A 57,671-nucleotide genomic window follows, 5' to 3' on the forward strand; every position below is an offset into this window, starting at 1 on the left:
CCCAGCCGGAGTAAAACGCGAGATGCGTGATCGTCTCTGAGATCTCGCTGGGTTTGACGCCGTTGTCGAGGGCGAGATTGAGGTAGTACGGCATCTGCACGGTCTGATTCCGCGCGATCAGCGCTGCCAGGGTCACGATGCTGCGGTCGCGTGGAGACAGATCTGGCCGCTTCCACAGGTCACCGAAAAGGCGGTCTTTTGTGTATCGCTCAAGCGCCGGCGAAACTGCGTGAATGTCGTCGATCATGGATGTGGTCCGAGCTGTGTTTGACTGCTGCATGACTGCTTTATTCTCCGTTTGACAGGAACCTGGAACAGTTATCAGCCAGAGCGCAATCGGAAATAAGAGCTTGATCGTCGGCTTCATTTCTTTTCTGCTCCATGCTCTTCTCAGCGGTTAGTCATTTGTTCGAGAGCCGCTGGATAACGGTCTCCGTACACGGGGATCTTCGCGGTTGCGGCGTCGAGCTCGCGGAGATCATCCGGGGTGAGTTCGACAGCGACCGATCCGATGTTCTCTTCAAGACGCTGCAACCTGGCGGTGCCGGGAATGGGAACGATCCAGCGTTTTTGTGCCAGGAGCCAAGCCAGCGCGATCTGAGCCGAAGTCGCACTCTTTTTCGCTGCGAAAGTCGCAATCAGATTCACCAAAGCTTGATTCGCCTTAAGGGCTTCCGGCGAGAAGCGCGGAAAACTACCGCGATTGTCCTCCGGATCAAACTGCGTGTTCTCCGTAATCGACCCAGTTAAGAATCCCTTGCCAAGCGGACTGAACGGAACCAGCCCGATGCCAAGCTCTTCCAGCGTGGGAATAATTTCTTCTTCCGGGCGTTTCCACCAGAGTGAGTATTCACTCTGAAGCGCGGTGACGGGATGAACCGCGTGAGCGCGGCGGATGGTTTGCGCACCCGCTTCAGACAAGCCGAAGTGCCTGACCTTGCCTTGCTGGATCAGATCCTTGACTGTGCCTGCCACGTCTTCGATGGGCACGTTCGGATCGACGCGATGTTGATAGAGCAGATCGATGGTGTCGAGCTTGAGCCGTTTCAGTGAGCCGTCGACACTCTCTCGGATGTACTCCGGGCGGCTGTTCAAGCCTACCGGATGCGGGTGTTCTTCGGAGTCGATCTGGAAACCGAATTTCGTCGCGATCACCACATGGTCCCGTACCGGGGCGAGGGCCTCGCCCACAAGCTCTTCATTCACGAATGGACCGTAGACTTCAGCGGTATCGAAGAAGTTGATGCCACGTTCGACCGCAGCCCGAATGAGGGCAATCATCTCCTGCCTGGTCCCGGCCACCGCTCCGTGACCAGGACTCAACCTCATGCAGCCCAGCCCCATCGCCGAGACTTCAAGATTGCTCTTTCCCAGTCTGCGTTTCTGCATTGCTCCACTCCTTTGTGTAGATTTGCGGGCGCGCCGGTTGAACGTGCGAAGGCGGCGTGCGGTCAATAATGCTGCCAGGTGACAGACCAGTGTTCCTCGGGATTGGCTGAGTGAATGACGAGGTGACCGTCCTCTGTGAATGTGTAGATGCGAGGAAGATCTTTACCGACGAGGGCGTCGCCCGTAACCGATCCCTGCACATGATGGGTCAGCGTGTGTGTTCTTTCGTCGATCGAGTAGCTGCCGAACGAAGCCTCGTACCCGTTCCGGACGTATTCGTTGGATAGAGAACCGGCCGACGCGGGGTACATCAACTGCACGGACATGTGGCCGTCCTGCGTGTAGATCAGCATGCCCGCAGGCTGCAGCGCATCGCTCGGCTTGCCATCGGCCGAGGGCGAATCAATGTGCTCAAGATGCCACGCCCCGATCAGTCTTTCTTTGTCGGACCCATGGCTCGTCGCCTGGGATAGCACAGACTGGATCGGCACCAGGCCGGCGACTGCCACAACCGCTACCCATGCACCACAACGCACGATCTTCATTTCCGGTTTCTCCTGGCGGCTGACCCTCAGCGGCCAACCAGCTGCTCATGAAACCTGGGATAGCGAGCCCCTTCAAGCTTGATCTTTGATGAAGCTGTTTCAAGGGAGCGCACTTCGTCTGGGGTGAGGCTGACGTTCGCCGCTCCAAGATTCTCTTCGAGGCGCGTCATCTTCGTTGTGCCGGGGATGGGAACGATCCACGGCTTCTTCGCCAACAGCCACGCCAGTGCGATTTGCGCCGGAGTTGCGTTCTTCCGTTTTGCGAAAGAACTGACTATATCCACCAGAGCCTGATTCGCTTTGCGGTTCTCCGGGCTGAATCTCGGCACACTGCTGCGGAAATCGGTGCTGTCGAATGTCGTGTTCGCGTCGATCTTGCCGGTCAGGAACCCTTTCCCCAGCGGGCTGAACGGAACGAAGCCGATCCCAAGCTCCTCGAGCGTCGGGACCACCGTTTGTTCCGGCTCACGCCAGAACAGAGAGTACTCGCTCTGTAATGCGGCGACGGGTTGAACGGCATGAGCACGGCGAATCGTTTGTGGGCTCGCTTCCGACAGGCCGAAATGCTTCACCTTGCCTTCCCGAATCAGATCCTTCACTGCGCCCGCAACATCTTCGATGGGCAAATTCAAGTCCACGCGATGCTGATAAAAGAGATCGATCGCATCGACCTTCAGACGCTTGAGTGAGCCCTCGCAAACCTGCTTGATATGCTCCGGTCGGCTGTTGAGAGCACTCCATTTGCCCCCATCATCCGGATTTGGTTCCCAGCCGAACTTTGTCGCGATGACAACTTTGCCGCTAAACGGCGCGAGGGCCTCGCCGACCAGCTCTTCGTTCAACAGCGGGCCGTAGACTTCGGCCGTGTCAAAGAACGTCACGCCCCGATCCACCGCAGCGTGAAGCAGCGAAATCATCTCTTGCTTGTCCCTGGGCGGCCCGTACGACCAGCTCATCCCCATGCAGCCAAAACCGATGGCTGATACTTCGAGGTCACCACCTCCAAGCTTGCGTTTCTCCATGACCGTGCTCCTCTGATTCAAACCATACTGAGAGGCATGCTGTTTCGGCTTTCCCGATCCTGCCAATTGTTTGCCTGATTCTGTCTGGACTTCAGAGTTTGTGCACGGATGGAGTGTCTTCGCAGTACGCTGTTTGAGGAGGGTTCAGAGCGACGTGACGACAAAACAGATAGAAAGACCGAAGGGTCGAGACAAAACGGTGATCGCAATGCGCGAGGAACTCGCACACAAAATCGCGGCGCACGCGCAATCACCGGGTGAAAATCCTACTGCTATTCCCGGCATGGCACTTTACCGTCGAACGAAGCCGACGGCGTGTTATCGAGCTTCCTATGAGCCGAGCCTTTCCGTTTTTGTCCAAGGGCGCAAGCGCGTCAATCTCGGAGGACATGTTTACCTCTGCGATGGATCCTCCTTTCTCCTGTCGTCGATCGATGTTCCCGCAGAGAGTCAAATCGTAGAGGCCACAGAACAGGTCCCGCTGTTGTCGATGTTTCTTCAACTCGACATGCCGACGGTACGCGAAGTCATTAGCCGCGAAGAACTACCAGAACCCGAAACGTCTGATCATTCGCGCGGGATTGCTGTGGGCGAGACGACGGTCGGCCTTCTCGACGCTTGCACTCGGTTGATCGACCTACTTGAAACTCCCGAGGACATTCCGTTCCTCAGTCACCTGATCCAGCGAGAGATTGTCTACCGTGTCCTCCGCACGCCGCAGGGAGAACGCCTCCGCGCCATCGCAACGGCCGGCGATCTCAGCCATCGAACCGCAAGGGCAATAGCGTGGCTCAGAGCCAACTTTGCCAAGCCGCTGCACACGGAGGAACTCGCGGCGGTTGCGAGGATGGGAGTGTCGACGCTTCACCACCAGTTCCGTGCACTGACAGCGATGAGCCCGCTGCAATACCAAAAGCAACTTCGCTTGCAGACCGCAAGACAGCGGATGCTCATGGACGGGCTTGACGCGACGAGCGCAGCCTACGAGGTCGGTTACGAAAGCATCAGCCAGTTCAGTCGTGAGTACAGTCGTTTCTTTGGCCAGCCTCCAATTCGTGATGTCAAGGCCCCTTCGAGAGAGCAAGGTCGTGCCGATCAACGCTGCTTGACGATGAATCGCAAGGTCGCCAGACTGTCGATACCTCATTTGCTGCTAACAGGCCTTACCGCTCACTGGATGAAAGGTCAGCCTAGCAACCCGTCAGCCTTTGCGCTTTTGGAATATTGTCTCGCCGATTACACTCTGTCGGTTTCGAGCTACTCAAGATGCCTAATTCGGCGCAGAGCTACGGTGAGTCTCCCGCCAATCGCTCGGTGGTACACCTTCCCAGGTTCGGAAAGCGCGACCGAACGAGTTGGGGTCTTCAAAGCCAAGCAGGTATGCGGCCTCATTCAACTCCAATACAGAGTTGGAGAGGTAATACCGCGCCATCTGGTGTCGCGCTTCATCCAGAACCCGTTGGAAGCTGGAACCAGATTCCTGCAGTCGACGTTGCAGCGTACGTGAGCTCATGTGCAGCGCCTCGGAGATCACCTCCATTGAGGGCCGTTGTCCGGTCAGTCGGTCTTGAATGGCACGCCGCACCAGTTCGATGAAACAGTCCTCTTCCTTTTCCGTGTACTGTCGCAGTTGCTCTTCAAACTGCGGCGCGAGCAATTCGAGCAGTTCGACGTTCCGGGTGACAAATGGCGTGGTGGCATCGGAGGCACGGAAGATGATTGCGTTGCGCGGAGCGCCGCACACCGCCTTGCAGCCAAAGCTGCGCTCAAGTACGCGCAGATTCTGACGTTGTTGCACGTACTCCACTCGGAGTGGATTCAGCTGCGTTCCGGTTCCGTGTCGAGCGAGAGAAATCATCCACGAGAAGCAGTAGTCCGTGAGCACATGGGGCTCTGCATCGACTGCAAGCAGCCACCGAAACGCAACACTGAACTCCTCTTTGCCGAGCTTGTTGAGGATCTCTTCTGGCGCGGTCAGCTTTTTGTACCGAGCGAGGTGTTCGGTGGCGGTCACCAGATTCTGAGTTGAGAGTGCGGCGATAGCCATCGGGTGAAAGCGCTCTGTCTTAGTTTCGATGCCCAGTTTCACGCCCATGAGCGGATCGGAACTGACCACCTCTACCGCGTTCCAGAGTGCAAAAAGCTCTTCGGTGGAGACGAGAACGCGCGTCTGCTCAAACAAATCTCGGGGAAGTCCCGCCTTGCGCAGCACCGCGGCAACTGACACGCCGTGCTCCTTCAACTTGAGGGCAAGACGGCCCGGAACCCGAAAGCGCTTCAGCATGACGGAATCCTCCAGCTAGTAGCGTACTGGATTTCCGATTTGTGCACCATTCAGACCGCGCCAGAATGCCAGCAGAAGGCGCCAAAAAAGATTGGCGTGATTCGAAGCCATATTGGCGCGTCTGGCAGAGCGCCGCGATCGCATCAAGGCTAGTGTGGGGAATATTGGTGCTGGGCGCAGGCAGCCAATCAGTCTCAAACACCCTTCCACGATGGACGAAAGGCTCAGATATGCACGAATTCAATGACGCGGGCACAAAGCGCAGCATGAACCGCCGCTCGTTCCTAGGCGTTACCGGAGCCGTCGCAGTTGCAACGGTTGCGGGCGGCCATGCAGTTTCGGCAACAGCGGAGCGAGGCGCGCAAGTGCGAATGAATGGGCGACGGAAGCTGGGTTCGCTCGAGGTATCAAGCGTGGGTCTGGGCGTCCAGAATATGAGCCGCAGTTATGAAACGCTCGTGCCGTACCGCCCGGAGATGATTAATATCATCCGCGCAGCCTATGACCATGGCGTGACGTTTTTTGATACGGCTGAGGCGTATGGGCCTCTCGAATGCGAACGAATCCTCGGTGAGAGCATCGCACCATTCCGTAACAAGGTCGCAATCACCTCGAAGTTCGGCTGGAATATCGATCCTGAGACCGGCCGTTTCCAAATGGGGCTGAACAGCAAGCCTGACCATATTAAGAAGGCTGTCGAAGGGATGCTCAAGCGGCTTCGGACCGACCGCATCGATCTTGTGTATCAGCACCGCGTTGACCCGCAGGTTCCGATCGAGGATGTTGCCGGCGCGGTGAAGGATCTTATGTCCGAGGGCAAGATCCTGCACTGGGGTCTCTGCGAAATGGGGCCGAATACTCTTCGTCGCGCGCATGCGGCGCTTCCTGTGACGGCCGTTCAGAACGAGTATTCGATGCTGTGGCGCGGCCCGGAAGAAGAAATTATCCCGCTGTGCCAGGAACTAGGGATTGGATTCGTGCCGTGGAGTCCGCTCGGTGTGCAATTCTTGACCGGAGCGATTGACGAGAACACTCGTTTTGCGCCTGGCGACATCCGTGGCATGGAACCGCGCTTCTCGCCGGAAAACATGAAGCACAACATAGAGCTCGTAAAGCTCGTGAAGCAATGGGCCGAGCGAAAGCAGGCCGCTCCGGGTCAAATTGCTCTTGCATGGTTGATGGCGCAGAAGCCGTGGATCGTGCCAATCCCCGGCACCACGCAAATGGCGCACATGATCCAAAACGTCGGCGCCACTTCGGTTGTGTTCACGCCTGACGAGATCAAAGAGCTGAACGCCGCGGTATCGAGTATTCAGATCCAGGGAAAGCGCCTGCCGGACGGCATTCTCGCACTCTCGGGCGTAGAGGCGCCGGCGAAGCAATAGAGCCTGAACGATGCGCAACCGAAGCCGGAACATCAACGACACATATCGAAGGAGAGCCATGAAAGCCTTAACGCTGGGTCTGTTTCTATCGACACTGATTGCGCCGTCGTGCTACGCACAGCAAGCGCCACCGCAGCCACCGACGGAATCGATTAAGACTGCCGCAAATCCTACACCAGAGCAACAAGAAGTCATCAATCTTTCAAACACGAAATGGGATTGGATGGCAGCGAAGAAGGTCGACTCCCTGGAAACACTATTTGATGACAAAGCCATGTTCACTCACATGGGAGGAACCTGGGGGAAGACCCAGGAATTAGCGACCATCAAAAGTGGCGGCATCTGGTACAAAAAGGCCGTCGTTTACGCCGTTGACGCTCGTATTTTTGCTAACACTGCCATCCTGCTGGAGGACATCGACCTGCAGGCAGCCGTCGGAGCGCACGAAGTTACTAATCCATTCATGGTGACGGAGGTTTATATCAGGGAAAGCGGCAAATGGAAGCTCGTCCAACTCACGTTCTCCCATCTGCTCAGGCCGGTCAGAATGAATAGCAATAAGAATTAGGCGTAAACATCAACCCGCAGTGTGCGGGCTATTCGCATCCGATCGCGCAACGATCGAGGAGGAGATAGCGTGGAGACTAGAAGACTTGGAAGTAGCGGCCTTGAAGTATCTGCGATAGGCCTGGGCTGCATGGGCATGAGCTCGGCCTATGGCCCGGCCGCGGACAAGAGCGACATGATCAAGCTGATCCGCGCCGCACACGATCTTGGGGTGACGCACTTCGATACGGCTGAAGCCTATGGGCCATTCGTGAACGAAGAGCTGGTTGGAGAGGCGCTCGAGCCGATCCGCGACAAAGTAACGATCGCCACCAAGTTTGGTTTTGATATCGATCTTGAGACGGGCGCGCGCCGCGGCGGAACGAACAGCCGGCCCGAGCACATCAAGCAGGTGGCAAACGCCGCGTTGAAGCGCCTGCGGACCGAGACCATTGATTTGTTTTATCAGCATCGCGTGGATCCCAATGTGCCCATCGAGGACGTGGCGGGTGCGGTGAAGGAGCTGATCGCCGAGGGTAAGGTGAAGCACCTCGGCATGTCGGAAGCGGCCGTGAAGACCATTCGCCGGGCGCATGCGGTTCAGCCGGTCACCGCGGTGCAAAGCGAGTATTCGCTCTTCTACCGCGGTCCAGAAGGTGAGCTTCTTCCGGCGCTGCAGGAACTGGGCATTGGCTTCGTTCCATTCAGTCCGCTTGGCGCCGGGTTTCTCACGGGAAAGATCGACGAAAACACCAAGTTCGATCCCACTGACTTCCGCAACATGGTGCCGCGCTTCACAGCCGAGGCACGCAAAGCCAACATGGTGCTGGTCGATCTGGTGAAGAGTGTGGCGGAGCGCAAGAAAGCAACACCTGCACAGATCGCGTTGGCATGGCTGCTGGCCCAGAAGCCGTGGATCGTGCCCATCCCCGGAACCACCAAGCTGCACCGCGTCGAGGAGAACCTCGGAGCCGTCAACCTGCGCCTCACGGCCGAGGATCTGCGGCAACTCGACGACGCGACGTCCACTATCCATATCCACGGCGATCGCTACCCGGAAGAACTGCAGAAACTCGTAGGCCGCTAGTCCCCTCCTCACCACGTCCGTGCCCCACATCTGCTGCGGTCAGCAGATGTGGGCCTTTCACTCGCTCCGGTTAACGCCGCCCTCTACACCGTTCCACTCTCTTTGTGATAGCGTAGACGCACTTGAATGTGGGGTAGGACAATTGAAATCCAATAATTCGCGTCACTTGCGCGAAGCCTCGACCACTTTTGGATGCATCACGCCGCTGGTCATCTTCGTAACAGCGGTCTTGTTCTGTTCCGTTGCGCTGGCGCAGAAATCTTCCGCGCCCGTCATCGTCCAGCCCGGCGCTCCTGGCCAGCCCAGCAAGGTTCTTCCGGCCTCGACGCACGGTGTGCTCCCGCCGCTCTCGCAGGCCGAGATCGACTTCATGCAGGGAATGATCATGCACCACCAGCAGGCCGTGGAGATGACCGCGCTCATTCCCTCGCACACCACCAATCCCGACATCCGCCTTCTTGGCGCGCGCATCGGCCGCTCGCAGGCGGACGAAATCCATTTCATGCAGCACTGGCTCGAAGTGCGCGGCCAGCCGACCTCCATGGAGATGCCCGGAATGCCCGGCATGGACATGTCCGGCCACGCCATGCCGCTCATGCCCGGCATGCTGACGCCCGAGCAGATGGAAGCGCTCCGCAACGCACACGGCGCCGAGTTCGATCATCTCTTCCTCACCGGAATGATCCAGCATCACGGCGGCGCGCTCACCATGGTCCACGATGTCTATAAGAAAGCAGGCGCCGGGCAGGACGCCGACTTCTTCGATTTCACTACCGATGTCGACACGGGGCAGCGTGCCGAAATCAGAATCATGCAGGGACTTCTGAAGAAAGAACCAAAGGAGAAACAATGAACCGACCGCGCCCTCGTGCGCTTTACCTGGCCGCCATCGCTGCCATCCTTCTCTCGTTCGGCGTGATCGCGCAGGCACAGAACCAGCAGCAGCCGGCCCAGCCTCCTGCCGCCAACGCCCAGCAAAACGCGCAAACGGAAAATAAACCTGCCGCGCCGCAGGCGGAGAAGAATCCGTTCGCGCCCGTGCCCGCGCCGCCGCTGCCTCCCGGCATGACCGGATCCAACGTCAACGATCCGCGCTATAGCCTGAAGCCCGGCCTCTACGACGCTGGCGAGACCTCCATGGGTCTCAAGCACCTCGACTTCCTCAAGAAGCCCGACGCATTCCAACTTGGCACCGACGATCCCAACGCCGGCAAGGTCAATACCATGCTCGGCCAGCTTGGCATCGGCAACCCATCCAAGATGCCCGGCGGAATGAAACTCGTTCTCGCGCAGCTCGCCTTCGCCAACTCCGACGTCGCCTTCCAGGGGCACTACCTCTTCCAGGGCAACTTCTACGGCATCGACATCTACGACATCTCCAATCCCGCCAAGACGAAGCTTGTCACCACGCTCGTCTGCCCCGGCGGACAGGGCGACGTTTCCGTCTACAAAAACCTGCTCTTCATGTCTGACGAAATGCCAAACGGTCGCGTGGATTGCGGCACACAGGGCTTCCCGCCCGATCCGCCGCCTCCGGCTCCCGGCGCAGGTCAGCCGCCGCAACGCCACATCCCGTCCGCCCAGGCGGAACGCTTCCGCGGCGTGCGCATCTTCGACATCTCCGACATCCTCCATCCCAGGCAGGTCGCAGCCGTCCAAACCTGCCGCGGCTCGCACACGCACACCCTCGTCGTCGATCCCAATGACAAGGACAACGTCTACATCTACGTCTCCGGAACGTCCTTCGTGCGTCCGTCCGAGGAACTCACCGGTTGCGAAGGCGGCGAGCCCGACAAGAATCCCGAAACCGCGCTCTTCCGCATCGACGTCATCAAGGTTCCGCTCGCGGCTCCGCAGAACGCCGCCGTCGTCTCGCATCCGCGCGTATTCATGAACTCGCGCACCGGAGAGATCGCCGGCCTCACCAACGGCGGCAGCCACGGCCAAGAGAAGCCGAAGCCGACGGATCAGTGCCACGACATAACCGTCTACTCCGCCTTGGGACTTGCCGCGGGCGCTTGCGAGGGCAACGGAATCCTGCTCAACATCAAGGATCCCGTGAATCCCAAGCGCGTCGATGCCGTCAACGATCCCAACTACTCCTACTGGCACTCCGCGACCTTCAACAACGACGGCACCAAGGTCCTCTACACCGACGAATGGGGCGGAGGCCTCGGCGCGCGCTGCCGTCCTAACGATCCCAACGTCTGGGGCGCCGACGCCGTCTTCAGCCTCCACGACGACAAGCTCACCTTCGACAGCTATTACAAGCTGCCCGCCGCGCAGCAGGACACCGAGAACTGCGTCGCCCACAACGGCTCGCTCATTCCCGTTCCCGGCCGCGACATCGAGGTCCAGGCCTGGTACCAGGGCGGCGTCTCCATCATGGACTTCACCGACTCCAAGCATCCGCACGAGATCGCCTACTTCGACCGCGGTCCCATCGATCCCAAGGTCCTCGTCCTCGGCGGCTTCTGGTCCGCTTACTGGTACAACGGCTACATCTACGGCTCGGAAATCGCGCGCGGCCTCGACGTCTTCCAACTGACGCCGACCAAGGACCTCACGCAGAACGAAATCGATGCCGCGAAAACCGTTCAGGTCGCGGAAGAGAACGTCCAGAACCAGCAGAAGATCGTCTGGCCGCCGAAGTTGATCGTCGCCAAGGCCTACCTCGATCAGCTTGAGCGCTCGCAGGCTCTGCCCGCGAAGGAAATCGCTTCGCTCCGCAAGCAGATCGACAAGACCGAGAAATCGCGCTTGAACAAGAAAGAAGTGGCGAAGCTCAACAAGATGATTCCGTCGCTGGAACAGAGCGCCGGCTCGGCGAAATCTTCCGCCGACACCGAACGCCTCCACAACCTCGCCGAAATCCTCAAACACCCCGAAGCCTAAGCGTCGGCTTTGGCTGTTGGATTTCGGGTAGTTTTTCCAGTGGTGTATCACCCGCCGTGCCCCACGTCTGTCGCAGTTAACAGACGTGGGCACGATGCACCGTGGTTCTGAGGTCTTTCCGACACTACGAACACTCTCCGATGCATCACAGATGTGGGTCTTTTTCTTCCGCAAGAACACCAGCGCCGTAGGCGCAACTGCTTCCAGCCCGGCCTTTCAAGGCCGGGTCCGCTGGAGCTACTAGGGATTGATTTCATCCACCTGGACCCAAACGTACCAGAAACCGGTAGGTAAGGCGGCATCTGCTTTGGTAGTTGCGAACTTCTTTGGGTCGGCTTTGATTTGATCGACTGTTGTGACCCATTCCGGGGCTCCGCCCGTGGTGTACGTGGTCGTGTTTGGATCGAAGTAGAATCCCGCCTCCGAACCGGACGAGGGGACAACTACGCCGCCGATAATCATCGAGCCGGGAGTGTTGTTCATATAACTCATCATCCCAGTCCACGTACTCGTTGCATTGAAACCGATAGGAAATTTCTCGACGTTGTTGTCCTTGTCTTGCGCCACAAGTTCGGAGACAGAAACGTTGCCAGCTGCGCCCTTCCAGTTGTAGCTGGGGTTCGTCTTCCCAGAATCTCCGCAAGCACTAACCAGCAGCATTGTTCCGAAAAACAGAATGAATACCTGAATCCGTTGGAAGCCTTTCATTGGTTCGACCTTAAGAATTCTGTATTCTCCGAATGTACCCGCAGTTGCGCGTGCTTTCGACAAAAAAGCCTTTGCGTTCCGGAACCGGAACAAAAACGATAATTCATCGCACTTTGGTCACCCGTTCCCCAGAAGTGAACCGGGTGCCCCGTCCAAGCTCCGCGTGGGCGGGGTAGTTCTTTCGGAGAAAACTCCGGTCGGAAGAAACCCGAAAATTGCGATTTACCGGCGCACAGCGCCGTAGGCGCGACTCCGTCCAGCCAGGCCTTTCAACGCCGGATTCGCGATCCGGCCTATGGCATATCGACAGGACGAGTTCGGTACTTACGGTACTTGGCGGATATACTTTGGGCCATGCTGATCACGCGATTGCTCCGCGCAACGGTACTGATATCCGCTCTCTTGCTCATCCAGACGAACCTCGCCGCGCAGGGGCCGATAACTCGTTGCGAACAGGCTCCCGGCTCGTTAGGACAGTTGAATCGAAACCAGAAAAAACTATTCCTGAAGTCGCAGGACATGCTCGCGGCAGGTCGCTATGCCGACGCGTTTCGAGAGTTGCGTGGTCTGCTGGCGCAGTTGCCGCAGCATACTCCCATACAGAGCGTGATGGCGGAAATGACAGCCGAGGCCGCGCTCTTCGCGGGAGACCGCGCCTACGCGATAACCCTCTTGAAGCCTCTCCAAGAACACGACGGCAGCGACTGTCTGGCGAGAACGCTCTTAGCTCGGGCCTACGCAGAAAATGGGCAACCGGCGGAGCGAGAAGCTGAGATCAGTGCGCTCACTGAACTTCACAACCAGGCTCCCGATTCGCCTATTGGAAAACTCGACTTCTTTCTGCTGGAGCACCAGAGCCTGAAGAGCGGCGGCACTGTGGGGATCTGGTATGCTCTGCGGCCTTGGGGGGTCATGAAAACCCATTTGTACGCGCAGGTTCTTGACCCTTCGGGAAAGGCAACTCTCACAATCCAGCTCAACAGCGACGATGGCCTTCAGGTTTACTTCAAGGAAAAGCATCCCGACCTGGCAGCCAAAGGTGAGCGACAGTTTTCTCTTGATGTGGCTCAGCCTGACGGCACGGGTGGCGCAATTCAGTTCTTCGATGGTGCGCCGACATACGATGCTGTGCGGGAACGCATCCTCGCAATTGCCGAACGCACCGAAAACCCGGGTGCGAGACGATGATTCGCATTTGCGCCGTGTGGATTGTTTAGGAGATGCCGATTTATCGCAAACTATCTATCGGTGGAAAGCCCAAACCGCCGTCGTCGTCGCCTTCCCATCGGAGTTCGTATCCGCAATCTCGCTTGATTATGAACAGTTCTAAGCTGATCAATTTCATTGAAAGTTGTATTGCTTGGAACGCGTCCACACCAGCGGCATACGTCACACGCTCACTGCCGACGCCGACGATCTGGACCGGACAGAAGGAGTCATCGCCATTAGCATCTGGTAAAGGTCTGGGCTTTCCCATGCGAACAATGGCTGTGAGTGAGGGATTGCCTACTACTGAGAGTTTCCGCTCTGCTATCACTTCGCCAACGTTGTCGAGTTTCAACGGGAACTCCTGAATCAGGATTGATTATGGGATGACGATTTCCCACCATCTATCCGCAGACCGAGCCGCTTGATATGCTCGAGAAATCAGCCGCGTCGCGGCGAACCATGATAGCACCCGGCGGCGTAAGCGCCGGGTAGACAAGCGCCCGACGCTAATTCCTTGAAGCGGTGTCAGCCAAGGAGACAGAATGCGATTTCACGTCACTTATGAATTCTGCGGACGCCTTGGCCCCTTCGCGAAGCCTTCGATTGTCGCCACTCCAGTACTACTGCCATTCTTCTTGCCCCAGAGGTTTAGGACACTACCGTCTTGGAGCTTAACCTCACCATTGAAGCCAATGATCGGTTTCCACCCATCACTCCCACTAGGACCGAAGATTTCCCAATACGGAATCGCATTGACAGTCTTCTCCGAAACTGCGATCTCATCGCCCATTTTCAAGCCGTCTGCTGTTCTGAAACTCCTGTCTTTGGTGTAGATATACGTCACACGCTTCGACTGTGCGTCGTATGCAACTGTGTATAGCACCCCATCAAAGGCGTGTTCAAAACACGGATCAAGTTGCGCGGGATGGGTCATGCATAGACGGCGCTGGTCGTTGCTTATCTTCAGGAGCGGCTTAGGCACCAGTGCGCCAAGGTCGGGCAGTGGCTCGGCACCGAACGCAAGAAGGGAGCAGACCAGAAGGAGCAAACACAAGTTTAAGCCAGAGGGTATGCGACTCATGCCGACCACTCTACGCCCGAAAACAGCCAAGTTCCACGATTGCGAGTGATATCAGGGCATACCGCAATCTATTCCGGCAACTCCGGATACGAGAAGACGATCTCTCAAGCAGCTATCGCGAACCGGCTGTTCCCATTTTGGAACTCCCCGAAAATTTTCCTCATCCCCAACCACCGACACCCTTGACCCCACGTTGTACAATTGTTCTGGACACAGTCCATCGAGCGGCGCCCCCAGCGGGCGCCGCAAGCTTTTGTGCCCTACCCCGATGGCGCCCTACCCTTCTCGCCCGTAGTTGGCGAGAGGGTGGGGCTTTTCGTTGGGGCATCCGCTCTTTCTCATCCCGACCTCGTCGCTGCGGTACACGGCCGCGGCCGACGCCCACCCAAGACCCACGTATTGGGCTCGCCCTCTCTCGTCTTCACGTTTCGACTTTATCTTTCGACTTTCGACTGTTTTGCGACCTGCGAGCTGCGACCTGTGACGCCTTACCTCGTACCTCGCACCTCGCACCAAGGAGATCTCCATGCCCCAACTTCGCCTATGCAGCCACATCAAAACCAACGGCCTAAAATGCGGCTCCCCGGCACTTCGCCACCACACTCTCTGCTACTTCCACTACCAGTGGCAGCGCCGGGACCAGCGCCGTGTCCGCCTCGGCGGCCCCATCGGCATGAACAAAAACAGCGGCATCGAACTCCCACTCCTCGACGGCCCCGAAGCCATCCTGCTCTCCATCATGGAAATCCAGCGCGGACTCCTCGACCAGCGCATCGAAGTCAAAATGGGCAAGGCGTTGCTCTATTCGCTCCAACTAGCCCTCCAGGCCAAGATTCCTCGTGTCGGTCTCTGCCCCAGCGAAGCCGTCCGCGAATGTCCCGAACTCGACCTCGAACTCGAAATGGAACGCGCCCGAGCCATGCGCCCCGCCAAAGAGAAGTGTTCCGCCTGCCCCAAACAAGACGACTGCCTCTCCCCTCGCAACTGCCGCAAACTCCCCAAAGTCCCCGGCTACCACCGCGTCGGCGACCGTCTCGTCCGCGACAACCCTGAAGTAGCTGGAACTGTTCCTGACGTAACGACTGACTCGTCATCCCGAGCGGAGTCGCGCAGCGACGTAGTCGAGGGACCTGCATTTTCCCCGACCGAAGCCACCGCCCTCGACACCACCCCAATCCCCGAGACCGCCCCGACCTCGCTCCGAGAAAGTAGCCCCGCAGGTAACTGCGGGGAACGCAACGGAAAATTTCCCCCGAGTCGCGCCGAAGCGCGACGACAGATCGTGCCCTCCGAAGAGAAACAAAAGGTCCTTCGGCTCCGCGACTCACGTCGTTGCGTTCAGGATGACACCTCAAAAACCGACACTAACTCTTACGCGCACTGTATTTTGGGATTTAACCCAAAGGCCTACATAGATCTTCCGGGAAAATTTCCGCAACTCACTGAAACGAAACCACCGCAAAACTAGGGGGTGGGTCTCGATGGCACGATGGCACGATTGCCCGTTGGCACGATTTCAGTCTCCCGTTTCTTCCGCCAGTTCCTTCGCCGGCTGTATTACTGCTCCGAGCACCTCGCTCAGCAGCACTCCGCCGAGGATGAGGGCGGCGCCGAGGGTGGCGCGCAGGCCCAGGCGCTCGCCGATCACGATGTAGGACGTGATGAGCGCGAAGACCGGTTCGAGGGAGAAGATGAGCGCGGTGTGCGTGGGCGGGGTGAACTGCTGTGCCCAGCCCTGCGCGCCGAATCCGAGCGCGGTTCCAAGCAGTCCGGTGATGAGGATGGCCCAGACGACCTGCGACGTGAACGCGATGTGCGGGTGCTCGACGAGCGGCGCGGAGACGGCCATGAGCAGGGCGCAGGTCAGGGCCTCGATGGTAACAATGGGCGCGAACGGGTAGCGCTGGGTTGCGCGTCCGACAAAGATGATTTGGAACGTGAACGCGATCGCACAAAAGATCGTCAGCAGGTCGCCACGGTTGATGCTGCTGAAGCCCGCGCTGCCGCCGGGAATCGTGAGCAGGTAAAGGCCGAGGAATGCGACCGCGACACCGAAGAGCGACCAGCGGTTGATGTGCCTGCGCCAGAAGATGGTCAGGAACAACGGCACGAGCACGACCGACATTCCGGTGAGGAACGCCGACTTGGACGCGGTTGTGTATTGCAGGCCGGGCGTCTGGAACTCGTAGCCAAGCCAGAGGAAGACGCCGACGATGATGCCCGAGAGCACGCATCCGCGGGAGACGCCGCGGAGGTGTCGGCCGAAGATGGCGAGCAGCACCACGGCGGCGAGCGCCATGCGAACCGCGTTGAACGTGAGCGGCGAGGAATTGTTGAGCGCCTCCTTGATGGAGACGAACGTCGCTCCCCAGACGAAGGTGACGAAGACGAGGAGCAGGTGCGCTTTGAGGGAACGAGACATTAGAAGAAATTGACGAGTGACGATTTTCTCATTGACGAATGAAAAGCAAATGGCGAAATGACAAAGAGAAGCAATCAGCAATCGTTGTTAAGTGCAGTTCAATCGTCAATGGTGTTCGTAAACTGTCTTTCCTCCTACCACTGTCCTCAACACCTTGGTTCCGAGGATTTCGTGTGGCGGGATTTTGGTCAGGTCGCGGTCGAGGACTACGAAGTCGGCGAGCATTCCGGGTTTGAGTTGGCCCTTGTCGCGCTCGGCGAATTCGGCGTAGGCAGAACCTGATGTGTAGGCTTCGAGGGCCTCGTCGATGGTCAGCTTCTGCTCGGGAAAATACTCGCGCGTTCCTGCCTCGTTCTTACGCGTGACCGCCGCGTAGATGCCGCGGAACGGCGTAAGCGGCTCGACCGGATAATCGGTCCCGAAGGCGAGGACGATGCCGTCCTGGAGGAAGCTGCGCCACGGATAGGACGTCTTCGCGCGCGCGGCGCCGATGTACTTCTCCGCCCAATTCATGTCGGTGAGCAGATGGTTCGGCTGAACCGAGGCAATCACGCCGAGCGCCTTGTATTTCGCGAACTGGTCGGGCTCGATGACCTGGTCGTGCTCGATGCGGTAGCGCTGGTTGCGAGCAACGTCGGCGCGATCATGCTCGCGCAGGTAACGATCGGCGGAAGCAAACGCTTCGAGCGCCATGTCGGCAGCGCGATCTCCGATGGCATGAAAGCCGAGTTGGAAGCCCGCTGCGGCGCGCTCCTCGGCCATCCGGTTGAGCTTGGACTGGTCCCACTCGGCGAGTCCCTTGTTGGAGGGTTCGTCGGAGTAGGGTTCGCGCAGGGCCGCGGTATGCGAGCCGAGCGAGCCGTCCATGTAAGCCTTGAGCATGCCGGTGTGCAGCATGGGGTCGGTGGCGGAGTGGTGCGCGCGCCACTGCTGGATGGTCGCGAGTGGGAGATCGAACGGAAGCCACATGGTGACGCGCGCGGTGAGATGGCCCTCGCGCTCGAGGTCCTCGCAGACGAGGAAATCGGCCCATTCGCGGTTGTCGAGGAGTTGGCTCTGGACGCTGGTGAGACCCCACTGCGCGGCGTCGGCGAGGGCGAGTTCCATGGCCTTGCGGACTTGCGCGGGAGTCGGCGGAGGAATCCTGGCGCTGACGAGGTTCCCGGCGCTCTCGCGGAGGATTCCCGTGGGCTCGCCAGAGGCGTCGCGGTCGATCTTGCCGCCAGTCGGGTCCTTAGTATTGCGATCGATTCCGGCGAGTTTGAGCGCAGCGGAGTTTGCGACAGCGCTGTGGCCGTCGACGCGGCCGAAGATCGCAGGATGATCGCCGGTGACGGCGTCGAGGTCGTGGCGCGTGGGCAAGACCTGCTCGGTCCACTTGGTCTCATCCCAGCCGCGGCCGAGAATCCACTGGCCTGCGGGAGTCGCCTTAGCGCGGGCGGCGATGCGCTGCTTCATCTCGGCGAGCGACTTGGTGCCGGTGAGATCGACGTTGAGTTTCTCGAACCCTCCGCCGCTGAGGTGAAGGTGAGCATCGTTGAAGCCGGGCATGACGAAGCGACCGCCGAGATCGATGACCCTGGTGTCCTTGTCTTTGTGCTTGCGGACTTCGTCGTTGGTGCCGACGGCGAGGATGCGATCACCCTTCACGGCGAGAGCCTGTGCGGTGGAGATCGCGTTGCCTTGATGTACACCTGTCCAGATGTTGCCGTTGAGGAAGATTGTGTCGGCGGGTTCGTTGACTTTGGTTTCCGGCATCTTGTCTTGAGAGTGCATCGTGCCCACGTCTGCTGACTGCGGCAGACGTGGGGCACCGAAAGGTCCTGCAAATATCAGGAGAAGCGCGAGCAGTGGCTTCATTCGGGGACTCCGGTGAGTGCGAGCGTGGTGAGCAGGATTCGCTTGAGGGCGAGGTCGCGGGCTGCGGGTTCGAACCATTCGTGAAGGGTGTGGGCGCCGCCGCCGGAGCCTCCGCCGCCAATGGCGAGCGCCTCGATGCCGAGCGAGAGCGGAATGTTTGCGTCAGTGGAGGCGCGGTTGACCTTGGCGCGAATGCCGAGATGGGCATCGACGGCGCGAACCGTCTGCATGAGCGGCGAGTTGGCGGGGAGATCGGCGGAAGGACGGTTGCCGACCATGCGAATCTCGTAGCGCAGAGGGGCGCGGCCGCGAACCGTCGCGCGAGTTTCTTCTACGGCGTCTTCAATGGCGGCGCGAAGGGCGGACTCGAGGCGGTCGATCTCTTCGGCGGCGGAGGAGCGGAGATCGACGCGCATGAAGGCGGATTGCGGAATGGAGTTGACCGAGGTTCCGCCGGAGATGACGCCAATGTTGAATGTCGTTTTGGGCGAGTCGGGTAGCGGCGTGCGGCTGAAGTGCTCGATGGCGCGGCCGAGCGCGACGATGGGATTGGGAACGCCGAAGTCGCTCCAGGAGTGGCCTCCGGGACCTTCGACGGTGACCTCGAAGCGGCGCGAGCCGAGGCCTTCGGCGATGATGCTGTCGATGCCGGCGCCGTCGAGGACGAGCACGCGCTCGATGCTCTCGCGCCAGCGCTGCTGCGAGAAGATGTGGCGCATGCCGCGCAGGTCGCCTTCGCCCTCTTCGCCGACGTTGCCGATGAAGACGATGGGGTGGCGATGCTGGATGCCGGTTTCGTGCAGCGCGGCCGCGAGCGCCAGGAGGGCGACGAGTCCGGCGCCGTTGTCGCAGATGCCCGGACCGCGGAGACGCTCGCCTTCGCGACGGACGTCGAGCGGGGTGCCGGCGGGAAAAACGGTGTCCATGTGGGCGGAGATGGCGAGGAACTTCGTTTCGGGGTCGGTGCCGGGGCGCGTGCCGAAGACGTTGCCGAGTTCGTCGCGATGGACTTCGAGGAGGCCGATCTCTTCGAAGCGGTCGCGCATCCAGCGGCTGCGTTGCTCTTCGCCAAAGGGAGCTGCGGGAATTGCCGTAACGGCGAGTTGCCACTCGGCGATGCGGTGCTCGTTGCGTCGGAACCAGGCCATGGTCTCATGCACGAGACGGAGCTCGGCGAGACGCGCGATCTGCTGATCGGGAGCGGAACGATCGTCGCGCGGGGGTTCCGGGTTGGAGCGAGTGAAGATCGGCATTCGAGTAGAGAGTATGGTACGGCGATCAGTCAGCATTCAGCAAACAGCATTCAGAGATCAGGTAGTGAAATCGAGAGAAACAAAGGGTCCTTCTTGGAATGGTGCGCACCTGGGATCTGCTTGTTTCAGAGTGCATCGTGCCCACGTCTGTTAACTACGACAGGCGTGGGGCACGGACCATGTTTGTCACTCTCGCCCAGATGTCCATGATTTCGGCTTCGGTTAGGGTGCGGTCGCTCTGCTTGGCGCGGGTGAAGATGGCTTCGACGAGTTCGTCGGTTGGCGCGATGCCGCGTTTTTCCAGCCAGTAGGTGACGTTGGATTTGCCGCTCATGGGGCCGATTTCGATGATCTGCTCGAGGCCGAACAGTTGTGAGGGGACGCCGGAGTAGACGGTGTTGGCAAGTTCGACGTCATCTTTCTTGAAGGCCTTGATGATGGCCGCCGCGTGGACGCCGGTGGCGGTGCGGAAGGCGTCGGCGCCGAAGACGGGATAGTTCTTCGGGATGGGAAGGTCGACGGCCTTAGCGACTTTTTCGCAGTAGGTTTTCAGCGGCGTGAGGTCCTGGTTCGCCCAGGGTTCGATGCCCATGAGTTTGAGGTTCACGAGCATCTGGTCCATCTGCACGTTGCCGACACGTTCGCCGATGCCGACGGCGGTGGCGTGAACGCATTCGGCGCCGCCGACGAGTGCGGCCATGGCGTTCGAGATACCGAAGCCGCGGTCGCAGTGACCGTGCCAGTCGATACGGATGTCGGCGCCGCTCGGTTTCACGACTTCATCAACGACGTAACGAACGAGTGCAAGGGCTCCCATGGGAGTTGCGTGACCGGTGGTGTCGGTTACGACGATGGCGGTTGCGCCGTTGCTGATCGCGGCCGAGTAGAGGTTCTTCACCATCTGCGGATCGCAGCGCGTGGTGTCCTCGGTGACGTACATGACTTCGATGTTGTTGGTGCGCGCGAAGCGCACGGCTTTTTCTGTCGTGGTCAGAAGAAAGTTTTCATCCCAGCCCTCTGTGTAGCGGCGAATGGGGCTGGAGCCGATGAACATGGCGGCAGCTACGGGGATTCCGGCGCGCTGCTGGATTTCGGCGAGAGGGCGGAGATCATTTTCATGCGTGCGGGCGGCGCAGTTGGGACGGATCTTCAACTTGGCGCGGGCGATTTCCTGGACGATGGCGAGCGAGTGCTCGAAGGCGCGCGGGCCGGCGCCAGGGAGACCGACATCGAGCATGTTGATGCCGAGCGACTCCATGAGATGAAGGATCTCGAGTTTTTCGGGGATCGTGGGATCGCGAACCGATGGCGATTGCAGGCCGTCGCGGAGAGATTCGTCGTCGAGCAGAACGGGCTTTTTCGGCAGGACCGCGCGAGCGAAGACTTTGTTCCAGTCGTAGATGAGGTCGGAAGTGTTAACGGACACGCGCCACCCTCGGAAAACTTAGATGCGCTATACCCACATCTGCTAACTGCGGCAGATGTGGGGCACCAACAAGTGCCTAAAGGCCGGAAATCCTCTTCCCCACAGTGCATCGTGCCCACGTCTGCTAACCGCGGCAGACGTGGGGCACGGAGACGTCTAAGTGATGCGCCCCACGCGCATGTAACTACTTCTTTTCTTCCTTGGGCGGGACGGTGAGTCCGAAGACGGACGTCATGCCCACCCCAGCTACGTTCTTGCGATTCTCTTCCGCGTTCGGCAGATACAAGGTCTTGCAGTATTCACAACGATAGACTTCGCGGTCCGGGCCCCAGGCCTTTACGACGTCGCCACATTCCTGCTCAACGCGGTCGCTGGCGTAAAACCAGCGTTTCAGGTGTCCACCGCACATCTTGTTCTTCTCGTCCTTCAGGTTGCAGGAGCGCTGATGAAGTTTCTTGACGCGAACTTTGTGGTTCGGCAACTGCTCGGATGCAAGCTGGGGATCGGTGTTCGGTTCGGAAGCTGGAGGTACGTCAGGGGTCATAGACGGCGTTGTGGACACGGGGAATCCTTGTGCAACGAGCATATTGTAACGAAAGAAGTAGCGAGTAGCGAGTAGCGAGTAATGAAGAGTCGAAGCCCACAGACTGTAATGCAAAACGACCCTCCGGACTATCAATGCCAGGGCTCGAAGGTGGTCGCCAAGTGGGAACAGGCGTTTCCGCGGACGGCGGCAAGACCTGGGGAACCAATTTGGAAGGATGAATTTATTCACGACGACCACTGCAAGCCCGCAGTCTTGAAGCGGTCTGCCGAATAAAAAATGGGCAGCGGTCTAGAGTTTCCTTCTCCACAAAGACGCAGAGGATTTGATAGCGGCGTTAATACGGTGTGCCGAAGTTTTGCTGAAGAGCAGGTCCGCGAAAGCACTCATCTGGCGGGTGAAGGCTGCACCGTAGGGGTACCACCAGACCTTCTTCATTCCGGGGATGGAGTCGGTGGCGATGTACTTGGGGTTGAGCATTTCGCGCATGCCGAGCAGGCCGTGGGTGCGGCCGATGCCGCTGACGCGAGTGCCGCCGTGAGGGGCCTCGGGGATGGCGAAGGACACGACTACGTCGTTGACCAGGACGGCGCCGGCGTGGAGTTGACGGGCGATAGTTTCGGCGCGCGTGTTGTTCTTGCTGAAGACGCTTGCGGATAGGCCAAACTCGGAGGCATTGGCGAGCCGCACGGCTTCGGTATCGGTCGAGAACGGAATGATTGGTAATACGGGGCCGAAGGTTTCGTCTTGCATGATGCGCATTTCGCTCGTCACGCCGGTGATGAGCGTGGGGGCGTAGAAGTTGGGGCCTAGTTCGGTAAGGCGCTTGCCGCCAGCGAGGATTTTGGCGCCGCGAGAGCGCGCGTCTTCAATCTGCGACTCCACAATCTGCAATTGTTTTTCCGAGATCAAGGGACCGACATCGGTTGCGGGATCGGCGCCGTTGCCGACTTTGAGGCGAAGAATCTTTTCGGCACAGGCAGCGACGAACAAATCGAAAATTTTCCGGTGGACGTAGCAGCGCTCGACAGAGAGGCAGGTCTGGCCGGCGTTCATCATGGCCCCCCAGACGGCGGCGCTGGAGGCTACTTCGACGTCGGCATCGTCGAGGACGAGCATGGGATCTTTGCCACCAAGTTCGAGTACGACCGGAAGCAGGCGGCGACCGGCGGCTTCGGCGACACGCTTACCGGTGGCGACGCTTCCGGTGAAGATCAACTTGTCGATGGGAGATTCGATGAGGGCGGCGCCAGTAGAGCCATCGCCCAGGACAACGGCGAAAGCGTCACGGGGGACGCCGGATTCATGCAACAACCGCTGCAGTTCGAGTGCGGACGTGGGCGTGAGTTCGGAAGGCTTGAGGACAACGGTGTTGCCGGTGACGAGCGCGGCAAGGGTTTCGGTTGTGGGAGTCGAGAAGGGGTAGTTCCAGGGCGAGATGATGCCGAGGACACCGACGGGTTCGTAAATCAATCGTGCGCGTTTTCGGAGAACGGGATTGCCATGGTTGACGGCTTCGACGCGCAGGGCGCGATGGACGTTCTCGGCGCAGAAACGAGCGGCGTCGAGGGCGACGATGACCTCGGAGAGGAGAGATTCGACGAGAGGCTTTCCGGCTTCGGCGGTGATCTTTCGCGCGAGAGATTCGCGGTCGCGCAGCAGCAGTTTCTGAAATTTGCGGAGGACAGCGATGCGGCGGTTGATGCCGAGGGCGTTCCATGCGGGCTGTGCGGCGCGGGCGCGGAGGACGGAGGCACGGACTTCGTCGGCAGGGGCGATGGGATGCTCGGAGAGTAGTTCTCCGGTGGCGGGATTGCGGTTGAGGAGCTTGGCTCTGATGTCGATGGTGCTGGTGGTCATATAGGTTTTTAAAAGCAGATTCCTCGGGGACTGAAGCCCCCTCGGAATGACAAGAAACATTAGAAGCCTTATTCGGCACGGCTAAAGCCGTGCCCCATCAAAGCGTGTAACCCATAGTGCATCGTGCCCACGTCTGTTAGCTGCGATAGACGTGGGGCACGGAAGGGTGTTCTTCAAAACAAAAAACCTAATACTCCACTCCCATGAGCCAGAGGCCGTTCGCGGGGGCGGTGGGGCCGGCGGCGGAGCGGTCTCGGGCGGCGAGGATTCGTTTCATGTCCTTGGGCTGCCAGGTTCCTTTACCAATAATTAAGAACGTTCCGACGAGGTTGCGTACCATGTGGTGCAGGAAGCCGTTGCCGCGCACGGTATAGATGATTTCGTCGCCTTCGTGGCGCCAGGAACTTTCGAAGATGGTGCGGATGTTTGTTGCGTGCTTCGGAGCGATGCGCGTGCCGGCGTCGAGCGCGAATTGGTCGTCGTCCTCTTCGGAACGCGTACCGCGATCGGGATCGACGGCGGCGAAGGATGTGAAGTCGTGTTCGCCGAGGATGAATGGCGCAGTGCCGAAGACGGCGTCGCGATCGAGTGGCCAGGGGTGATGAGTTACATATCGCGCCAGCCACGGCGGGACGATTTCGCCACAATAAACTCGATATTCGTACGTCTTGGATACAGCGGAGTGTCGTGCGTGGAAATCGGGCGGCATTTCTTCGACCGACAACACCCGGATCGCGTCGGGAAGGCGGTCGTTGAGGACTTTACGAAAATTAACGAGCGGGATGGTGCTCTCGGTCGTAAAACTGGTTACTTGGGCGCGCGCATGGACGCCGGTATCGGTGCGTCCGGAGCCCTGTGGAAGGACCTTTTCGCCGGTAGTGCGTCCAATGACTTCGGAGAGAATTCCCTGCACCGTTGGAAGGCCGGGCTGAATCTGCCATCCATGGAATTCTGAGCCGTCGTAGGCGATCGTCAATTTGAGATTGCGGGCCATGTCGAATTTGCCGGGTCTCGAACGTCATTGTATCGAGGTAACCCACGTCTGCCGACTGTGGCAGGGGTGGGGCACCAGCAGCGAAGGAATGCATTGGGGGTTGCGGTCGTATAGTATGTCATTTTCCACTGACTTTGCGCGAACGGGTGGTCGAGCCGTTTGCTGATTTGGAACTTACGGACGGTCGTCTTCGTATCTAGAGCAGCGGAAAGTCCCACCGCCAATTCTGTAAGCAATCGGGCAGCCGGGGAAGTCGTTCGTTTTTCAGTACAGCCATCATTATCTGGAGAGCTATTCATGCGAGTTTCGCGATTCGTTTCGTTGGGTGTGTTCGCATTGGCAAGTTTGGCCGCGGTGCCGCTGGTTGCGCAACAGAGCCAGCAGGGCCAAGCGCAATTGCCGGAAGGACCTAAGCCACAGGCACAATCGGAAGCGGCAAAGGAGATAGACCAGTTGCCGACAAAGACACTGGATCTGCATACCAGCGGCACGGACTACTCCAAAGGCGCCAGCATCTTGAGCGTTATCGGTCCGTACAAGCCGAGATTGGTACCGCCGCCGGTCCTGAAGAACTCGCCGCGAATCGATCAGTTGATGCAGGACGGAAAGCTGATGCTCTCGTTGAGCGACGCGATCGCGCTGGCGCTGGAGAACAACCTGGACCTGGCGATTTCGCGGTACAACAACGACATTGCGGATACGGACCTGTTGCGCGTGAAGTCGGGCGCGGCACCACGAGGCGTCAATACGGGACTGGTGGCGAATACGCCGGGCGGAACGGGAGCGACGAACGTGGGTGGCGGCGCAGGCGGAACCTCGACGGGCGCGGGCGGGGCGGGCGCTGGTGCGGGCGGCATCGTGTCCTCGACGCTAGGCGCGGGGCCGGCAATCGATTCGTTTGATCCGATCGTGACGAGCAATTTCCAGATGGAGCGCGCGAATACGCCGAACGCGTTCACGCTGCTCACCGGCCAACCGGTTTCGAACCAGAATACGACGACCGCGAACTTTGCTTATTCGCAGGGATTCGAGACCGGCACGCTGATGAATTTCACGTTCGACAATTCTCGAACTACGTCGAACAGCCGCGTAAACGACTTTAACCCTCAGTTAAACAGTAATTTCCGCCTGCAATTGCGACAGCACCTGCTGTCCGGATGCTGCCTGTTCGTGAACCGGCGTAACATCATGGCCGCCGGAAATAACAAGCAAATTGCCGACCTCGCGTTTGAGAACCAGGTGATGTACACGGTTACGCAGATCGAGGATATCTACTGGGACATGGTCAATGCTTATCAGAATCTGCTGGTGAACCAGCGGTCGCTGGCTTTGGCCGAGAAGACGCTCTCTGACAACCAGAAGCAGGTACAGATCGGAACGCTGGCGCCGATCGAAGTGGTGCGGGCGCAGTCGGCTGTGGCGTCGGCGCAACAGAACCTGATTGTGGCGCAGACCAACCTTCAACTCGAACAACTGTTGATGAAGAACGCCATCACGCGCAACCTGTCGGACCCCACGCTGGCGACAGCCCCAGTAATTCCGACGGACACGATGGTAGTGACGGAGGAAACGCTGCTGCCGGTAGATGAATTGGTAAACGAAGCGTTGAGGCTGCGGCCGGATATCAATTCGCAGCGTATCAATTTGAAGAACCGAGATATCTCGCGCAAGGCGACCAAGAATGCGCTACTGCCAACACTGGATCTCTACGGATTCTATGGTGGCTCGGCAATTTCTGGTGTTCCGAACCCGCTGAAGCCCACAGCATGCGTTCTGCCAGATGGTTCTCCGTGTCCGATTACGGGGATCGGCTCTGCCCTTTCGGATACCTTCAGTGGCAGCTATCCGGATAAGGGAGTTGCGTTGCAATTGCTCATCCCTATCCGAAATCGCACGGCGCAGGCGGACCAGGTTCGGTCGCAATTGGAATATCGGCAGGCCGAATTGCTCCAGCACCAACTTGAGAGCCAGATCAACATCCAGGTTCGGAACGCAGCATACGCGGTTCAGCAGAATAAAGCGGCGGTCGATGCAGCGAAAGCGAACCGCGAGCTGGCAATCCAGTCGCTCGATGCGGAACAGAAGAAGTACGCGCTGGGCGCTTCCACCAACACGCTGGTTCTGCAGGCGCAGACGACGCTGACCCAGGCGGAAGTGAACTACGTGACGGCGCTGACGAATTACGAGAAGGCGCGCGTGACGCTGGACCAGGTGACGGGAACTACCCTGCAGAAGCTCGGGATCGTGCTGAGCGACGCGGCGATCGGGAAAATATCGAGCGTACCGATGATTCCTGGCGTTGTGAACGTGAACTCGCCGGAAGGCCAGCAGCAGCGGATGCCGGAGCAGGAACAGCAGCAGATGCAACAGCAGACTCCGCCGCAGCAGACGGTTCCACCGACGACGGAGCAGCCGCAGGCGACTCCGCCTCAGAATCCGCCAAATCCACAGTAAGGTTGGTACCCACATCTGCCGACTACGGCAGACGTGGGCAACGGAAAGACTCAAACAGGCCCGGTGGAAAAACCGGGCCTTTTCTCCGCCATGGAAAGAAATGCAGGTCCCTCGACTTCGCCGCGCAAAGACTGCGCGGCTGCGCTCGGAATGACGATGAGCATCTGGTAATCAGGCTAATTGCTGCCAGCGGAGGTTTCTTTGGCTTTTTGCTGCTGGGTTTCGTGGAGGCGGGCGTAAATTCGTTCGACTTCTTCGGCGGTGGTTCCGCGCTTATTACGCCACTCTTTGTATTCCTTCCAGACGCGACAGAAGTCGGGGGCGAGATCGGCATCGCAGACTTCGCACATGGGCTGCTGCGGGCGTTCGGTAAGGGTGCGGTCAACGAGTTCCGCGGGAGTGATGTTGCCGAGAAAGCGGTTCTGCAGGCAGGGGTGCTGATCGAGACCGCTGGCTTCGCGGTTGGCGAAGGTGACGCAACTTCCATCCTGGTAGCGGGTAACGAGGTCCATGAAGACGCCAACGACGGGGTGGTTGTAGATGCAGGCGAGGAGGCACTCGCGGTCATGGATGAGGAATTGGACGTCCACACCGATTTCGACGACCCGATAGTTGCCGGCGTGCCGGAATCCGTGCCCTTCGAGAGCGTTGTAGGCCTGGCGCCACTTGTCCTCATCTTTCCAGAGGATCATGGTGGCGGGCTGGAGATGGACTTCGTTAGGGACGCGGTCTCCGGCGCGGCGTGCGACGTCGCGGAAAACTTTCTCGCGCGCGACCGGGTCCGGATGCTTGGGATCCATGGCACGGCGGAGAGTTCGCACCTTCAGCGCCAGCCGAATTCCGAAAAACAGAAAGACGGTGAGGGCTGTGAGAGCAATGATCAGAAGGGCGAACACGAGGGACATCACCTTTGGATTCTATGTGCCGGGCCAGAGAGCGCGCAACCAGAACAGCACCTTAGTTCAGATGATGCCAACGACGCTGCTTTACTCGGCTAAGGGACATCTCTTATGCTGAGGGGTTCGCCTGCGGCGTGGGGTGCGCATCCGAAGCATAGTCGGCGGTGAAAATATGGCTGAGATGAAGAAGAAGAGTACGGCCGAGAGCCCGATCAATGACGTGTTCGAAGGCCGTCATCCTGCGGAGTCGGAGAAGCATTGGGCGGAGAGCACGCTTGCGAAGACGCTCGAGAAGGCTCCGGAACGGCCGATTGGCGCGGCGACAGGAACTAACGTCGATGAGAATGGGCACGCGCGCTTCACGACGATTTCAGGGAAGCCGGTGCGCAGACTGTATACCCCGGCTGATCTTCCCGAAGACTGGAGCTACGAAGACTATCTCGGGTATCCGGGGCAGCCGCCATATACGCGGGGAATTCACGCGACAGGATATCGCGGGCGGCTGTGGACGATGCGGCAGTTCTCGGGATTCGCGTCGCCGGAAGAAACGAACCAGCGCTACAAGGAATTGCTGGCGCACGGCGCAGGCGGCTTGAGCGTTGCGTTCGATTTGCCGACGCTGATGGGCTACGACAGCGACCACGCGTTCAGCGAGGGGGAGGTCGGCAAGTGCGGCGTCGCCATCGATTCGCTCGAGGATATGGAGATTCTGTTCAACGGCATCGACCTGGAGAAGACGACGGTTTCGATGACGATCAATTCTCCGGCTTCGATTCTGTGGGCGATGTACCTGGCAGTCGCGGAGAAGCAGGGCGCGGACCTGGAGAAGATTTCCGGAACGATCCAGAACGACATTCTGAAGGAGTACATTGCGCAGAAGGAATACATCTACCCGCCGGCGCCGTCGATGCGGCTGGTGGTCGATACCTTCGAGTTCGGATCGAAGTTCACGCCGCGCTTCAACACGATTTCGATTTCCGGCTATCACATCCGCGAGGCGGGCTCGACGGCGCTGCAGGAACTGGCGTTCACGATCTATGACGGCGTGGAGTACGTCGAGTGGGCTCGGCGGCGGGGATTGGATGTGGATGAGTTCGGGCCGAGGCTGAGCTTCTTCTTCAACTCGCATAACGACTTCTTCGAGGAGATTGGGAAGTTCAGGGCGGCGCGGAAGATCTGGTACCGGCTGATGAAAGACCGCTTTGGCACGCAGCAGGAACGCACGCGACTGATGCGGTTCCACACCCAGACAGCGGGGGTTTCGCTGACGGCGCAGCAGCCGCTGAACAATATCGCGCGCGTCGCGATCCAGGGGTTGGCGGCGGTGCTCGGCGGGACGCAATCGCTGCACACAGACAGCTACGACGAAGCGCTGGCTCTGCCAACCGCAGAGGCGGCGCGGATATCGCTGCGTACGCAGCAGATCATTGCGTACGAGAGCGGGGTGGCGCAGACAGTCGATCCACTGGCGGGATCGTATTTTGTGGAACGCATGACGCTGGATATGGAGCAGGGTGCATTCGATTACTTCGACAAACTGGATGCTCTGGGCGGCATGGTGAAGGCGATCGAGAAGGGCTATCCGCAGAAAGAGGTGGCGGAATCGAGCTACCAGTTCCAGCGGGCGACGGAAGCTAAAGAGAAGATCACGGTCGGAGCGAACGAGTTCCTCGTTGAAGAACAGCCGCCGGAGATTCTCTACATCGATGAGAGCGTTCGTCAAGCGCAGATGGACAAGCTGCGCGGATTAAAGAAACGGCGAAACAATGACGATGTCCGGCGCGCTCTGGACGCGCTGAAGAGAGCGGCAGCACAGGAACCGAAGGCCGGGACGAACGGCAATATCTCGCCAGTGAACACGATGCCGTTAATCCTCGATGCAGTGAAGGCGTACGCTACGGTGGGCGAGATCTGCGATGCGCTACGCGAGGTGTATGGAACTTACGAAGAGTCTGCGTTCGCCTAGAAGAGACCAACGCCGAGGGTGTTAAGGCGGGAAAAAAGAGATAACCACGGAAGCGCAGACACGCGAAGAAGACTCAACTTCGTGAACCTTGGCGGCCTTCGTGGTTATCTTTTCGAGTATGCGATTCGCAAAAATTGTTTTTGCCGCTGCCGGCATCTGGGGATTCATCGTTCTTACCCCGCTCTTCTTTCTCGAAGACAAAATCGGTCTCACGAATCCGCCTGCCATTACTCACCCCGAATATTTCTACGGGTTCATTTGTGTCGCACTGGCGTGGCAAGTTGCGTTCCTGATCATCGCGAAGGATCCGGTGCGGTTTCGGACGCTGATGATTGCCTGCATGGTGGAGAAGTTCCCGTTCCCGATTGCGTGCACGTTGCTTTACATGCATGGGCGCATTGCGCCGCCGGTTTTAGCGTCAAGCATGGTGGATTTGCTGTTGGGGGTTCTGTTCGTGGCGGCATACATCAGGACCCGCCGCGAAGCGGCGATCCACGATGGACGCCGAGGAGCACGGAGTGTGGCTTGAGGTTCAGGGCACAGGTGCAGGTTTTCCTGTACGTTGCGCCTTGGACCTTATACCAGCAGCCACCACGGCTTTTTCGCCATCTAACTGTGCAGCATGTTCCCCTTCACAAAGGTCTCAAACCGGGTGGCACAGAGACTCGCAGCGGTCTTCTTCTTCACGACGGTGGTGCTGGGACTGGCGTTGTTCGGCTTCTGGCGGTACGTGCATGAACTCACATTGACACTCCCGGTGGCGCCCGCGCCGAAGCCCGTGGCCAATGGAGCGCCGCCGATGCATCGCGTCTCGCCGCTGCTGATGGACTATCGGCTGGACACGCCGGGAAGAGGCGAATTGTTTCCGGCGCTGATGACGGCGTCAGCTTCCGACTACTGGCCCGCTGCGATATTGACGATTACCAATACGGGAAAATCGCCGGCGGTACAGGTGATCACGGCGGAGATTCCGGGATACAGCCGCAAGCTGCGGCAGACGGAAGTCGTGGCCGGAAGGGGCACCGCGACGCTGCGCATCACGCCGGAGTTGCTGCCGCGTGCGTACGAATTGCAAGAGATCGCGCACGCCAGGTTGCATGTCCAGGTGCTCGATGACGGCGGGACGATCATGTTCGCGCAGTCGCGGCCTGTGTTGATTCACAGCGGCAACGACCTTTACTGGGGTAAGCAGTTTGCAAACGCGCAGGTAGTAGCGCGGTGGGTAACGCCGCACGATCCGGCGGTGCTGAAGCTGGTGGCGAGCGCTCACCAGTTCATCTATCACGGGCGCATGCCGGGCTACAACATCAGCACGAAATATGAAAACCGGCTGCCGCCGCAGGTGAAGCGGCAGGCAGAGGCGGTTTTCAAGGCGCTGAAGCGCTCAGGGTTCAGCTACGTTTCGAGTATCTATACGTTCGGCGGCTTCGCCGGAGAGTCGCAGAGGATTCGGTTGCCGCGCGAGACATTGCAGCTCAACACCGCGAACTGCATGGATATCTCGGTGGCGTTCGCGTCGGCGATCGAGAACCTCGACATGGATCCGGTGCTGGTGATCATTCCCGGACACGCCTTCACGGGAGTGCGTCTGGGGCCGCAGTCGCCGGACATCCTGTATCTCGACCTGACGGTGCTGCCGAAAGGTACGTTCGCACAGGCAGAGGCGCGAGCGCAAAATTGGCTCAAGAAGACAAACCCCAACCAAGTGCTGACGATCGATGTGGCGTCGGCGCGGAAGATGGGAATTTATCCCCTGCCGACGGATGGAGCTGCAACGGAGCCGTCGGTGGCGACCGAGACGCTGGGCGGACCGGGGAATTCGCTTAAACCACCGGGAATACCCGAGAAGAGATAAAAGTTAGAAAACCATCGTGCCCACGTCTGCTAACTGCGGCGACGTGCGGAACGGAAACGGCCTGCCGCCCGTTTTTGTGCATTGTTCCAGTACGCGATATCATTGGCAGAACACAGGAGTGATGCGAATAACCCTTATGGCTGCTGAACGCAAGATACGTGTGCTGGTGGCGAAACCGGGACTTGACGGGCACGACCGCGGGGCGAAGGTGATTGCGCGGGCGCTGCGCGACGCCGGGATGGAAGTGATCTATACCGGGCTGCGGCAAACGCCGGAAATGATTATGACGTCGTCGCTGCAGGAAGACGTGGACGTCATCGGGTTATCGATTCTCTCGGGCGCGCACAATGCGATCGTTCCGCGGGTGATGGACCTGCTGAAGCAGAACAAGATGGACGACGTGCTGGTGCTTGTCGGCGGAATCATTCCCGACCAGGATATCGAGAGGCTTAAGAAGGCTGGCGTGGCGGGAATCTTCCAGCCGGGAACGCCGATGGACGATATCGTGAAGTTCATTCGGGAGAACGTGAAGCCCAGAGGGGTCGTCGCTTAAAGGATCGGCTCACCACAGAGACACAGAGACACAAAGGCAAAGAATTCATAAGGACGCCCTGCTACATGCGGGGCGTTTCTTTTTTTCGCTAACAACGAAGGACTCTAAGAGTCACTAGGGTATTCTGGTTCGCGATGGCAAGCGATGAAAAGTTGAAAGAAGTGATTGCGTCAACGGTGGGGCCGGCGCCGTGGTATTGGGAGACATTTCCGAGGCCGACGGGGGCGAGCGGCAAGGGGTACGAGTGGCAGTTCCACAACCCGGAGTCACAGCTGGCATACCTGATCACGCTGCACCTTCCGGGCGAGGCGGACCAACCGCGGCTGGCACTGAATACATACTGCCGCCCCTTCAAGATAAATTCCGATACGTTTGGGGTGTGGTGTCCGGAGGGGAGAAACCTGCGGTTTGTGGCGTTCGATCCGGATTCGCTGAAGGTGTTCGATTTCCAGGAGATCGCCGGATGGTTCAAGAATTCAAGCGAACGGATGTACGCGGCGACAGCACCAATCGCGGAATTCTCGCTTCCTACGACCATGGGAGCGGGGACCCATGAGTTCAAGTTTCCGGAAGAGTTCCACAGCGTGACGGAGTTGCTGACCATCACCGCGCTGCCTTCAACGGCGGCGGACGAGGCGAGTGCGGCGGTTTTCGTGCTTTACCCGCATGCCGGGCTGGTCGAAGTGCTGCCGCAGAAATGGTTTACGCCGAGGAAATTCGATCTTGGATATCAATGGGTGACGCGGGTGGCGCGCGATCCGGAATCGCACCGGATCATTGGGGATGGGATTCGGATGGGAAGCTTCGAATTGGACGATGACGGGATGGAACTAAAGCGGTGGATCGAAATAGAAGGTTAGGAAACGAGCCATCGGCGAACGTGCCATCATGCCACCGTCGGCAGCCAAAAAGCGCATCGCGGCTTACTTTTTCTTTTCATCGTCCAGGAGGCCGAGGCGGATTTCGCCCTCGTCCTCGGGCTTGACCTCGTGGTGCGCGTTCCACCAGCGGATGATTCCAGCCATGATGAGGCCGACGATGAGGCTGATCGCGAGGAACCAGCGGATTACGGGGACCCAAATGAGCAACCCGATTACGACGATTGCCCCGAGTATGAGACCCAGTTTGCCTTTGGTCCAGAGACTGCCTGTGACTCGTGGTGTGTATTGTCGCATAGGGAGATTCTAAGGCGCGCCGATGCGATTTTGCTGCGATTTCTAGCGGTGCAAGGCGGCGTCCCGCTTGCGGCGCGACCAAGGTAATTGTACCGATTCCCGTCCACCTGATTACCAGCTACCACGATTCGTACTCTGGCCCTAGGGAATCTCAGGTGCCCACCTAAGTTCTAAGGCTCATTTAGTTCTGTTGGGCCAGCGACTACTCTCGGATCGTCCGCGCAGACCTTGGACTCTCTGACCTCTGCCTGTGCGTAACTCCACCGCCCCCCGAGGAGGTCGTTTTGGCATCCCCCGATTCTGCCCGAAACACCAGTCGCAAGCAGGTCTTACTCATAGTTGCACTTCTCTCAGCGATAGCTGTGTCACTCGCCACCCCTTCGATCGCACAGACAGTCACAATCAGCCAACCGGCCAACAATTCCACGGTGTCGAGTTCGGTGCAAGTGGTTGCGAAAGCCTCGGACAGCAATGGAATCAAATACACACAGATCTATGTGGACGGATCTGCTAAGTACACCGTTAATTCAAGCTACGTCAATACGACACTGAGTCTGAGCAGCGGGACGCACCGGATCGCCGTGCAGGCGACCGACACGCTGGGAAACCATGGGAAGTCGGTGGTGTATGTCACGGTGTCGAGCACAACGAATCTGACGACCTTCACCCGTATCGAAGAACAATCGGACTGGCAGACGTGCGGGAATTGCGGAAATACCGGCGCGACCGGAGCAACCGCAACGTACTCCATGACGCGCGGTATCAGCAGCCCGTCTCTGGATGGTAGTTCCAGCTCGTTCTCTATTGGGGGATCGTATACGTACAAGAACGCTTATTGGTACATCGGCGACTCTCCCGGCCCAACCAAGCCGGTGCAGTATTTGCGGTATGAGTTCTACCTGTATGTGCCCGGGAAGTATGTGAATGCTCCGCAGGCGATCGAGTTCGAATGCCAGCAAAAGGCAAACGGATACGTTTACAACTTCGCCTGGCAGGCGAATTATGCCGGCAATCAATGGCGCATCTTTGACTATGTGCTTCGCCGGTGGGATTCGACCGGAATTTCGCTAACTCGCTTCTCCGGGGACAAGTGGCACCACATCATTGCCGAGTACCACACGGACGGAACCTCTGTCGTGCATGACGCGTTGACGATCGATGGAGTGCGCCACGTTGTCGGGATCAAGCATCCGGGGAAGTACGTTGGCGGAACGAGCCACTATCTCACGAACGCATTTCAACTCGACCTGAACGGCTCGGCGACACCCTACAAGGTGTACGTGGATGGAATGAAGGTGAGCTACAAGTAAGGCAACGGTTAATTGTGGATTGTGAATCGTGGGCGCCCTGCCCACGATTCATTGCTTTGCGATTTTTTCTCCGACCTTTTTGGTCGTAAATCCATAACGTATTCAATAACTTAGCCTTAGGCGTAAAAGAACAGGCTAAAGACCTTGCATTTTTCCTGCCTGCGCATCTATTCTAAATATGCGACCAAATTGGTCGTAGATTTTTGGAGCCTGAGCCACGGGTTCCGCATCATGAGAGCAGACGATGCTGAAGCTCACTAAGAAAGCTGACTACGGCCTGATTGCCATGCGGCACCTGGCCGAGCACGGCGACTTGGGAGCATGCAGCGCCAAGGACCTGGCGGAGTTGTATGGCATCCCGCAGGAGGCACTGGCGAAGATCCTCCAGAAACTGGTCAAAGCCCAGTTGCTGGTTTCGCAGCAGGGCACGAACGGCGGGTACACGCTGGCGCGGAATCCGGGTGCGATCAGCGCACTGGAGGTTATTCGGGCCATTGAAGGACCGCTCTTTATCACGTCCTGCTCGACCGGTTCGGAGTGTGAGCAGGAGCAACGCTGCAATATTCGTGGGCCACTGCGGAAGGTAAGCAAGACGATTGAAGAAGTTCTGAGCAAACTGACACTGGTGGAGATGACGGAGTCTCACGAGAACGATACACGGGTGGAGTTGATTACGCTGCGTTGAAGGTCGGGGTGTCCCAATGTCTTCTCAAAAGAAGGGACGTGGGCACGGAAGGTTAAAAGATTTATAAGCACGGCTTAGGAGATCGAAGCGGTTATGGCAAATGAAGGTGTGAAGCTGCCGATTTATCTGGATAACCATGCGACCACTCGCGTGGATCCGCGTGTGCTGGAAGCAATGCTCCCGTACTTTTCGGAAACGTTCGGCAATGCCGCCAGTCGGAATCATGAGTTTGGGTGGGTCGCAGAGCAGGCGGTGGAGAAGGGCCGAGAACAGATCGCGAAGCTGATTGGCGCCACGTCGAAGGAGATCATCTTCACTTCCGGCGCGACCGAGAGCGACAACCTCGCGATTAAGGGTATCGCGGAGATGTATCGCGAGAAGGGCGACCACATCATTACGCAGGCGACCGAGCACAAGGCGGTGCTCGATACGTGCAAGCGCCTGGAGAAACATGGGTTCCGAGTGACGTATCTGCCGGTTCAGAAGGACGGCCGCATCGATCTCGATGACTTAAAGCGCGCGATGGATGAGAAGACGATTCTCGTGACCATCATGGCCGCGAACAACGAAATTGGCGTGCTGCAGCCGATTCGCGAAATCGGAGCGCTGTGTCACGAGAAGGGCGTCTTCTTCCATACCGACGCGGTGCAGGCGGTGGGCAAGGTTCCGTTCAACGTGATCACCGATAACGTGGACCTGGCGTCGATCAGCGGACACAAGATTTATGGGCCGAAGGGCGTTGGTGCTCTCTATGTTCGTCGCAAGAATCCTCGCGTTCAACTTGTCGCCCAGATCGATGGCGGAGGACACGAGCGCGGGATGCGTTCGGGGACTCTGAACGTTCCGGGGATCGTCGGAATCGGCAAGGCTTGCGAAATCGCAATGAACGAGATGGAGCAGGAGACGAAGTACCTTAGCGGGTTGCGCGATTCGTTGAAGGACCAGATATTCAGCGAGTTGGACGAGGTATACGTCAACGGTTCGATGGAGCATCGTTTGCCCGGCAACATCAACATTAGTTTTGCGTACGTGGAAGGCGAGTCGCTGCTGATGGGCATCAACGATATTGCTGTGTCGAGCGGTTCGGCCTGCACTTCGGCGACGCTGGAACCTTCGTACGTACTGAAGGCACTGGGTGCGGGCGATGACCTGGCGCATAGCTCGATCCGTTTCGGGATTGGCCGCTTCAATACGCAAGCAGAAGTGAACTACGTGGCGCGGCGCGTCATCGAAACCGTGAAACGGCTTCGCGAACTCTCTCCGTTGTACGAGTTGGCGAAGGAGGGTGTGGATTTGACCAAGGTGCAGTGGGCCGCCACCGCTGAAGGCGGACACTGATCAGGTTCTAACGATTAAGTTTACAGATTTCTGAAATGGAGAAGTGGGATGGCATACAGCGATAAGGTACTGGATCACTACACGAATCCGCGGAACGTTGGCTCGATGGACAAGGCAAACACCGACGTTGGCACCGGGCTGGTGGGAGCTCCGGAATGCGGTGACGTGATGAAGTTGCAGATCAAGGTCAATCCGGAAACCAACGTGATTGAGGACGCAAAATTCAAGACGTTCGGCTGCGGGTCGGCCATCGCGTCGTCTTCGCTCGCCACGGAGTGGGTGAAGGGCAAGACCGTGGATGAGGCTCTGCAGATCAAGAACACGGATATCGTGAAGGAGCTGTCGCTTCCTCCGGTGAAGATCCACTGCTCGGTGCTGGCGGAAGACGCCATCCGGGCGGCGATCAGCGACTGGAAGAAGAAGAACGGGAACGGCGACAGCAAGTAAAGGGAACTCATGGCTGAACTTGTACAACCCGGAAAGCCGGTGGAGACGCCGCCGGCTAAGGGCATCCAGGTCACCGATGCCGCCGTAGAGCGCATCCGCTCAGCGATGGCGAAGGAAGGAATTTCGCCGGAGCAGGGTGGATTGCGTCTGGGCGTGCAGGGTGGCGGCTGTTCGGGGCTGAGCTACAACATCCGCTTCGACACGCAGCCGCGCGAACGAGATCGTATTTTCGAGTTCGGCGGCGTGCGCGTTTTTGTCGATCCGAAATCATTCATTTATCTGCACGGAATGACCCTGGATTGGGAGAACACGCTGATACACCAGGGCTTCGTTTTCGTTAATCCGAACGCGCAGAAGTCGTGCGGATGTGGCAGCTCATTCTCTTAAAAAAGAAGTGGCGGGACCAAGGGGCGAGCAGCGTGTCGTTCGTTGCCCGGAGTTCGTTTGCACTCGTTACCCGGTACTCGTTACTCGGTACTACCTAAATGGCTACGAAAGATTCGGAATCCGCTCCACTGCAACTCGAGGCAAACGGCAGTTCCCTGCTGGCGAAGTGCTGGTCGTGCGGCGATATGCGGGCGGCGCACTTCTGCCAGGCTTGCGGGCATCTGCAGCCTCCGGCGCCGACGGACTACTTTTCGTTCTTCGGGCTCCCGCGAAAGCTGAACGTGGATACGGCGAAACTGGAGTCAGGGTTCTATGGGCTAAGCCGGAAGCTGCATCCCGACCGGTATTCGCTGGCGCAGACGAACGAGAAGGAATGGAGCCTCGAAAAGACTTCACAACTGAATGACGCCTACCGCACGCTGCGCGATCCGGTTTCGCGAACCGTGTATCTGCTGAAGTTGGAAGGCGTGCGTTTCGAGGAGCAGTCAAAAGCGGCGACGGAGGCGGCGCGAACTTCCGGCGAGACGAAGAAGCAGGCGATTCCGCCGAACCTGCTCGAAGAAGTCTTCGAGCTGAATATGCAGTTGGAAGAGGCTCGCATGAATAGGAAGATGGGCGAGTCGGACGAGATCCTGGCTCGCGATCTGCGCGAGACGAAGGCGAAGCTCGAGGCCAAGTACAACGGCATGATGGAAGAGTTGAAACAGTATTGGAACGAGTGGGACGCAGTGATCGATCGCGCGGCGGCAGGCGAAGATGTCAGCGCGGAAGGCAAGCGTGCGCTCGATCATATGTTGGACCTGCTGAACCGGCGCACCTATGTGAGAAATCTGGTGCGCGATGTAAACGAAGTTTTGGAAGATTGAAGAATGGGTAATTTGGCAATTTGTAATTGGTAATTTGAGACGAGAATTGCCAACCGCAAATTACCAATTACAAATCACCAATTACAAATGCCTGAACGCGTCGTAGGAATCGATCTCGGTACCACCAACTCCCTGGTTGGGTTTATGCAAGGCGACCACCCGGTCATCATTCCGGGTGAGGATGGCTCCAATCTTCTGCCGTCCGTGGTTGCGCTGGCGCCCGACGGACAGATCGTCGTCGGCAATTCCGCTCGCACGCACCTGATTGAGACGCCGGAACGAGCGGTGTACTCGGTAAAGCGCCTGATGGGGCGCGGCGTGGAAGACGTGCAAGGGGAATTGAAGTTCTTCCCTTTCCGACTCGCCGAGGACCTTTCGCCGGGCGAAGTGCTGCGCATGAAGCTGGGCGACGAGACGTTTACGCCTCCGGAAATCTCTGCCTACATTCTTCGCCAGTTGAAGCGCAATGCGGAACGTTATTTCAGTGCGCCGGTGAAGCAGGCGGTGATCACGGTTCCCGCCTATTTCAACGACGCACAACGCCAGGCGACGAAAGATGCTGGGCGAATCGCTGGGCTCGACGTCCTGCGGCTCGTGAATGAACCGACGGCGGCGGCCCTTGCATATGGGCTCGACAAGAAGAAGTCAGGCACGGTTGCTGTTTACGATCTGGGTGGCGGAACCTTTGACATCTCCATTCTCAAGTTGCAGGACGGCATCTTCGAGGTGATCGCCACGAATGGCGATACGCACCTTGGTGGCGATGACATTGACAACCTGCTGATCGCGATCGCGCTGGATGATATCCAGGGCGATCTTGTGGTCGATGTCCGTCGCAGCGGCGAGGCTGTGCAGCGGATTCGCAAGGCCGTGATCGAGGCGAAGATTGCACTTTCCGCGAATGATTCCGCGAAACTCGATGTCGAATTACCCGACGGCAAGCGTTACCAGCGCGAGATTCCTCGCACAATGTTCGAGCAGATGATCAAGCCGGTCATCGATCGAACGGTCGGACCGACCAAGCAGGCATTGAAGGACGCAGGGCTGTCGGCGAGCGATGTTGACGAAGTGGTGCTTGTCGGCGGATCCACGCGCATACCGCTGGTTCGGCAACTGGTGAAAGATCTTTTCAAGCGCGAGCCGCATGTCGAGTTAAACCCGGACGAAGTAGTTGCGCTCGGGGCGGCGGTGCAGGCGAACATTCTTGCGGGCGGCTCTGCCGCTACGGAGAACATGCTGCTGCTGGATGTGACACCGCTGTCACTCGGGATCGAAGCGCTGGGCGGAGTGGTCGCAAAGATCATTCATCGCAACTCGACGATTCCAGCCTCAGCAACCGAGCATTTTACAACCGGCGTAGAGGGACAGACCTCGGTTGCGATTCACGTTGTGCAGGGAGAACGCGAACTGGCAAAGGACTGCCGTTCGCTGGCGAGGTTCGACCTCAAGGGCATTCCGCCAATGCCAGCCGGACTGCCGCGGATTGAAGTCAAGTTCCTGATCGACGCGAACGGTATCCTGCACGTTTCCGCGCGCGAGCAGCGCAGCGGCAAGGAAGCTGAGATACAGGTGCAGCCGAGCTATGGGCTTACGGATGAACAGGTCGAGAACATGATCATCGACTCGTTCGACTACGCGGAGCAGGATTTCGCGGAGCGGCAGGTTATCGAGGCGAGCAACGAAGCGAGCACGATCCTGACGGCGCTCGAAAAGGGGCGGAATAGTCCGGCATGGCAGCAACTCAGCACAGAAGAAAGAAACGAGATCGACAAGCATGAGACGGAGTTGCGCGAGGTTGCACAGGGGAACGACTATCGTGCAATTCGCAACGGGATCGATGCTCTGAATAAAGCGACAATGCACCTGGCCGAACTGATGATGGACACTGCGGTCGCCAGCGCGCTTAAGGGTAAGACCATGCAAGAGACGAACGTCGAGGAAGGTCCGGTGGCGCCACACCCGATCGGCAAGGCGGAGTTCCATTAACAGTGGACCGACATCTGCTTACGACGGCGGATGCCGGGCGGTTCAAAGTGTGGGGGAACGGTCGTGGCGTGTGGGGCACGGTCGCGATACGAGACAGAAAATATGGCAGACGAGAAGACTCAGAATAATGGCAGCAGCGTTGCGGTGGAGGGCGCCCAGGAGAACCTTGTGCGCATCACTTTCCTTCCGGAGAACAAGACGGTCGAGTTCGAGCACGGTAAATTGGAGTACCAGGACCATGGCAAGCCGGAATCCATTCTCGACGTCGCACTAAATTTCGGAATTCCGCTAGACCATGCTTGCGGCGGCAACTGCGCGTGCACAACGTGTCACGTTGTCGTAAAGAAAGGCAAAGAGTTGCTAAGTGAGATGGACGATGACGAGGCCGACCGACTCGACATGGCGGCCGATCTCCAGTTAAACTCGCGTCTCGGCTGCCAGGTACAGATTGAGAAGCCCGGCGAGATCGTTGTGGAAATCCCCTCGTGGAACAGAAACTACGTTTCGGAAGGACACTGAAATATGGCGCTCCAACTGACATGGGATGACACCGAAGACATCGGCATCGAACTCGCCGAAAAATTCCCAAAGCAGAACCCGCTCGAAGTACGGTTCACGGATCTGCACCGGATGGTCGTCGAACTGCCAGGTTTCGATGACGACCCGAAAGGTTCTAACGAGAGCAAACTCGAAGCCATCCAAATGGCATGGTACGAGGAGTGGCAGGATCGCAACGGATAGCTTAGCTCTAAATCAGTAACTTACAACTGACAGAGTCACAGTGATCCGTTTTCCGTACTGTTCAAAAGCAAATAGTTCTGTTGCCTACCCAGCGTCAGTGCTTGTTGGCCGCCTGCCTCGTCTCCGTGCCGGCGAGTGCCGGATTTCGCGCGAGGCTGACGGCATTTGCGAAGAGGCGGAAGGCTCCTGGAACACCTTCCGGAAGCTGACGATAGAGAGCGTACGCGGCATAGATGTACACGCCCTTGCCGTAGTGCGCATAGAGGAGCCCGCCCTTCTGCGGATCCTGGTCGGGATCGTGGACCTCGGTCAGAGCGACGTAGTGGGGATCCCAGCTTTTCATGAAGCTGTGGCCGCGCTCTTCGACCCAGCCGTCGAAGTCCGCCGAGGTGATTCGATTGGGCCACGCCATCAGCGGATTGCCGGGATCAAGGATTTTGACCTTCGCGGCCTCGTCGACGACTTTTTCCGGATCGTTGGTGAGCGAGTAGGGGTAGGGTCCGTAATTGTGGTCATACTGCCCGGAGTTGTACTGCACAAACAGGACGCCGCCGTTGGCGACGTACTTCAGCAGTCGTCCGTTGTAAGTGACGAGGTCCGGACGCGCGGCGTAGGCACGCACGCCGAGAACGATGCAGTCGTACCTGGAGAGATCCGCAGTGGCGATGTCTTGCGGGCTGAGGAATTTTGCATGAATGCCTATGTCCTGCAGTGACTGTGCGACCTCGTCGCCGGTGCCTTCCACGTAGCCGACATTGAGATTGGGAGCAACCTTGAGGTCAACGCCCTGGGTGCGGTAAGTCGCAGGCTCATAGAGCGGATACGGACGCAGTCCCTCGTAGCCGGTCATATCGAATCCCTGCTTGTAGCTGTGGCCGTTGTAGGTGGCAACAGCCGTGATGTGGTATGGCTTCTGTTCGAGTTGACTCGGAGTGACCGAGAATGCCACCTCTTGCTGCTCGCCATTCTTGGCGAGATCGAACTCGGCTTCGGCGGGAGAGGCGGTCCAGCCGGACGGAAGTTCCAGCTTAACGGTGCCCTTGGCATCACCCTTCACACTAGATTGCAAACTCACATCCAGGTTGAACTTCGTTCCCCCGAGCGGCACCACGCCGGCCTTCGGCGTCATGGTGACGGAGATCGCCGGCCCGACTACAAGCGGCTGGTAAACGATGCCGGGGCCAGTGACCCTCTGAACGGTTTGCACCACTTGCCGGAGCGTGATCGGCTCGCCGTCGTAGGTGAGTTGCAGTTCCGCGGAAAGGGGATAAGGAGTCGTGGGCAGGGACAGGTCCGTTTCGTTGTGGATGTCGTAGTAAGGCTGCTCGGTGTTGGGCCGGCTGAAATAAGGCGCCGTAAAGGCAGCGTTCTGTGGGACGGTGACCTTGAATTTCTGCGAATCATTCTTGTTGTTCGCCAGCTCGGAGACGAATTGGGTCACCGGTTCCACCGTCCATTGCTCACCGGCGGGTGTATGGAGAGCGAGACTGGAAACCTGCACCGGAACGGAACCCTGGTTCGTAGCGCTTACCTTGACATAAAACGTCTGACCGGGGATCGCAACCTGGAAAGTTTCGGGCGTACCGAAGAACATGGCGAAGCGGCCCGTCGGATCCTTCTCAGGTGCGACAGTAGCCAGCATGGTCAGGCCGAGCGATTCGACGAGGGCATCATTGAACTGAACTTCCTTCACGCGCAATTCGTGGTTAACGTTGTACTTGGATTCCGCCGATAGGTTGCTTGTATCTACGGCGGCAATGAGTGCGCGCGTTGCCTTGAGCCCACGGGCCAGTTCCGGCGCGATCGTCTGCGGATGCTGGAAGTCGAATTTTGCAACCGCTTCCTGGACAGCGGAGTTAACCTCCTCGAGTCCTTTCTTCAGGAACGCGGGGTCGCCACCCTTGGCAAGATCGGCGATTCCCATCAGCGAAACGTCAATACCATCGAAGAAGCTGCTTTCCTTCTCGGGAACCTGCACATCCGACGCCCAGCGGTGGTATCCGACCGGGGAACCGCCGGCCGGTGCGGGTCCGGTGCCGCCGTTTTGCGACTTTTGAAATCCAAGCCCGGTGCGTGCAATCTGCACGTAGTTCTGGCCGAGAATCGGGTCGTAGTCGGAAGAAGGCACTTCGAGCTGAACGGACAGCGGACCATCGTTCCACTTTTTGTGAACGTAATCGTAAAAGCGGACGGGAACATACTTGCCAGTGGCGTAATCGTAGAGGCCCTTGGGATCGTTCATTGCGAACCAGGGGCTGCGCGAGTAGACCTTGAGTGGCTTCCAAGGCAGCAGTCCAGCCTTGATCTGGTCTGGGAAGACATTCGGATCTGCCGCAGCGGTGAACGCCTCCTGCGCCATAACTCCAGCAATCTGGTGATTGCCATGGCCGTCCGTGGGACCGCCGACAAAGACCGAGGTGACGACGAGCGGACGCGTCATGCGGATCACGCGGACAACGTCGTAGAGCACACGATCGTGTCCCCATTTTTCGAGAGCTTCTTCTTTCGTCTTGGAAAAGCCATAATCGGCGACGCGGGTAAAGTACTCGCTCACACCGTAGTAACGATCAGCCTGCAACAGTTCCTGGGTACGGACTTCCCCGAGAGCGTCATAATAGTCATGGCTCATGATGTTTTGGCCACCCTCACCGCGGTTCAGGGTGAGGAGGACGGCACGGGCGCCTTTGCCGCGCGACTCGTAAGTCAGCATCCCACCATCTTCGTCGTCAGGATGAGCGGTGATCATGATCAGGCTTGCGCGGGTTTGCAATTTTCGCAAGCTCTGTGCGAGCGCGATAGAGCCACGGTCGAGAGGCAAATTGTTCGCATCCGTGGCAGGACGCGTCGAAACGGTAATCGGGGTTTGCGCCCAGCCCGTAAGACTTACCGACATGATGGCAATAACTGCAACCAGGAAGTTCCGCATGACGTCTCCTCAGACTCTCTCGATATCTGTCTGAACTGCCACTTCAGCCGCCGCCTGCAACTCCAAGGCGTTTCCGAATGGCCATTCCTTGCGAACCACGGCGCGGACGAGGTAAATCGCCGTGCCAATTACCAGCAGTACGAGCGCGTACTTGATTTCCTTACCGAAGTTGGGCCGGGAAAACAGGATGTAAATGAACCCCACCGCCGCAATCAGAGACGGCAGAGGATAAAACCACATTCGGAACGGGCGGCGAAGATCGGGGCGCCGAATCCTGAGGATGATGGCTCCTACTGCCTGCAACAGGAACTGCAGCAGGATGCGAATCACGACGAGCGCGGCGATAACGTCAGCCAGCGAGAGGAAACAGAACGCCAGCGCAACGATCCCCAGTACCAGCAATGACACGTATGGGAACTTGTGCTTCTTGTGAAGCCTGGCGAACACCCTGAAGTAGTTGCCGTCAAGGGCGGCCGCGTAGGGTACGCGCGAGTATCCCAGCAGCAGCGAGAACACGGACGCAAACGCTGTCCACACTATCAACGCGGTTATGGCGTATCCCGCCCAGGAGCCGTAGATGCGCTGCATGAGCACCGACATCACATAGAAGCGGGTGTCGGATCTCCCGGTAGCCACCAGTTCCTGCCACGGAATGACTCCGATCACGCTGATGTTCATCGTGATGTAGAGAATTGCAATCACCACGATTGAAATAAGGACAGCGCGCGGAATGTTCTTTTCTGCGTCTTTGATCTCCTCGCCGAGATAGCAGACGTTGTAGTAGCCCCAGTAGTCGTAAGTCGCCACCAGCATGGCAGCACCGAGTCCGGTGAAGAATTGGGGGGTGAGATGAAAAGCGTCCTTCGGAAAGGAGAACGCGAGCTTCGCGTTGAAGTGGGTTATGCCGGCGAAGATGATCCAACCGAGAGCGAGAAATACTCCGCCAGAAAGGACATGCGACAACCGGGCGATCGCGGTTGTGCGCCGATAGAGCAAGATCACCGCAAGAACAACGACCCCGAGCGCGAGGAAGGTTCCTATGCCGACCGTGGCACGCGCTTCCAATCTTCCGAGAAACGGCAAAGTCGCACTGAGATCGTGCGCGGCGATTTCGGTCTTCAACCGCGGAAAGAAATAGCTGCTGTAGTGCGCCAGCCCGATCGCCCCGGAAGCGATGGACAGCGGCGCTGAAAACGTAAGCTGCCAGATGAACAGGAAGCTGATGAGGCGTCCGAGTTTGGTTGGACCGTAAATCTCCTTCAGGTAGTAGTACGATCCGCCGGCGTTCGGCATGCTGGCGGCGAGCTCCGAGATGACCAGACCGTCGCACATGGCGAAGAATGCGCCGAAGATCCAGCCCAGCATCGCCTGCGGACCACCCATCGCACCGATGATCAGCGGCAGGGTTATGAATGGCCCTACACCCACCATGTCCAGCATGTTGAGCAAGACAGCGGTCCGCAAGCCCATCCCGCGAATCAGCCGGTTTTCCGATTGGGTTTGGGACATAGGCTCAGTCGGTAAAATTCAAGAGCTCCCGTTTCGCTTTTTCGATTTTTTTGGGAAACGCGCGTTCCTGCTCTCTTTTTTCGTTTACCCATTTTGCGGCCGCGTTCATCTCCGTGCGCGCCACGTCGATTGCTGCCTGGACCGCCTTTGGCGCGGGGCCACCGGGAATCTCCCGAATCGCAACAAAGTGCCGTGCGTCAAGCGACTCCAGCAGGACCGTGCGGGAAACAGTTAGAGAACGCCCGATCACCTCTGGAGCAAGACGAATGACTTCCCCTACCATGCGGTCGCGATCGTATTTGCCACAAGCGACAACCGCCGTGTGCACGAGGCGGTGCGCCATGCGGAAACTCAGCCCTTCGCGACGCACCAGCGTATCGGCGAGTTCGGTGACCGAGAGGAAGTCTCCCTGCGCTCGATCAGCCATATGCTCGCGGTCGACTTCGCAGTGCCGCATGACACCGGCAAACAGTTTGAGAGCTCGAGACGCATCCCGAAACATGGAAAAGACCAGCGGCTGGAGATCGTCTTCGCTGTCGACGATATCGCCGAAGGGTGTGTTATGCGCGCACGTCATAACTGCCTGTGCCTGCGAAAAAGCCTTCGAGGCCAGGATACGCGTGTGCTCCAGGGACACGGGATTGCGCTTCTGCGGCATGATGCTGCTGGTCTGCACGTAGGCGTCGGTCAATCGGAGGAAACCAAATTCCTTCATGCACCACTGGAGCAGATCCTGCACATGCTTGCCCAGGCTCACCATGCAAACGGCGATTGCCCCCGCCGATTCGGTGACATAATCGATGGCGGCGATGGCGCCATAAGAATTTAGTTGCAAGCCTTCAAAACCGAGGAGTTCCGCGGTGTAGTCACGGTCGATTGGAAACGCGGTGGTAGTAATCGCACAGGCTCCGAGAGGGTTGCGATTAATGGTGCTCCAGCAAGCTCGCAGGCGTTCGAAATCGCGCCCGAAGAATTCCACGGCGGCCATGAGGTAATGCGCAAAGGTCGAAGGTTGTGCCGGTTGGGTGTGCGTATAAGCCGGCATGATGGTGTCGATGTTGGCTGCGGCGAGTTCCAGCAGCGCGGCGCGCGCGTCGAGTACGTGCTCGGCCACCTTCAAGACCTCGGCCCGAACGGTCATGCGGTAGAGCGTCAGGTCGATGTCGTTCCGGCTCCTGGCCGTGTGCATTCGGCCCGCCAGGTCCACCCCGACTGCGTCGGCCAGTTTCTCCTCGACAAAGAAGAAGAGGTCCTCGCAGGAACCGTCGTAGGCAGCGGATTTGATTTCATCGAGTTGCAGCGAATCAAGGGCCTTGAGGCAGGCACGGGCGTCATCCGGCGAGATAATCTTCTGCTTCGCCAGCATAAGCGTATGTGCATAGTGCATTTGCACGAGCGCGGACAAAAAGAAACGCTTGCCATCTTCGAAATTCGGTGTGAGAACCGTTTCGGCGTATACGGGAGCCGGAAAGTTTTCAGCGGCGGGACCCGCTGCGATACCGTTTTTTTTCGAATCAGAGTTCAACGGTTTCTCCTACCTGGCCTGGATAACCCGGGCCCGCCGAATGGGGACGGCGGGCCCTTCGACTAGAAGCGTACTCCAAGTCCAACCTGAACAATTCGACCTTCCAGTACAGTTCCGGTCGGAGCCAACGTTGGAGCTGAAGTGATATTGCCGAGTGAATCAACACCGGCAACCGTATTCAAGCTAGTGACGTTGGGGTGATTGAACACATTGTTAGCCTCGAACACGAACTGCGGCTTTACTCGCTCCCACAGGTTCGCGAGTTCGCGCGTGTACCGCAGGTCGACCTGGTAAATGCTCGGGCCGCGGACTGAGTTGCGGCCGACAAATGCCGGGCGCGTCACCGAGGCCGAAATGGGATCGCCGTTCAGCGCCTTGTTCACGACGATGTTCTGCTGATCGCCAGAAGAGAGGTTTGCCAGAATGGCGAATGTGTTGCCATTCACGATGTGCCGAAGCACAGAATTGCCGGTGTTCGTTGTGGGCTGCAGGACCGTACTGATCGTGAGGGCCTGCGGGCGATTCGACAGGGTATTTCCGCGATCACGACTGATGTTCGTCGCATCTTCGATCGGCAGGTTTTGCTCGAAGCTGTTGGCATCCGGTGCATTGCTGATGGAATGCGACCAGGTGTACGAAGCGCTCAACTCCACACCTTGGGACAACCGGTGCGTGTAGTTCATAACGAGCGCGTCGTAGTTCGAATTTGCCCCGCTTGTCTGCAGCGTAATGCTGTTGAACTCGGGGAACAAACGGGTGCTCGCATTGACGGCCGAGTCAAACACGGGACGGCCGTCAGCCAGCGTGCCGATAGGATTGATTAGATTCATATTCCGCAGGTATTCCAGATTGCGGCCGGCGGTATGCACATATCCCAACGTCAAGCCGTCACTCTTGGAAAGCTGCTGTTGCACCTGCAGGCTGAAGTTCAGTGTGTAGGCATTCTTGAAGTTCGGAGCAGTCGAGGTGATGCTCGGCGGTGTACTCGCCGACGGCACCGACGACACGATGGTGGGAAATGCCGGCGCTCCCGGTGAAGTTGGCTGGAACGTGGCACTTGAAAGGGTACCGTTATTCAGCAGGGGGTTGAACCACGTGTTCGTCGCCGGGTTATCGTAGAACACTCCTGCGGAGCCGCGCAGAACGGTTTTGCTGGTAAGCCCATAAGCAAATCCGAAGCGCGGACTGAAATTAGCGCTCGGCGAATTGAACTTGCGGGAATAGACGAACAGCGCGTTGGAATCGGCCGGCGGCGGAGTGTACTTGTCATACCTCAAGCCGTAGATCAGCATCAATTTCGGCGTTATCTGCCAGCTGTCCTGGGCGTACATTCCGAAGAATACAGACTTGTAGGTCGGAACCGTTCCGCCATTGCTGACCGTCGCGGTACTGTAAGCGAACGGATTGGCACCGGACTCGGCAGCGAGATAGTTCTGGATCGCGGTGTTCCCGCCCGAGGCGCTGAAGGTGTACATCATGTAGGCGGTCGCACGTTGCAGGTCGATGTTCTCTTGCCAGTTTCCGCCGAACTTAAACGAATGGTTGCCGCGAATCCATGTCAGGTTCTCGTTGAAGCTGGGGATTTTTTCATCGAAGACGTCGCCCGCGCCCGTGGTTCCATTGAAGATCGCCGCGCCCGAGACATTGATCACCGGACCCGGCCCCGTCAGAGATCCCGGGAAGTGCATGTTCTTGCGGAACGCGTACGAGAAGCGGAACTCGTTCAACAGGCTATTGCTTAGGGTGGAGACCAACTGGAATCCAGCTACGTGCGCACGATCCTTAAAATCGGAGAAAGCATCGAGCGCGCTCAATCCGCCGGACGTTGTGTTGAAGGGGAAGTTGTTGCGGAAGTAATTGTAGCGGAAGAACACCGAATTCTTTTTGCTGACGACCCAGTCGGTGCGGCCATCGACGAACTGGCCGTGCAGCAGGCCGGGGCCGGAGCCCAGGAGGTCCGGACTGATTCCAAGCGCCGCGGCATTGGCCGCCGTAATAGTAACCGGAGTCGGTTGTCCTCGGGTCAAGTGCTCGTAGGCCCCGAACCAGAACAGTTTGTCCTTGATGATGGGACCGCCGACGTCCGCGGCGTAGTCATTCAATCTCAGTTCCGGTTTTGGAGCAGTCGGAGACAGAAGAATGGGTCGCGCGGTCGCATCCACCCACCGGTGCAGGTAGTTGAACTCGCCGTGAATGTTGTTGGTTCCCGAGTTGGTTATGACGTTGTAGATGTTGCCGGAGGTGCCTCCGAACTCAGGCGCGTAGCTGTTGGAAACCGTCTGCACCTCACGAACAAAAGTCTGCGAAATCGGAAACAGGCGCAGTCCATGGCGGTCGGTTTGCGTGTCGACCATGCCGTCCATCTGGTAGTTAATCCGGTCGAGTAGCCCGTTGGTGTTGACAGTACGCGGGATGCCAAGTTCCGGGTTCGGGTGTCCGCTGACGCCGGGCTGGAACAAGATGAAGTTATACGGGTTGCGCGACGTCAACGGAAGATTGGCGATTTCGACCGACGAAATCGTTCGCCCTATATCGGCTTGCGTCGTCTGCACGACAGGAACGGCGTTCGTCACCTCGACCACGGTTTCCACAGTGGCCGGCTTCATAGGCGCGTCCACCACGGCTTCCCTGCCAGCCTCCAAGCGGACATTGGCAGCCTTGATAGTGGAAAACCCCTGCTTGGTGATTGTCACTTCATACGGTCCCAGTGGAAGATTCGGCAGGACGTAATAACCGTCGCTGTTGCTTTCAATGCTGCGGCTGAAACCCGTTGCGGTATTGCGCACGACAACCGTCGCGCCTGGCACAGCGGCGCCCGAGGCATCGGCGACCCGGCCACGAATGGAGCCGTTGATCGCCTGCGATTGCGACCACACACACACTGCGGCCAAAAGAATCAACACGACCAGCATGGCGGCTGAGCGAACAAATTGTTCGCACAGTCTCGCACCGGTAACGCGAACTGACTCATCATGCTGAATATTGTTTGACATTGTTCACCCCACCTTTCCAAATTGGACTGATAGATAACCGGTTCCGAAACTATTCTTCGCTTACCCCCGACCCAAATCCGATGCCCGCGGCGTTCGCCTTCCCTCGGCGGCGTTGATAGCCATCGGCCTCAGCCGCCAGGAGCGCGAGCCGCAATGCTCCCATCAATTGAGCATCAGCACCGAGACTGCTGAGGACAAGCTTTGGACGCGCGAACTCATTGCGGGATAGGTATGAAGCCGTGGCCTTGCGCAAGGCTTCGTTAGCTACTCCCCCGCCAAGAACAACGAGCGAAACATCCAACACGAGGTTCATGTTGGTAATGGCAACCGCCAGATGCTCGGCGCTGCTTTCCAGCAGTTCCCGAGCTGCGCGGTCATCCTTCTCGCCCATCTGGAGAATTTCCGTGGCGCGCACGTTCCGGCTGCCATCTTTCAAAGGCGCGTTTTCTCTCCATGCGCGCTCGATGCTTCTGCCGCCAATCGCGCTCTCGAGGGCCCCCAACCGGTCAACCGCAAGGGCATAGTGCGGCAGGCCGGGAAGCATCATGTATCCAAGCTCACCCGCCGACCAGTTCGTGCCGTGATGGAGCTGGCCTCGCATCATGATCCCGGCGCCGACGCCAGTCCCGATAGCGAGAAAAACAAAATCGCTCACATTTCGTGCGATACCACACCAATGCTCACCGAGTGCGGCGAGATTCACATCGTTGTCAATCGTGGCCGGGATCCCGGTCTTTGCCCGCAACAGATCACGGAGGGGCACGTCGTGCCAGCCCGTCAGGTTGGGCGCGGAAACAACGCGGCCCGCTTTTACGTCTGTCATACCCGGAGCTCCCGCCGCCAGTTTAAGAATCTTCTTCGGTGGAATCCCGTTCCGTTGGCAAAGCTCACGAACTCCGGCGGCGATCAGGTCAATAACAACTTTGGGAGACCTCCTGACGCCGAGTTCGCACGACCAGCGGCCACGGACAGTTCCGCACAAGTCTCCCAGCGCGATTCGTACATTCGACCCGCCGATGTCGACTCCGACAACGAATGCATGCTCCCCGTTGAACTCGATTAAACGAGGCGGGCGTCCGCCGTTGGGCTTACCGTCGCCGATGAACTTCACGACACCCGAATGCTGGAGGGCGCCTATCAATGCGGAGACCGTAGGGGCCGTCAGACCGGAGAGTCGTACAAGATCCGCACGCGAACAGGGAGCGTGATGTCGCACAAGGCGAAGCAGTTCGCGCGTGTTTGCTTCACGCATCTTCTTGGGGTGGAGCGGGATAAACCCTCCCTGGGCGTGCGGCATTTCTGGAGCTCACTTGATCGGGGGCTAATTTAAGACTATTAACTAAGTGCCGTCAAGCCCATTCTTTCGCCTGAGAGTCATCTTCGTGCCATTAACTTCCGGCGGGCGGTGGATGCAACCAACGGCGGCCGTAAAGCTCTCCCATTCATAAGAGTGTTTACACAATCAGGATAGGAGGTTGCGATGCGACGAAGCATTAGCCTGTGCGTTCTGGTAGCAGGGCTCACGCTAGCAGCACTCGCCCTGGACCGAGCGGCGGAGCATTTCATGGCCATGGCGGTTCTGCCACCGAGCGCTGCCGGGAGCAGCACTGTACCGCTGAATATCGATATTCAAGCTTATACAAGTGACTCGACGCTGAACTCGTTAGGGGATATTCTCTCCGACGGCAACAACCAGACGGCACTGTTGCAGAAGTTTGAATCGATGCCGGGCATCGGTGATGTGTCGCGCGAGGGACGCGTGGGAGTGGAGGTGAAGGTCATCCGCGTGCAGCAGACGGCGCAGGGACTACGCGAAATCACGATGCTGACAGACCGGCCAATTCACTTCTGTGAACTCACCAATGCTTCTCCAACGGCCGACTACCCGTATGGAATGATTCAATTCACGGTGGATCACAACGGCAATGGAACGGGCAAAGCCTATCCCGTCGCGAAAATCAAGAGCATCAGCGCGAACAATATCTCGATCGATGATTACGGTGTGATCCCGATCCAGTTGACCGTCCACCAGGTTCAATAGAAGTGAAAGGCCGCCAGTTGCTCCGGTGGCTTCGTGGACCAAACCGTTTCTATCGCGCTTCCACTTTTGCCGGCGGAGGCGGGGTGAATTCGCTGATGTCCGCCTCGCGCAGAAAGCGCGCGGCCTCTTCCGGTGGTGTGGGATTGATATAGAACCCGGTGCCCCATTCGAAACCCGCCGTCTTGGTCAGCTTCGGCATGAATTCGATGTGCCAATGATAGTGTTCGTTGAACGGCTCCTGTACCGGCGATGAGTGAATCACAAGATTGTAGGCGGGCCGATCGAGGACAACATCGGCTTTCATCAACAACAGTTTCAGGCTTTTTGCCAGGTTCTCGAAGATGTGCGAGGAAGAGTTTTCGAAGGCCGATTCGTGGCGCTTCGGCAGGATCCATGTCTCGAACGGGAATCGCGGGGCATAGGGCGCGAGCGTCACGAAATCGTTATTCTCGGCGATGACGCGGACTGGATCTTCCAATTCCTGCCGAATGACGTCGCAGAATACGCAGCGCTCCTTGTAGGTGTAGTACTGCTTCGCGCCTTCGAGTTCTTCGCGCACGTGCTTGGGAAGGATCGGGAGGGCAATCAACTGTCCGTGCGGGTGTTCGAGCGATGCTCCAGCGGCCTCGCCGTGGTTTTTGAAAATCAGGATGTACTTGAACCGCTTGTCCTGCCGAAGGTCAACGACGCGATCGCGATAGGCCCAGAGCACGTCTTCGATGCGCTTCTCCGGCATAGAGGCGAGGGTAATGTTATGGTCCGGCGACTCGATGATGACTTCGTGGGCGCCGATGCCGTTCATCTTGTCGAACATTCCCTCGGCCTGCCGGCTTAGATTGCCTTCAATGCCAAGAGCGGGAAACTTGTTCGGCACGACACGAACGCTCCACCCGGGGGTGTTGGGACGGCTGGAGTTGCCATTCTGCGATGGCCGGTAGGCGAGAATCTCCGGCGGCGTCTTATCCTCGTTGCCGTAACAGAACGGACAGAAGCCGCCTTTCATGGTCACGCGATCGCGAACAAAATCGGTCGGGCGCTTGGCACGATCAGTAGAAATGATCACCCAGCGGCCGACGATCGGGTCTTTCCTAAGCTCGGGCACGGTATGACTCCCAATAAGATCGGTTCGTAAAAATGGTACGCCAAAGGGAAGATTTTGGCACGGCGGGAAAAAGGAGCTACCGAGGCGTAAATGCGTCCTTGAGTAGCTCGATCTCCATCGACGGTCCGAGATAGACGTTCACGATGTCAAAGCGATAGGGAGTTGCGGATGAGATCTTTTTTCGATAGAGCCACGCCATGCCGGCGAGTTCGTCGCGCTTCGCCATGTCGACGGCGGCTTCCGCCGGGACGAGGCCGCGTTCGCCGCGCGTCTTCACTTCGATGAAGCACAGGGTTCCGCCGTCCCATCCGACCATGTCGAGTTCGCCGCGACGGCCACTGCCACGCCAGTTGCGGGCGACGATGGTGTAACCCAGTTGACGGAGATAGAAGTACGCGGCTTCTTCCCCGCGCCGGCCGGTCTTGATGTGCTCGGGTACTTTGCGAACGCTGGGTAACCAGAAACTGAGCGCGTACAGAGTTTTCAGTGCGATCTTCGTCAGACCTCGCATGATTCAAGCATGACAATCGCAAACTGCTTTTCGCCAGAAGAAATGGAGGCACGATTCCGTTTTGGGAAAAGAAACGCCGGTCCAAAGACCGGCGGTGGGGCGGGATTGTCAAACTGCTCTACTTCGCTTCGCTTCCGACCAGCCTTTCAATATCGGCCATTTCTTTCGGAATTCCGCTGGAGAGAATCTCCGAGCCGTGATCGGTGATCAGGACGGTGTCCTCGATGCGAATATGAATGTGCTTCTCGGGGAATTCGACGATCGGTTCAACGGTAACGACTTGCCCGGCTTTGATCGGACCGCCCAAACCGGGCCCGGTTCCTGGCGTGGCGACGTCGTGCGTTGCCTCGCCCACGAAGTGGCCGAAGCCGTTGTACCAACGGTCCCCGATGCCGTATTTCTCGTATACTTTCTTCCCTTCCGCGGCTGCCTGCTCGTAGGTGTTGCCAGGGCGGAGCATGTTGATGATCGCCTTCTGCGCCTCGAGATCGACGGCGTACCACTTCGCCTGCTCGGGCGTGAATTTGCCGCTGATGTTGAAGGTCCTCGTGATGTCCATCGTCAGGTGATCGAGATCGGCGGCGTAGTCGAAGACGACGAGATCGTTGGGCTCGATCTTGCGACGATTCTGGAAGTAGTGCCACGTATTGACGTTGGGTCCTGAGCCGACGATCGCGGGATAAGCGACGCCCTGCGCACCGTTCTTGTAGTACCAGTAATAGGCCTCGGCTTCGATCTCGTATTCGTACATACCGGGCTTGGCGCGCGCGATCGCGCGACGATTGCCTTCCGCGCTGATCTTGGCGTTACGCCGCATGATCTCGATCTCCTGCGGCGTCTTGATGTTTCGCATGCCGTCGACCAGAGGCGTCAGATCTTTCAATTGCGACTGCGGGAAGCGCTCGCGCAATTTCACGACAATCTCGCGATCGCGCGGCATGCCTTCGCCAAACGGATGGTCGTAGTTCGCGGCGTAATTGGCGCCGACCTCCTGACGCGCGCCATCGACTTTGTCCGGGAAACCGAGTCGGACCCAGAATTCCGGATCGGGCCGGCTTGCCATGCTCGCAAGCACTGAACTGAGATTGTTGAGCGGCAGCACCGCCGCGAATCCGAATTGGGTTTGCTGATCCTTGGGCAGAGCTAGAACATTGGGCCCGTACACTTGAGCAATCCGTGGCGGCTGTTGCGGTTCGAACAGGACTGAACGCCCGCTCGCGCCATCGATCAGCAACACGGCGCCTTCATCGGCGATGCCGGTATAGTAATAGAAGTCGTTGTCTTCGCGGTAATGAGTGCCTTCAGGATCGTTGATACGCGCAAAAAGCAGTGCCGTTCCAGATTTCATCTCTCTGGCGAGCTCGCCTCGTCGGCGTGCAAACTCCTTGCCACCGCCGAGGTCATCAAACGCCTGTTTGTCCGTGTATTGCGCGAACGCAGGAATTGAGATGATTGCGATGAGCCAAGCGATTGCTGCAGATCGAATTTGTTTCATCCCCTTCGCCTCCGGGACGGAAGTGTACAGGAAAAGCCGTGGCTGGTCGCTGGGGAATGGTGGTTCGCGGAAATAACGAAGCCGGCTACCAGATAAGGTAACCGGCTCGGGTTTTCGATAACAGGTAAAGCTACCGGCAACAGTTTTTTAGGCTCCCTTAGGCTGTCCCTGAGTTGGACGCTTGGTCTGCTCCTGTCCAACGGTCTTGATGCACTCTTCAAGGATGTCCATGGCGATGTCTGCCTGTTCTTCGTTAACGATGAGCGGCGGTGAAAGACGAACAGAGTTCGGACCGGCACCCAGGAACAGAACTCCCTTTTCGAAGGCCAACTCGACGATGCGATCACGTTCGTCGCCGCCCGGAGTCTTCTTAACCTTATCGGTGACGATTTCGACGGCCATCATCAGGCCGCGTCCGCGAACGTCTCCAACCAGCGGCAGTTTGGCCGGCCACTGCTCCATACGGCGGAGCATGTAGGCACCCACTTTGCGCGAATTCTCAACGCCTTCACGCTCAAGCACGTCGATTGTCGCCAACGCCGCGGCGATGCAGACAGGGTTACCGCCGAAGGTTGAGGCATGAGAACCGGGAACCCAGTCCATGACCTCGGCGCGGGTGAGCAATGCACTCAGCGGCATGCCGCTGGCGATGCCTTTCGCGATGGTGATCATGTCCGGTTCCACACCGGTATGCTGGACGGCCCACCACTTGCCGGTGCGGCCCATGCCGGACTGCACTTCGTCCACGACCAGCATGATGCCGTGACGGTCGCAGATGGCGCGCAGTTCCTGCATGAATTCTGGCGGAGCGGGGAGATAGCCGCCCTCGCCCTGGAAGGCTTCGACGACGATCGCTGCGCACTCCTCCGGCGGAACCTCGGTGCGGAAAACGTGCTCCTCGATGAAGCGGGCACAATTACGCGCGTAATCGGCGGCATCGGTGCCTTCAGGCCGGCGATACAGGTTCGGATAGGGGACGTGCACTACGCCGGGCACGAGCGGGGCGAAGCGGCGTCGCTGCTGCGCCTTGGAGCAGGTCAGCGACAATGCGCCCATTGTGCGACCGTGGAACGCGCCGTAAAAGGCGATGACCCACTGCCGCTTGGTGTGGTAGCGCGCCAGTTTAAGTGCCGCTTCGACGGCCTCGGCACCCGAGTTGCCGTAATAGACCTTGTGCGGACCCTTCATCGGCGCGATCTTCGACAGGCGCTCGCCGAGGGTGATCATGTTCTCGTAGTAGAAGTCGGTGCCGGACATGTGGATCAGTTCACCCGCCTGTTTCTGGATGGCGGCGACGACTTCCGGATGGCAATGGCCGGTCGAGGTAACGGCGATTCCGGCGGAGAAATCGAGGAACTCGTTCCCGTCAACGTCTTCGACGATGGCGCCGTGACCGCGCTTCGCAACCATCGGGTACGAACGGGTGTAGGAGGGCGAAATGAATTTGTCGTCCCCGGCGAGGACGCGCTTTGCGTTGGGGCCCGGCAATGCCGTCTTGATGTTCGGTCCTGCAACTGCAATCTTCGTGGTCATGGCGATTCTCCCAATCGTGGTCGTGGCCCAACCCGGCGCTCATGGTTTTCGAGCACGTGCGGGGCAGTTCTTGATGATCTGCGGGAAAACGGATGGGGACTGGTGCTAATCGCCGGCGAAGAGGTTGGGCCGGGACTGCGATGGCGCAAGATGCGCTTCGGCCCGGGAGGATACCGGGCGCGACCACGCGCGACGCATTGTGCTCAGCGAACGCATCTTTGTGCTCTCATGTGATTATAGCTTTGTTCGTTTTCTGGCGTAACCCCCGGCAGACAGTTCCTTTTCATGCACTTAGAACGTGCGCGAAATTGTTGGGCTGGAATATTGGTTTTCGTCCCTCAATGCTCGATTCGATTCGACACTTCGGCATCCTCGCTGCCTCATTTAGTATCATTTTCTTAGCCCATGCCACTTCGCCTACACAACACGCTCTCCCGGAAGATCGAGGAATTCCAGCCGCTCGAAGATAACCAGGTCCGAATGTATAACTGCGGGCCGACGGTTTACGACTTCGCGCATATCGGCAATTTCCGCACCTTCATTGCCATCGATATCCTGCGGCGCTGGCTGAAGCAGAGTGGGTACCAGCTCGAGCACGTCATGAACATCACCGATGTCGACGACCGTATCATTGCTAATTCGGCGAAGCTCGGCATCGGAGTTCGACAGTACACGGAGAAATACGAAAAGCTCTTCCTCGAAGATTCTGCGATCCTCAACATCGAGCGTCCGGAAAAGATCGTTCGCGCAACCGACCACATGAACGACATGGCCGAGTTTATTTACGAACTCGAACAGAAGGGGATCGCGTACCGAACCGAGGACGGTTCGTACTATTTCCGTATCGCCAAGTTTCCGGAATAT

50 protein-coding genes and 1 pseudogene (1 of these 51 running past the window's edge) are annotated in these 57,671 nt (G+C 58.4%); 25 read left to right on the top strand and 26 right to left on the bottom strand.

Translation table 11 applies throughout. The features are described from left to right. The 4 genes from ROO76_11375 to ROO76_11390 form a co-directional block, all read right to left on the bottom strand. Positions 1-280: carboxymuconolactone decarboxylase family protein (locus tag ROO76_11375; protein MDT8068752.1), on the bottom strand; the 280-nt coding region annotated here is incomplete at its 3' end. A 110-nt stretch (positions 281-390) separates the two neighbouring features. After that, on the bottom strand, positions 391-1,389 hold the full coding sequence (locus ROO76_11380; protein MDT8068753.1) for an aldo/keto reductase: 999 nt from the start codon (positions 1,387-1,389) through the stop codon (positions 391-393). A 62-nt stretch (positions 1,390-1,451) separates the two neighbouring features. Next, positions 1,452-1,934, bottom strand: coding sequence for a lipocalin-like domain-containing protein (locus ROO76_11385; protein ID MDT8068754.1), 483 nt, complete (start codon positions 1,932-1,934; stop codon positions 1,452-1,454). Between the two features lie 26 nt (positions 1,935-1,960). Continuing rightward, on the bottom strand, positions 1,961-2,956 hold the full coding sequence (locus ROO76_11390) for an aldo/keto reductase (protein MDT8068755.1): 996 nt from the start codon (positions 2,954-2,956) through the stop codon (positions 1,961-1,963). 283 nt (positions 2,957-3,239) lie between these two features. Here ROO76_11390 and ROO76_11395 point away from each other — a divergent pair. After that, positions 3,240-3,947: pseudogene (locus ROO76_11395) on the top strand (AraC family transcriptional regulator). A gap of 279 nt (positions 3,948-4,226) precedes the next feature. Here ROO76_11395 and ROO76_11400 read toward each other — a convergent pair. Further along, positions 4,227-5,240 (bottom strand): AraC family transcriptional regulator ligand-binding domain-containing protein, encoded by a 1,014-nt coding sequence (locus ROO76_11400; GenBank protein ID MDT8068756.1) that lies wholly within the window; start codon positions 5,238-5,240, stop codon positions 4,227-4,229. Positions 5,241-5,470: 230 nt separating this feature from the next. Here ROO76_11400 and ROO76_11405 point away from each other — a divergent pair, with 230 nt between their 5' ends. The 5 genes from ROO76_11405 to ROO76_11425 all read left to right on the top strand — a co-directional run bounded on the left by ROO76_11405 (position 5,471) and on the right by ROO76_11425 (position 11,153). After that, positions 5,471-6,625: an aldo/keto reductase gene (locus ROO76_11405; protein ID MDT8068757.1), complete on the top strand. Its 1,155-nt coding sequence runs from the start codon at positions 5,471-5,473 to the stop codon at positions 6,623-6,625. A gap of 58 nt (positions 6,626-6,683) precedes the next feature. Further along, positions 6,684-7,193 (top strand): nuclear transport factor 2 family protein, encoded by a 510-nt coding sequence (locus tag ROO76_11410; GenBank protein MDT8068758.1) that lies wholly within the window; start codon positions 6,684-6,686, stop codon positions 7,191-7,193. A gap of 69 nt (positions 7,194-7,262) precedes the next feature. Next, a complete protein-coding gene (locus ROO76_11415) occupies positions 7,263-8,258 on the top strand; it encodes an aldo/keto reductase (protein MDT8068759.1) in 996 nt (331 codons plus the stop codon). A 142-nt stretch (positions 8,259-8,400) separates the two neighbouring features. Then, positions 8,401-9,111 carry a DUF305 domain-containing protein gene (locus ROO76_11420; protein MDT8068760.1) on the top strand — a complete coding sequence of 237 codons (711 nt, stop codon included), beginning with the start codon at positions 8,401-8,403 and terminating at the stop codon, positions 9,109-9,111. Further along, positions 9,108-11,153: a hypothetical protein gene (locus ROO76_11425; GenBank protein MDT8068761.1), complete on the top strand. Its 2,046-nt coding sequence runs from the start codon at positions 9,108-9,110 to the stop codon at positions 11,151-11,153. The genes ROO76_11420 and ROO76_11425 overlap by 4 nt, the downstream gene beginning before the upstream one ends. Positions 11,154-11,393: 240 nt before the next feature. Here ROO76_11425 and ROO76_11430 read toward each other — a convergent pair whose 3' ends face one another. After that, entirely contained in the window at positions 11,394-11,861 is a 468-nt protein-coding gene (locus ROO76_11430; GenBank protein ID MDT8068762.1) for a hypothetical protein, read from the bottom strand. A gap of 354 nt (positions 11,862-12,215) precedes the next feature. On the opposite strand from ROO76_11430, the gene ROO76_11435 reads away from it, so the two are divergent. After that, a complete protein-coding gene (locus ROO76_11435) occupies positions 12,216-13,049 on the top strand; it encodes a hypothetical protein (protein ID MDT8068763.1) in 834 nt (277 codons plus the stop codon). Between the two features lie 40 nt (positions 13,050-13,089). On the opposite strand, the gene ROO76_11440 is transcribed toward ROO76_11435, so the two are convergent. Beyond that, complete coding sequence (locus ROO76_11440; GenBank protein ID MDT8068764.1) at positions 13,090-13,422, bottom strand: hypothetical protein; 333 nt, start codon at positions 13,420-13,422, stop codon at positions 13,090-13,092. Between the two features lie 207 nt (positions 13,423-13,629). Beyond that, the gene (locus ROO76_11445) at positions 13,630-14,052 is read right to left on the bottom strand and encodes a hypothetical protein (protein ID MDT8068765.1); all 423 of its coding nucleotides are present in this window, start codon (positions 14,050-14,052) and stop codon (positions 13,630-13,632) included. A gap of 625 nt (positions 14,053-14,677) precedes the next feature. Between ROO76_11445 and ROO76_11450 the strand changes: the two genes are divergently transcribed. Then, positions 14,678-15,619: a hypothetical protein gene (locus ROO76_11450; protein ID MDT8068766.1), complete on the top strand. Its 942-nt coding sequence runs from the start codon at positions 14,678-14,680 to the stop codon at positions 15,617-15,619. A 48-nt stretch (positions 15,620-15,667) separates the two neighbouring features. Here the strand turns inward: ROO76_11450 and ROO76_11455 are convergent, their stop codons facing one another. The 7 genes from ROO76_11455 to truA all read right to left on the bottom strand — a co-directional run bounded on the left by ROO76_11455 (position 15,668) and on the right by truA (position 24,510). Continuing rightward, positions 15,668-16,573 carry a DMT family transporter gene (locus ROO76_11455; protein ID MDT8068767.1) on the bottom strand — a complete coding sequence of 302 codons (906 nt, stop codon included), beginning with the start codon at positions 16,571-16,573 and terminating at the stop codon, positions 15,668-15,670. 105 nt (positions 16,574-16,678) lie between these two features. Beyond that, positions 16,679-18,433, bottom strand: coding sequence for an amidohydrolase (locus ROO76_11460; GenBank protein MDT8068768.1), 1,755 nt, complete (start codon positions 18,431-18,433; stop codon positions 16,679-16,681). Then, complete coding sequence (locus ROO76_11465; protein ID MDT8068769.1) at positions 18,430-19,722, bottom strand: M20/M25/M40 family metallo-hydrolase; 1,293 nt, start codon at positions 19,720-19,722, stop codon at positions 18,430-18,432. The genes ROO76_11460 and ROO76_11465 overlap by 4 nt, the downstream gene beginning before the upstream one ends. 118 nt (positions 19,723-19,840) lie before the next feature. Next, the gene (locus tag ROO76_11470; GenBank protein MDT8068770.1) at positions 19,841-21,112 is read right to left on the bottom strand and encodes a 2-isopropylmalate synthase; all 1,272 of its coding nucleotides are present in this window, start codon (positions 21,110-21,112) and stop codon (positions 19,841-19,843) included. A gap of 184 nt (positions 21,113-21,296) precedes the next feature. Further along, positions 21,297-21,674 carry a hypothetical protein gene (locus ROO76_11475; protein ID MDT8068771.1) on the bottom strand — a complete coding sequence of 126 codons (378 nt, stop codon included), beginning with the start codon at positions 21,672-21,674 and terminating at the stop codon, positions 21,297-21,299. 273 nt (positions 21,675-21,947) lie between these two features. Next, positions 21,948-23,516, bottom strand: a complete 1,569-nt coding sequence (locus tag ROO76_11480; GenBank protein ID MDT8068772.1) for an aldehyde dehydrogenase family protein — start codon at positions 23,514-23,516, stop codon at positions 21,948-21,950. A 187-nt stretch (positions 23,517-23,703) separates the two neighbouring features. Continuing rightward, the gene (gene truA, locus ROO76_11485; protein ID MDT8068773.1) at positions 23,704-24,510 is read right to left on the bottom strand and encodes a tRNA pseudouridine(38-40) synthase TruA; all 807 of its coding nucleotides are present in this window, start codon (positions 24,508-24,510) and stop codon (positions 23,704-23,706) included. 297 nt (positions 24,511-24,807) lie between these two features. Here truA and ROO76_11490 point away from each other — a divergent pair, with 297 nt between their 5' ends. Continuing rightward, positions 24,808-26,964: a TolC family protein gene (locus ROO76_11490; protein MDT8068774.1), complete on the top strand. Its 2,157-nt coding sequence runs from the start codon at positions 24,808-24,810 to the stop codon at positions 26,962-26,964. 176 nt (positions 26,965-27,140) lie between these two features. Here ROO76_11490 and ROO76_11495 read toward each other — a convergent pair whose 3' ends face one another. Next, positions 27,141-27,860, bottom strand: a complete 720-nt coding sequence (locus tag ROO76_11495) for a hypothetical protein (GenBank protein MDT8068775.1) — start codon at positions 27,858-27,860, stop codon at positions 27,141-27,143. A 175-nt stretch (positions 27,861-28,035) separates the two neighbouring features. Between ROO76_11495 and ROO76_11500 the strand changes: the two genes are divergently transcribed. From ROO76_11500 to ROO76_11520, 5 genes are all read left to right on the top strand, one after another. Further along, positions 28,036-29,829, top strand: coding sequence for a methylmalonyl-CoA mutase family protein (locus tag ROO76_11500; GenBank protein MDT8068776.1), 1,794 nt, complete (start codon positions 28,036-28,038; stop codon positions 29,827-29,829). A 118-nt stretch (positions 29,830-29,947) separates the two neighbouring features. Further along, on the top strand, positions 29,948-30,358 hold the full coding sequence (locus ROO76_11505; protein ID MDT8068777.1) for a hypothetical protein: 411 nt from the start codon (positions 29,948-29,950) through the stop codon (positions 30,356-30,358). 123 nt (positions 30,359-30,481) lie between these two features. Further along, positions 30,482-31,684, top strand: a complete 1,203-nt coding sequence (locus ROO76_11510; protein MDT8068778.1) for a hypothetical protein — start codon at positions 30,482-30,484, stop codon at positions 31,682-31,684. A 136-nt stretch (positions 31,685-31,820) separates the two neighbouring features. Next, on the top strand, positions 31,821-32,237 hold the full coding sequence (locus ROO76_11515) for a cobalamin B12-binding domain-containing protein (GenBank protein MDT8068779.1): 417 nt from the start codon (positions 31,821-31,823) through the stop codon (positions 32,235-32,237). A 134-nt stretch (positions 32,238-32,371) separates the two neighbouring features. After that, the gene (locus ROO76_11520) at positions 32,372-33,097 is read left to right on the top strand and encodes a hypothetical protein (protein ID MDT8068780.1); all 726 of its coding nucleotides are present in this window, start codon (positions 32,372-32,374) and stop codon (positions 33,095-33,097) included. A gap of 63 nt (positions 33,098-33,160) precedes the next feature. Here the strand turns inward: ROO76_11520 and ROO76_11525 are convergent, their stop codons facing one another. After that, positions 33,161-33,412: a hypothetical protein gene (locus tag ROO76_11525; protein ID MDT8068781.1), complete on the bottom strand. Its 252-nt coding sequence runs from the start codon at positions 33,410-33,412 to the stop codon at positions 33,161-33,163. A 284-nt stretch (positions 33,413-33,696) separates the two neighbouring features. Here ROO76_11525 and ROO76_11530 point away from each other — a divergent pair, with 284 nt between their 5' ends. The 9 genes from ROO76_11530 to iscX all read left to right on the top strand — a co-directional run bounded on the left by ROO76_11530 (position 33,697) and on the right by iscX (position 41,172). Further along, positions 33,697-34,722, top strand: coding sequence for an Ig-like domain-containing protein (locus ROO76_11530; protein MDT8068782.1), 1,026 nt, complete (start codon positions 33,697-33,699; stop codon positions 34,720-34,722). A 244-nt stretch (positions 34,723-34,966) separates the two neighbouring features. Then, the gene (locus ROO76_11535) at positions 34,967-35,407 is read left to right on the top strand and encodes an Rrf2 family transcriptional regulator (GenBank protein MDT8068783.1); all 441 of its coding nucleotides are present in this window, start codon (positions 34,967-34,969) and stop codon (positions 35,405-35,407) included. A 93-nt stretch (positions 35,408-35,500) separates the two neighbouring features. Continuing rightward, positions 35,501-36,745 (top strand): IscS subfamily cysteine desulfurase, encoded by a 1,245-nt coding sequence (locus tag ROO76_11540; GenBank protein MDT8068784.1) that lies wholly within the window; start codon positions 35,501-35,503, stop codon positions 36,743-36,745. A gap of 48 nt (positions 36,746-36,793) precedes the next feature. Next, positions 36,794-37,192 carry a Fe-S cluster assembly scaffold IscU gene (iscU, locus tag ROO76_11545; protein ID MDT8068785.1) on the top strand — a complete coding sequence of 133 codons (399 nt, stop codon included), beginning with the start codon at positions 36,794-36,796 and terminating at the stop codon, positions 37,190-37,192. A gap of 9 nt (positions 37,193-37,201) precedes the next feature. Beyond that, positions 37,202-37,579, top strand: coding sequence for an iron-sulfur cluster assembly accessory protein (locus ROO76_11550; GenBank protein MDT8068786.1), 378 nt, complete (start codon positions 37,202-37,204; stop codon positions 37,577-37,579). A 98-nt stretch (positions 37,580-37,677) separates the two neighbouring features. Continuing rightward, complete coding sequence (gene hscB, locus ROO76_11555) at positions 37,678-38,445, top strand: Fe-S protein assembly co-chaperone HscB (protein ID MDT8068787.1); 768 nt, start codon at positions 37,678-37,680, stop codon at positions 38,443-38,445. 87 nt (positions 38,446-38,532) lie between these two features. Next, positions 38,533-40,431 (top strand): Fe-S protein assembly chaperone HscA, encoded by a 1,899-nt coding sequence (gene hscA / locus ROO76_11560; GenBank protein MDT8068788.1) that lies wholly within the window; start codon positions 38,533-38,535, stop codon positions 40,429-40,431. A gap of 102 nt (positions 40,432-40,533) precedes the next feature. Then, a complete protein-coding gene (locus ROO76_11565) occupies positions 40,534-40,950 on the top strand; it encodes a 2Fe-2S iron-sulfur cluster-binding protein (protein MDT8068789.1) in 417 nt (138 codons plus the stop codon). Between the two features lie 3 nt (positions 40,951-40,953). Next, on the top strand, positions 40,954-41,172 hold the full coding sequence (gene iscX / locus ROO76_11570; GenBank protein ID MDT8068790.1) for a Fe-S cluster assembly protein IscX: 219 nt from the start codon (positions 40,954-40,956) through the stop codon (positions 41,170-41,172). A 94-nt stretch (positions 41,173-41,266) separates the two neighbouring features. Here iscX and ROO76_11575 read toward each other — a convergent pair whose 3' ends face one another. The 5 genes from ROO76_11575 to ROO76_11595 form a co-directional block, all read right to left on the bottom strand. Continuing rightward, positions 41,267-44,098: a PIG-L family deacetylase gene (locus tag ROO76_11575; GenBank protein MDT8068791.1), complete on the bottom strand. Its 2,832-nt coding sequence runs from the start codon at positions 44,096-44,098 to the stop codon at positions 41,267-41,269. A 9-nt stretch (positions 44,099-44,107) separates the two neighbouring features. Then, positions 44,108-45,607, bottom strand: coding sequence for an APC family permease (locus ROO76_11580; GenBank protein MDT8068792.1), 1,500 nt, complete (start codon positions 45,605-45,607; stop codon positions 44,108-44,110). Between the two features lie 4 nt (positions 45,608-45,611). Beyond that, on the bottom strand, positions 45,612-47,132 hold the full coding sequence (gene argH, locus ROO76_11585; protein ID MDT8068793.1) for an argininosuccinate lyase: 1,521 nt from the start codon (positions 47,130-47,132) through the stop codon (positions 45,612-45,614). Between the two features lie 62 nt (positions 47,133-47,194). Next, positions 47,195-50,125, bottom strand: coding sequence for a TonB-dependent receptor (locus ROO76_11590; protein MDT8068794.1), 2,931 nt, complete (start codon positions 50,123-50,125; stop codon positions 47,195-47,197). A gap of 49 nt (positions 50,126-50,174) precedes the next feature. Then, positions 50,175-51,422 (bottom strand): ROK family transcriptional regulator, encoded by a 1,248-nt coding sequence (locus ROO76_11595; protein MDT8068795.1) that lies wholly within the window; start codon positions 51,420-51,422, stop codon positions 50,175-50,177. A 183-nt stretch (positions 51,423-51,605) separates the two neighbouring features. Here ROO76_11595 and ROO76_11600 point away from each other — a divergent pair, with 183 nt between their 5' ends. Beyond that, complete coding sequence (locus tag ROO76_11600; protein ID MDT8068796.1) at positions 51,606-52,166, top strand: hypothetical protein; 561 nt, start codon at positions 51,606-51,608, stop codon at positions 52,164-52,166. Between the two features lie 49 nt (positions 52,167-52,215). Here the strand turns inward: ROO76_11600 and galT are convergent, their stop codons facing one another. The 4 genes from galT to ROO76_11620 all read right to left on the bottom strand — a co-directional run bounded on the left by galT (position 52,216) and on the right by ROO76_11620 (position 56,807). Further along, positions 52,216-53,268 carry a galactose-1-phosphate uridylyltransferase gene (gene galT / locus ROO76_11605; protein MDT8068797.1) on the bottom strand — a complete coding sequence of 351 codons (1,053 nt, stop codon included), beginning with the start codon at positions 53,266-53,268 and terminating at the stop codon, positions 52,216-52,218. Positions 53,269-53,344: 76 nt separating this feature from the next. Continuing rightward, positions 53,345-53,779 (bottom strand): YraN family protein, encoded by a 435-nt coding sequence (locus ROO76_11610; protein MDT8068798.1) that lies wholly within the window; start codon positions 53,777-53,779, stop codon positions 53,345-53,347. A 118-nt stretch (positions 53,780-53,897) separates the two neighbouring features. Further along, complete coding sequence (locus ROO76_11615; GenBank protein MDT8068799.1) at positions 53,898-55,274, bottom strand: Xaa-Pro peptidase family protein; 1,377 nt, start codon at positions 55,272-55,274, stop codon at positions 53,898-53,900. A 147-nt stretch (positions 55,275-55,421) separates the two neighbouring features. Beyond that, the gene (locus ROO76_11620) at positions 55,422-56,807 is read right to left on the bottom strand and encodes an acetyl ornithine aminotransferase family protein (protein ID MDT8068800.1); all 1,386 of its coding nucleotides are present in this window, start codon (positions 56,805-56,807) and stop codon (positions 55,422-55,424) included. Between the two features lie 405 nt (positions 56,808-57,212). Here ROO76_11620 and cysS point away from each other — a divergent pair, with 405 nt between their 5' ends. After that, positions 57,213-57,671: the 5' end (the start) of a cysteine--tRNA ligase gene (cysS, locus tag ROO76_11625; GenBank protein MDT8068801.1), read on the top strand. 1,023 nt of this gene lie beyond the right edge of the window; 459 of the gene's 1,482 nt are visible here — the first part of the coding sequence; it begins with the start codon at positions 57,213-57,215; its stop codon lies beyond the right edge, outside the window.

Source organism: Terriglobia bacterium, from assembly GCA_032252755.1.
Taxonomy (GTDB): Bacteria; Acidobacteriota; Terriglobia; order Terriglobales; family Acidobacteriaceae; genus JAVUPY01.

Coding starts and splice junctions, on each gene's coding strand:
- ROO76_11380 (MDT8068753.1), bottom strand. CDS start 1,389: ATGCAGAAACGCAGACTGGGAAAGAGCAATCTTGAAGTCTCGGCGATG.
- ROO76_11385 (MDT8068754.1), bottom strand. CDS start 1,934: ATGAAGATCGTGCGTTGTGGTGCATGGGTAGCGGTTGTGGCAGTCGCC.
- ROO76_11390 (MDT8068755.1), bottom strand. CDS start 2,956: ATGGAGAAACGCAAGCTTGGAGGTGGTGACCTCGAAGTATCAGCCATC.
- ROO76_11400 (MDT8068756.1), bottom strand. CDS start 5,240: ATGCTGAAGCGCTTTCGGGTTCCGGGCCGTCTTGCCCTCAAGTTGAAG.
- ROO76_11405 (MDT8068757.1), top strand. CDS start 5,471: ATGCACGAATTCAATGACGCGGGCACAAAGCGCAGCATGAACCGCCGC.
- ROO76_11410 (MDT8068758.1), top strand. CDS start 6,684: ATGAAAGCCTTAACGCTGGGTCTGTTTCTATCGACACTGATTGCGCCG.
- ROO76_11425 (MDT8068761.1), top strand. CDS start 9,108: ATGAACCGACCGCGCCCTCGTGCGCTTTACCTGGCCGCCATCGCTGCC.
- ROO76_11430 (MDT8068762.1), bottom strand. CDS start 11,861: ATGAAAGGCTTCCAACGGATTCAGGTATTCATTCTGTTTTTCGGAACA.
- ROO76_11435 (MDT8068763.1), top strand. CDS start 12,216: ATGCTGATCACGCGATTGCTCCGCGCAACGGTACTGATATCCGCTCTC.
- ROO76_11450 (MDT8068766.1), top strand. CDS start 14,678: ATGCCCCAACTTCGCCTATGCAGCCACATCAAAACCAACGGCCTAAAA.
- ROO76_11455 (MDT8068767.1), bottom strand. CDS start 16,573: ATGTCTCGTTCCCTCAAAGCGCACCTGCTCCTCGTCTTCGTCACCTTC.
- ROO76_11460 (MDT8068768.1), bottom strand. CDS start 18,433: ATGAAGCCACTGCTCGCGCTTCTCCTGATATTTGCAGGACCTTTCGGT.
- ROO76_11465 (MDT8068769.1), bottom strand. CDS start 19,722: ATGCTGACTGATCGCCGTACCATACTCTCTACTCGAATGCCGATCTTC.
- ROO76_11480 (MDT8068772.1), bottom strand. CDS start 23,516: ATGACCACCAGCACCATCGACATCAGAGCCAAGCTCCTCAACCGCAAT.
- truA (MDT8068773.1), bottom strand. CDS start 24,510: ATGGCCCGCAATCTCAAATTGACGATCGCCTACGACGGCTCAGAATTC.
- ROO76_11490 (MDT8068774.1), top strand. CDS start 24,808: ATGCGAGTTTCGCGATTCGTTTCGTTGGGTGTGTTCGCATTGGCAAGT.
- ROO76_11500 (MDT8068776.1), top strand. CDS start 28,036: ATGGCTGAGATGAAGAAGAAGAGTACGGCCGAGAGCCCGATCAATGAC.
- ROO76_11505 (MDT8068777.1), top strand. CDS start 29,948: ATGCGATTCGCAAAAATTGTTTTTGCCGCTGCCGGCATCTGGGGATTC.
- ROO76_11515 (MDT8068779.1), top strand. CDS start 31,821: ATGGCTGCTGAACGCAAGATACGTGTGCTGGTGGCGAAACCGGGACTT.
- ROO76_11520 (MDT8068780.1), top strand. CDS start 32,372: ATGGCAAGCGATGAAAAGTTGAAAGAAGTGATTGCGTCAACGGTGGGG.
- ROO76_11525 (MDT8068781.1), bottom strand. CDS start 33,412: ATGCGACAATACACACCACGAGTCACAGGCAGTCTCTGGACCAAAGGC.
- ROO76_11535 (MDT8068783.1), top strand. CDS start 34,967: ATGCTGAAGCTCACTAAGAAAGCTGACTACGGCCTGATTGCCATGCGG.
- ROO76_11540 (MDT8068784.1), top strand. CDS start 35,501: ATGGCAAATGAAGGTGTGAAGCTGCCGATTTATCTGGATAACCATGCG.
- iscU (MDT8068785.1), top strand. CDS start 36,794: ATGGCATACAGCGATAAGGTACTGGATCACTACACGAATCCGCGGAAC.
- ROO76_11550 (MDT8068786.1), top strand. CDS start 37,202: ATGGCTGAACTTGTACAACCCGGAAAGCCGGTGGAGACGCCGCCGGCT.
- hscB (MDT8068787.1), top strand. CDS start 37,678: ATGGCTACGAAAGATTCGGAATCCGCTCCACTGCAACTCGAGGCAAAC.
- hscA (MDT8068788.1), top strand. CDS start 38,533: ATGCCTGAACGCGTCGTAGGAATCGATCTCGGTACCACCAACTCCCTG.
- ROO76_11565 (MDT8068789.1), top strand. CDS start 40,534: ATGGCAGACGAGAAGACTCAGAATAATGGCAGCAGCGTTGCGGTGGAG.
- iscX (MDT8068790.1), top strand. CDS start 40,954: ATGGCGCTCCAACTGACATGGGATGACACCGAAGACATCGGCATCGAA.
- ROO76_11575 (MDT8068791.1), bottom strand. CDS start 44,098: ATGCGGAACTTCCTGGTTGCAGTTATTGCCATCATGTCGGTAAGTCTT.
- ROO76_11580 (MDT8068792.1), bottom strand. CDS start 45,607: ATGTCCCAAACCCAATCGGAAAACCGGCTGATTCGCGGGATGGGCTTG.
- ROO76_11590 (MDT8068794.1), bottom strand. CDS start 50,125: ATGTCAAACAATATTCAGCATGATGAGTCAGTTCGCGTTACCGGTGCG.
- ROO76_11595 (MDT8068795.1), bottom strand. CDS start 51,422: ATGCCGCACGCCCAGGGAGGGTTTATCCCGCTCCACCCCAAGAAGATG.
- ROO76_11600 (MDT8068796.1), top strand. CDS start 51,606: ATGCGACGAAGCATTAGCCTGTGCGTTCTGGTAGCAGGGCTCACGCTA.
- ROO76_11610 (MDT8068798.1), bottom strand. CDS start 53,779: ATGCGAGGTCTGACGAAGATCGCACTGAAAACTCTGTACGCGCTCAGT.
- ROO76_11615 (MDT8068799.1), bottom strand. CDS start 55,274: ATGAAACAAATTCGATCTGCAGCAATCGCTTGGCTCATCGCAATCATC.
- ROO76_11620 (MDT8068800.1), bottom strand. CDS start 56,807: ATGACCACGAAGATTGCAGTTGCAGGACCGAACATCAAGACGGCATTG.